33 protein-coding genes (2 of these 33 cut by a window edge) are annotated in these 57,671 nt (G+C 50.6%); 10 read left to right on the top strand and 23 right to left on the bottom strand.

Features of this window, described 5'->3' with window-relative positions:
- Nucleotides 1-845, bottom strand: the start of a protein-coding gene (locus tag GC101_RS08915) for a DUF5107 domain-containing protein (RefSeq protein ID WP_171716937.1). 2,530 nt of this gene lie to the left of the window's left edge; 845 of the gene's 3,375 nt are visible here — the first part of the coding sequence; its start codon is at nucleotides 843-845; the stop codon falls past the left edge of the window.
- A 339-nt stretch (nucleotides 846-1,184) separates the two neighbouring features.
- Here GC101_RS08915 and GC101_RS08910 point away from each other — a divergent pair, with 339 nt between their 5' ends.
- Complete coding sequence (locus tag GC101_RS08910) at nucleotides 1,185-2,081, top strand: AraC family transcriptional regulator (RefSeq protein WP_171716936.1); 897 nt, start codon at nucleotides 1,185-1,187, stop codon at nucleotides 2,079-2,081.
- Nucleotides 2,082-2,196: 115 nt separating this feature from the next.
- Here GC101_RS08910 and GC101_RS08905 read toward each other — a convergent pair whose 3' ends face one another.
- The 4 genes from GC101_RS08905 to GC101_RS08890 form a co-directional block, all read right to left on the bottom strand.
- Entirely contained in the window at nucleotides 2,197-3,912 is a 1,716-nt protein-coding gene (locus GC101_RS08905) for a rhamnogalacturonan lyase family protein (RefSeq protein ID WP_246354248.1), read from the bottom strand.
- Nucleotides 3,913-4,207: 295 nt separating this feature from the next.
- Nucleotides 4,208-6,010 (bottom strand): S-layer homology domain-containing protein, encoded by a 1,803-nt coding sequence (locus GC101_RS08900; RefSeq protein ID WP_171716934.1) that lies wholly within the window; start codon nucleotides 6,008-6,010, stop codon nucleotides 4,208-4,210.
- A 66-nt stretch (nucleotides 6,011-6,076) separates the two neighbouring features.
- Nucleotides 6,077-11,626, bottom strand: coding sequence for an Ig-like domain-containing protein (locus GC101_RS08895; protein ID WP_171716933.1), 5,550 nt, complete (start codon nucleotides 11,624-11,626; stop codon nucleotides 6,077-6,079).
- 314 nt (nucleotides 11,627-11,940) lie between these two features.
- A complete protein-coding gene (locus GC101_RS08890; protein ID WP_171716932.1) occupies nucleotides 11,941-13,650 on the bottom strand; it encodes an ABC transporter substrate-binding protein in 1,710 nt (569 codons plus the stop codon).
- A gap of 129 nt (nucleotides 13,651-13,779) precedes the next feature.
- Between GC101_RS08890 and GC101_RS08885 the strand changes: the two genes are divergently transcribed.
- Nucleotides 13,780-14,640, top strand: a complete 861-nt coding sequence (locus tag GC101_RS08885; RefSeq protein WP_171716931.1) for a helix-turn-helix domain-containing protein — start codon at nucleotides 13,780-13,782, stop codon at nucleotides 14,638-14,640.
- A 57-nt stretch (nucleotides 14,641-14,697) separates the two neighbouring features.
- On the top strand, nucleotides 14,698-15,642 hold the full coding sequence (locus tag GC101_RS08880; RefSeq protein WP_171716930.1) for an NAD(P)-dependent oxidoreductase: 945 nt from the start codon (nucleotides 14,698-14,700) through the stop codon (nucleotides 15,640-15,642).
- Nucleotides 15,643-15,734: 92 nt separating this feature from the next.
- Here GC101_RS08880 and GC101_RS08875 read toward each other — a convergent pair whose 3' ends face one another.
- The 10 genes from GC101_RS08875 to GC101_RS08830 all read right to left on the bottom strand — a co-directional run bounded on the left by GC101_RS08875 (nucleotide 15,735) and on the right by GC101_RS08830 (nucleotide 37,246).
- A complete protein-coding gene (locus GC101_RS08875; protein ID WP_171716929.1) occupies nucleotides 15,735-17,258 on the bottom strand; it encodes a glycoside hydrolase family 43 protein in 1,524 nt (507 codons plus the stop codon).
- Between the two features lie 152 nt (nucleotides 17,259-17,410).
- Nucleotides 17,411-19,678, bottom strand: coding sequence for a helix-turn-helix domain-containing protein (locus tag GC101_RS08870; RefSeq protein ID WP_171716928.1), 2,268 nt, complete (start codon nucleotides 19,676-19,678; stop codon nucleotides 17,411-17,413).
- Nucleotides 19,679-19,778: 100 nt separating this feature from the next.
- On the bottom strand, nucleotides 19,779-21,407 hold the full coding sequence (locus GC101_RS08865) for an extracellular solute-binding protein (protein WP_171716927.1): 1,629 nt from the start codon (nucleotides 21,405-21,407) through the stop codon (nucleotides 19,779-19,781).
- Nucleotides 21,408-21,478: 71 nt separating this feature from the next.
- Nucleotides 21,479-22,357: a carbohydrate ABC transporter permease gene (locus GC101_RS08860; protein ID WP_171716926.1), complete on the bottom strand. Its 879-nt coding sequence runs from the start codon at nucleotides 22,355-22,357 to the stop codon at nucleotides 21,479-21,481.
- 11 nt (nucleotides 22,358-22,368) lie between these two features.
- Nucleotides 22,369-23,331 (bottom strand): ABC transporter permease, encoded by a 963-nt coding sequence (locus GC101_RS08855; RefSeq protein ID WP_171716925.1) that lies wholly within the window; start codon nucleotides 23,329-23,331, stop codon nucleotides 22,369-22,371.
- A gap of 307 nt (nucleotides 23,332-23,638) precedes the next feature.
- Nucleotides 23,639-30,370: a glycosyl hydrolase 53 family protein gene (locus GC101_RS08850; RefSeq protein WP_171716924.1), complete on the bottom strand. Its 6,732-nt coding sequence runs from the start codon at nucleotides 30,368-30,370 to the stop codon at nucleotides 23,639-23,641.
- Between the two features lie 462 nt (nucleotides 30,371-30,832).
- Nucleotides 30,833-31,936, bottom strand: coding sequence for a rhamnogalacturonan acetylesterase (locus GC101_RS08845; RefSeq protein WP_171716923.1), 1,104 nt, complete (start codon nucleotides 31,934-31,936; stop codon nucleotides 30,833-30,835).
- A gap of 58 nt (nucleotides 31,937-31,994) precedes the next feature.
- Entirely contained in the window at nucleotides 31,995-33,539 is a 1,545-nt protein-coding gene (locus GC101_RS08840; protein WP_171716922.1) for a glycosyl hydrolase family 28 protein, read from the bottom strand.
- Complete coding sequence (locus GC101_RS08835) at nucleotides 33,526-36,123, bottom strand: exo-rhamnogalacturonan lyase family protein (RefSeq protein ID WP_171716921.1); 2,598 nt, start codon at nucleotides 36,121-36,123, stop codon at nucleotides 33,526-33,528. Before GC101_RS08835 ends, GC101_RS08840 begins: the two co-directional genes overlap by 14 nt.
- A 64-nt stretch (nucleotides 36,124-36,187) precedes the next feature.
- A complete protein-coding gene (locus tag GC101_RS08830; protein WP_171716920.1) occupies nucleotides 36,188-37,246 on the bottom strand; it encodes a glycoside hydrolase family 88/105 protein in 1,059 nt (352 codons plus the stop codon).
- 152 nt (nucleotides 37,247-37,398) lie between these two features.
- On the opposite strand from GC101_RS08830, the gene GC101_RS08825 reads away from it, so the two are divergent.
- From GC101_RS08825 to GC101_RS08815, 3 genes are all read left to right on the top strand, one after another.
- Nucleotides 37,399-38,259: an AraC family transcriptional regulator gene (locus GC101_RS08825; protein ID WP_171716919.1), complete on the top strand. Its 861-nt coding sequence runs from the start codon at nucleotides 37,399-37,401 to the stop codon at nucleotides 38,257-38,259.
- Nucleotides 38,260-38,520: 261 nt separating this feature from the next.
- On the top strand, nucleotides 38,521-38,988 hold the full coding sequence (locus GC101_RS08820) for a hypothetical protein (RefSeq protein WP_171716918.1): 468 nt from the start codon (nucleotides 38,521-38,523) through the stop codon (nucleotides 38,986-38,988).
- Nucleotides 38,981-39,448, top strand: coding sequence for a hypothetical protein (locus tag GC101_RS08815; RefSeq protein ID WP_171716917.1), 468 nt, complete (start codon nucleotides 38,981-38,983; stop codon nucleotides 39,446-39,448). Before GC101_RS08820 ends, GC101_RS08815 begins: the two co-directional genes overlap by 8 nt.
- A gap of 22 nt (nucleotides 39,449-39,470) precedes the next feature.
- Here the strand turns inward: GC101_RS08815 and GC101_RS08810 are convergent, their stop codons facing one another.
- From GC101_RS08810 to GC101_RS08790, 5 genes are all read right to left on the bottom strand, one after another.
- Nucleotides 39,471-40,106 (bottom strand): serine/threonine-protein kinase, encoded by a 636-nt coding sequence (locus GC101_RS08810; RefSeq protein WP_171716916.1) that lies wholly within the window; start codon nucleotides 40,104-40,106, stop codon nucleotides 39,471-39,473.
- A 70-nt stretch (nucleotides 40,107-40,176) separates the two neighbouring features.
- Nucleotides 40,177-41,388 (bottom strand): sensor histidine kinase, encoded by a 1,212-nt coding sequence (locus GC101_RS08805; RefSeq protein WP_171716915.1) that lies wholly within the window; start codon nucleotides 41,386-41,388, stop codon nucleotides 40,177-40,179.
- A gap of 998 nt (nucleotides 41,389-42,386) precedes the next feature.
- The gene (locus tag GC101_RS08800) at nucleotides 42,387-48,101 is read right to left on the bottom strand and encodes a HAMP domain-containing protein (protein ID WP_171716914.1); all 5,715 of its coding nucleotides are present in this window, start codon (nucleotides 48,099-48,101) and stop codon (nucleotides 42,387-42,389) included.
- Nucleotides 48,102-48,125: 24 nt separating this feature from the next.
- Nucleotides 48,126-49,322, bottom strand: coding sequence for an ATP-binding protein (locus tag GC101_RS08795; protein WP_171716913.1), 1,197 nt, complete (start codon nucleotides 49,320-49,322; stop codon nucleotides 48,126-48,128).
- 235 nt (nucleotides 49,323-49,557) lie between these two features.
- Entirely contained in the window at nucleotides 49,558-50,628 is a 1,071-nt protein-coding gene (locus GC101_RS08790) for an SGNH/GDSL hydrolase family protein (RefSeq protein ID WP_171716912.1), read from the bottom strand.
- Between the two features lie 347 nt (nucleotides 50,629-50,975).
- Here GC101_RS08790 and GC101_RS08785 point away from each other — a divergent pair, with 347 nt between their 5' ends.
- Complete coding sequence (locus tag GC101_RS08785; RefSeq protein ID WP_246354237.1) at nucleotides 50,976-52,844, top strand: ATP-dependent DNA helicase; 1,869 nt, start codon at nucleotides 50,976-50,978, stop codon at nucleotides 52,842-52,844.
- Nucleotides 52,845-52,855: 11 nt separating this feature from the next.
- Here GC101_RS08785 and bcbE read toward each other — a convergent pair whose 3' ends face one another.
- Nucleotides 52,856-54,136: a bacillibactin exporter BcbE gene (gene bcbE / locus GC101_RS08780; RefSeq protein WP_171716911.1), complete on the bottom strand. Its 1,281-nt coding sequence runs from the start codon at nucleotides 54,134-54,136 to the stop codon at nucleotides 52,856-52,858.
- A 182-nt stretch (nucleotides 54,137-54,318) separates the two neighbouring features.
- On the opposite strand from bcbE, the gene GC101_RS08775 reads away from it, so the two are divergent.
- Nucleotides 54,319-54,951, top strand: a complete 633-nt coding sequence (locus tag GC101_RS08775) for a LysE family transporter (protein ID WP_171717056.1) — start codon at nucleotides 54,319-54,321, stop codon at nucleotides 54,949-54,951.
- Here GC101_RS08775 and GC101_RS08770 read toward each other — a convergent pair.
- Nucleotides 54,948-56,354 carry an amino acid permease gene (locus tag GC101_RS08770; protein ID WP_171716910.1) on the bottom strand — a complete coding sequence of 469 codons (1,407 nt, stop codon included), beginning with the start codon at nucleotides 56,352-56,354 and terminating at the stop codon, nucleotides 54,948-54,950. The genes GC101_RS08775 and GC101_RS08770 overlap by 4 nt on opposite strands.
- A 68-nt stretch (nucleotides 56,355-56,422) precedes the next feature.
- On the bottom strand, nucleotides 56,423-56,875 hold the full coding sequence (locus GC101_RS08765) for a MarR family winged helix-turn-helix transcriptional regulator (RefSeq protein WP_042134644.1): 453 nt from the start codon (nucleotides 56,873-56,875) through the stop codon (nucleotides 56,423-56,425).
- Between the two features lie 112 nt (nucleotides 56,876-56,987).
- Between GC101_RS08765 and GC101_RS08760 the strand changes: the two genes are divergently transcribed.
- Nucleotides 56,988-57,629 carry a YczE/YyaS/YitT family protein gene (locus tag GC101_RS08760; RefSeq protein WP_171716909.1) on the top strand — a complete coding sequence of 214 codons (642 nt, stop codon included), beginning with the start codon at nucleotides 56,988-56,990 and terminating at the stop codon, nucleotides 57,627-57,629.
- Nucleotide 57,630: 1 nt separating this feature from the next.
- Nucleotides 57,631-57,671, top strand: the start of a protein-coding gene (locus GC101_RS08755) for a GNAT family N-acetyltransferase (protein ID WP_171716908.1). The gene runs 415 nt beyond the window's last position; only the first 41 of its 456 coding nucleotides appear in the window; the start codon lies at nucleotides 57,631-57,633; the stop codon falls past the right edge of the window.

The raw sequence follows: 57,671 nt of genomic DNA, 5'->3' as shown, positions 1-57,671 counted from the left end.
TAGCCGCCGACAAAATTATAATCGGATTTGTAAGCCATATACGAAGTCGGAACCGGAATGTTCTTATAGCGGGAAATATCCACGCCTTCCGAATAATCCTGTTTGTAATAGGTTCCGGTAGCGATAGGAAAGCGGGATACATCGCGCTTGCCATGGTCAAATACAGCTGTTACATCCGGAGGAAATACGGATTGCGTATGGTCATTGACTGCTACAGCCGGATTTGCCCACCACAGGAAGGTCTGCGGCTCAGGGGTCCGGTTGTACAATTGAGCATTGATTTCCAGATATGCCTTACCCGGATAGAGCTTGAATGCAGCAGTTACTTTCGTCCCGTACATCCGGTCAATTTCGCTCACCCACACTGTAGCGCTTCCATTATCTGTTGCTTCGTATTTGTATTCAACCGGACCGAATGTATTCGGGCGGTGATGCTGCGGCCAGTTGAATTCAATGCCCCCGGAAATCCAGGGTCCCGCCAGACCTACGAGTGCCGGCTTGATGACCCGGTTATAATATACGAAATCGTAATTGTTCGTTTTGTCGAGCGCCCGGTAGATTCTGCCGCCAATTTCCGGCATGATTTCAATCCGGACATATTCATTCTCCAGAATAACCAGTTTGTAATTTTTATCATGCTTCACATCCGAAATGCTCTCGATGACCGGATGCGGATACACACGGCCGGAGCTTCCCTGATAGACTCGTTTCTCCAGAAACATAGGATTGGGGTCCGCTTCACCCGCCTCATAGGTTGGAATCAATACGCTTGTCTCCCATACCTGTACCTGGTCGGATCCGGCTGGAGTCGCCTCCAATGTATGCTCTATAGCCTCATGCTTCATGTTTGAACTGCCTCCCTAGTCTTGATAGTTATACTTTAGCCTCTGGCAGCGAAGGTTCCAATTGACGAAATGCGGGAAGTAATGGATTATATTCTTATTCGAAAATATATGAGAAGCCCAAAAGCATTAAACTTAAAGCGTATTCGTCACTGCGGTGAACATTTGGACTTCCGGCCGCTGTTAGGTTTGGATTTCCTGATTTTGACCGCTGTCTGCGGTAGAAATCCAAACCTAAAGGCGGACGCTATCGCTCCTCCAGTTCCAAATTTCCCCTCCGCTCCTTTAAGCTTTTTGTTTTTCTTATTCAGTATATATAGTATTTATTGGGAGGGTAGCACAATGAATCATGACCATATCCGCAAGCCTGAAGGGTTTGTTGAGGAGAAGTTATATGTACTTCCGGAATACTGGATGAAGGAACTGGAGCAGGAGGAGCTGACGTCTTCCTTATTTATTACCGACATCGGCTATTTCCCTAATGCCCAGTATCATTACAGGGAACGCCCCGAAGGCAGTCCGTCGCATATATTCATTTTTTGCGAAGCGGGAGAGGGCTGGATTGAGCTGAATCATGGAGAACGAATGAACCTCCAGCAGGGAGATATGATGATCATTCCTCCCGAAACTGCACACCGTTATGGGGCTATGCAGGAGAGGCCATGGAGCATCTACTGGTTTCATTTCAAAGGCAGCCACGCTAATAGACTGGTGAAGCTATTCGGATTGTCTAACGCTCCACTCTCCTTATCACCAAGCGGCAAAGCCCGGTTAATTGAATGGTTCATCCCTGCCTTCGAAATGCTGGCCGAGCGGACCTATGCCTTGACTACCCATGTCCATGTGGCCCAGACTACGAGACAGCTGCTCTCCGGAATTGGCCTCAATGCCGGGAAATCTGCACAGGAGAAGAAACGCGAAACCTATCTGGAGCAGGCGATTCAATATATGAATGGACATATGAATAGCTCCATCTCACTTATCGAACTGGCTAATCATGTCGGGGTATCGAAGCAGCATCTGATCTATCTGTTTAATGCTGAGACCGGAGTCGCTCCGATCGAATATTTCCTGCGGCTCAAAATTCAGAGGGCCGGCCATCTTCTGGATCTTACTGAACTAAGCATCAAAGAGGTTAGCTCTGCCGTGGGTATTCATGATCCTTATTATTTCTCCCGGCTCTTCAAGAAGATATCTGGGGTTTCCCCTTCAAGCTACCGGAAGATTCCGAAGGGATGAATTTCCACCTCCAAATCCCCCGCCAGATGGAACTTTTCTCAAAGTTAAGTTATAAAAAAGCGGCAGTCAAGACCTTAATCCCAGTCTTGACTGCCGCTTTATTTTGCTGATCCGCTTATGGTGCTAAATAAATGTTGGGCTGTGGAGGTGTAGTCATTCCCTCTCCTAGATAATAATCAGTCAGATGCGACTGCGTATACCCTTTGATTGTCATGCTGTTCCGATAGGCCGGGTTTTGGGCAAGAGTATAGAGTCTTGTACTGGTTGGTATATCCGTGGTGAAAATAACAAGCTCTGCATTCCCGTAACTAGGCATAATGATTTCTTCTCTCCAGTCCCCGATAATATCTCCATAGAATACATGAGTACTCCGATAATTAAGAACTGTGCTGTGAAATTTATAGGTTGTCAATAAACGGGAAACTGTATTTGTACTATAGTTCCACTTCTCAAGCTTGGATTCATTGATGCTTTCACTAAGCAGGTCGCCATCCCACCATATCCGGAAGGCTGGCCATGGCAGTCCGACTGCTGTTGTAATCTGTGTATTAGTCTGACCGTTGTAAACACCTGAGAAAGACCAGACCTCATACCCAGCGTAGCGAGGGTCAATATCGCCTACATCACCACGTCCCACATCCCCTGCAGGAGGCGTTGTGCTATGCTGCCAAATCATTGCACCTGTAGCTGCATTGTAGTAGTACTCCAGTAGGCCTGTCGGGTTATCCTGTTGAACACCATAGCCCTGAAACGCGGACGAGGTAGGGCTAAACTTCCCGATATAGAACCGGTCACCATGTTGAACCCCCTGATCGAACAAAGAATAACGCAGTGTACCATCGCCGTTAAGGACAAAGCCAATATCCGCAATCTCATCCTTGCCGTCGCTGTCCAGATCCACGATACGCATCTGGTGACCATCGTCGGCGCGCTGCCCGTAATCCTCACGCTTCCATTTCCAATCCATCACAAGGTTATTGCCCGTATAATGATAAGCTGCAAGCACTAGATTAAAGCCTTTATCTGCATTACGGTTTTTCATAAAGGCCACAATGCTTGGTGTTGTTCCGTTAAGATAGCCGATCCCGAGCTGCATGGCAAGCGGACCTACGGAGAGATAATCGTCCGGGAGTGCCTGGTATTTCTTAAGTTTGCCTGTCATGCCGTCAAGCACAGCAAGCCATTGTTTATCGTCGCTATTACTTGTTGACCATACAGTGCCATCTCCAAATGTAACCCCGTTGGCGATTCTGATTACAACTTCCGCTTTGCCGTTTCCGTCTAAATCATACACGGTGACGCCATCCCACATCCCCACATCAATTGCTGTAGAACCGGGGGAGATATTATCCTGATTCGTGCTGTTCACCCCCAGATTAACAGACCACAATAAAGTACCGTCGCGTTTATAGGCTTCGAGCGATTGTGTAGCTGTTCTATTACGGGACACCAGATAATCATATTCATGATCTCCATCAAAATCCCCTACCCAAACATTCCCGATTTCACCTCCGCTTTGAATGGGAACAACGAATGCAGGCTCACTGGCAGTATTTGCAGCAAGCGTATAAGCTGCACTTGCCCCCTGTTCCACACCGCTGATAACGGGCTTGACGTAGTATGCATTATTTTTGGTAAGATCTGCTGTCGTGTCTGTATAATTAGTCCCCGCACTTAGAACAGAACTGTTTAGTTTGACCGCAGTCCCCCCCGCTGTAGAACGATAGAGATTAAATCCGATTCCTGACGGATCTAAGGCCAGTAAACGCCAGCTGATGAAAACATTAGAATTACTCCGCACGGCAACAACGCCCCGTCCCAGGTTCTCCATCACTCTCGGGCCTGCCGCTGCGCTGACAGAATGAACAGGCGCTACTGTTGCTGCAATAGGTACAACAACAAATATGAAACTCAAAATGCATATCATTGATTTTAAGCTGCGCTTCAATAGAATCTCTCCTTCTGAGGATAAATTGAATTACTTTAGGAAACTTTTCACAATCCTATAAATCAGTGACCGCCTCCTTTCTTCTCCATCCAAAAACAACCTCAACATTCCTGTTCTAATGAATGTGAGGTCGCTTGGGGTCGTATATGAAGCTTTTGTGTAATATCTTAAACGGTGTTTATTCCCTGGCCTGATACAGCCTGAATAATACCGCTGCTGCTTGTGCTCTGGTCGAACTGTTCTCAGGTCCAAAATAACCCTGGGTCAATCCGTTCATCAAGCTGCCCTGCTGTACTGCGTTCACAGCCTCTCTGGCATACGGAGAAATCTTCGCCAGATCGAGAAACGCTGCGGGTTCTCCGCTATTGCCGCCGGTAGCAGTTAGCCCGAGCAGCTTCGAGGTGCGGTATATAAGCACTGCCATATCTTCGCGGCTGATCGGGTCGCTCACCCCGAAGCTTCCGTCTGCCTTGCCCTGGATAACACCGGCTTGATGGGCTGCGGCGATAGATTGAGAATACCAGGCATTGGGTTTCACATCCGTAAAGACTGAGCCTGCCGGTGTATTCTCCATTTCGAAGAGATTAACCAGCATCTGAACGAATTCCGCACGGGTGACCTGCCCCCCTGGCACGAAATGCCCTACGCTGCGGCCCTGAATAACTTCGCGGGCCGCCAGTCCAAGGACCGCCTCGTTCGCCCATGAATACCCCGCCATATCCCGGAAGGAAACAGACGCATAGTTAATCGTGTACTTGCTGAAATGGTTGGGCTTGAATTCGGCCTGGCCCGTTAAGGCATTATACCGGCCATTCTTCACGACCTCTAGTATGCCATTATCAGTGATATGATTAATAATGACTTGGGTGGAACTCTCACCAGGCTGTGGCACATATGACAGCTCCACCTTGATATTCCCATTAAAGACGGCTGGCTGAATGCCATCCAGCAGCAACGAGAAATCATATACAGGCGCGTTGCCTACCCTTTCCCTGATTTTCAATGGCAGTGCTGTGGAATCGGCCTTAGTGATAATAAGCTGCAAACTGGAGGAGTCAGATATCAGCTGGCCGTTTAAGAGATCTACATGAATTGTAATTGAAGCCCAATCTGTCTGGAACTTAATCGTAACCGGACCATCCGCTACTGAGGCAAGCTGCTTCCAATCTTGAACCGGAAGATGAATGCGTAATTCCGTAGCGTCAGACGTCATATGGATCTGAAGCGTTAAAGCACCCTCTTTAGCCATTCCGGCAGCAGCAAGGAGATCTTCGCGCCGAACATTGGCCGAGGCGATTCCTTGGCTGGAAGTTACGGCTTCCAGAGTGACCTTGCCCGGATTCGAACCGGAGCCTGGCTCCGATGATGTAACTGATGACGGCGCCGTTGTGGACGCCGGGCTTGGTGAGGACGCCGGACTTGGCGTGGATGTGGGGCCTGATGTTGGTATTGGTGTTGATGTTGATATCGGGCTTGGTGTTGGAGTTGTAATAGGTTTTGCTGAAAAAACTGTCACTTGTATCTCTTCCCCAAGTGTTCCGGTCAAAGACTGGCCCAGGTGATTGAGCGCGGTCACAGATTTAAGCTTCACCGGAGCTTTACCCTCATCAGCAGCTTTAAAGGTCAGCGCAAAGAGATCCCAGTTTCCACTGAGTCCGGACTTCAAGCCTGTGTAAGTATACACAAGCAGAATTCTGCCTCCGCTAACTTCAGGCTCCCGGATAAAGGCCTGCCCTCTCAGGCTGCTGGAGTAGCCGGTATACTGCAGCTTTGCCGCATCATAAGTGATCTCCAGTTCAGCACCATAAACATCAGTAAGGGATTCACCTTTAACTGTAATGACTACGTCCTCTCCGGTCTTCACGCTCGCAGCGGAAGCTGCCAGACCAAACGTATCCGCTGCCTGTGCTACAGCGGCAACAGGCAGCAAAGCCGTTAGCAGCAGTGAAATAATAACAAATACTTGAAGATATCGTTTCAACTTTCCAACCTCCCTTCAATGCAAGGAATGGAGGAGGATTTCACCTCCCCCGTCCCTTGGCAAGTATTAATTCAGTATGCGCTGTGCCATATGCACAAGGTCGGACAAATCCAGCTCACCGTTATTGTTGAAGTCGTACATACGGAGTGACGGCCAGTCCGTATCACTGCTGGTTGCATGATAGCGTGCAGCGATCAAGGCCAAATCACCGATACCAGCCGTTTGGCTGGCTGCATTGCGGAATTGCTCCAGTGCCTGCGCCAGAGCGTTCTTGGCTGCATCCACCTCTGCTTGCGTGGCAGTGCTCTGATTGAATACTTCTGTGGCGGCGCTGATACTGGCCCGGATCGCATCAATCGCGTTCTGCGGGTAGTATCCATAATGCGGCGCTGCCGGATTCAGAACCTTCGCAACGGATACAGCGGATGAGGCCTCGCTGAGAACTGCCGACAGCTCAGCCTTGTTCACCGGAATCTCTGCTGTAATATCAAGTGTGTATGGAGTACCGCTGCCCACAGCCACTTCGTTGCCGAACTGATCTCCGAGAACAACTCCGCTAATGCTCACTTGGCTGCCCGTTGCCGGGGCTAATGCCCGGAAGGTCAGGTCCAGCAGATCAAGTGTGCCGGTCACCGGGCTTGAGGTTCCTGTACTCGCCTCAATGATCTTGACAGTACCGGGTACAGTAGCGTTTCCTATCACATCAAAGCCCGTAATCAAGGAGTTTACATCCACATATTCCATGACGGACGGATCATAATTGAACGTGGCCGATTTGGCGTACACACTGTCTGTAACATTCACCAAACCGTATCTCAGCTGGAATGACTGTCCCGTAGTCACCGCGTCAGGCCCTGTTAGCTGGTAGGAAGGGGCCGGTGACGGCAGAGCTTTTACCGTTATCTTCACATCTGCTTTGAAAGCACCGTCATCTGTAGTAACGGTAATTGCCGCAGTCCCGGCTTTGTTCGCTGTAACCTCACCGCTAGTGCTGACAACCGCAACAGCAGAATCACTTGTACTCCAGCTGACCGCTGAATTAGTAGCATTCTCTGGCGAGAGGGTCTCGGTAAGCTTCGAGGTTTCTCCTTCTGTTAAGACTAATGTCTCCGGATTAACAACCACACCCGTTACAGGCACAATTACAGGAGATGTATCGCTCCCCACATGAACATCAATGCTTACTGAGAATTCCATACCTCCCGGCAGATTCTTGTATGAATCCACCTTCAGTGTAATCTGCGCTATCCCTTGCCCGATTGCCGTCAATTCGCCGGTATCCGTATTTACGGCCGCCACTTCCGGATGGTCAGAAGACCATGTAACGGACTTGTAGTCGGACCCGCCCTGGAAAATACTAGCTTGAAGCTGAACCTTCTGTCCATCAGTCAGATCCAGCCGGTCATCCTGGATGCTGGCATCATTTGAATAGATGTCAATCGACTCAACAATAATCGGGATCTTGACACCGATGGTTGCCTCTGCCGCTACGCCAGACTTCGCGGTTACCGAAATGATGGAGGTGTCAACGATATCCCCTTGAGCGCCATCTATCAATGCGGCTATAGCATTACCTCTCTGGTCAATGGTGATTGCATTCGTGTTGGAACTGGACCAGGTCAATCGCGGGTCCGCATTCAACGGAGTTACTTCTACAGTCAATGTAGCGGAATCGCTTGTAACTAGCTTGGAAGGCACATTCGTCAAGGTAAGGGTCTGTACCGGAGCAACGAACCGCCCGAATACCTTGAATTCATTCACCCCCGTGTATTGCTGCGACGTACCGCCTTTCTTCATGACTTCGTTTATCGTCAATTTAATATAGCGGGCATAGGTGTCCGCCGGTAGTTTATCCTTCGTAATCGTTACTGCTACTACACCATTGGCTGTGGCGACAATTTCGCCATGGGTAATCAACGTGGTGTATTGGGTTCCGTCTTCAGACACGGACACGGTAAAGTTCTGCTGATTCCAGGTATTCACCAGCGTGGAATCGATAACAGCCGTCTGACCCAGATCGACCGTGAGCGTCGAACCATAGACATATCCGCCCGGATGCCAGGCCGTTGTGTCATTGCCGTCGATGGCATTCGCAGCGGCTGATCCGCTGCCGGTTTTGCTTGCTGTAATGGCCTTGCCCTGGGACAATAAATCAGTTGCTGTCACGGTTGAACTTGCCGTGTGCCCGCCATCCTCAGTTTTCACTGTAATGACTGCGGTACCTGCCCGGAGTGTTGTAACCAGGCCGCTCTCATCCACAACCGCTATAGTAGGATCGCTTGAGCTCCAGCTGACGGCCGGATTATCCGCAGAGGATGGATGTAACTCAGTGGTCAGCTGTGTTGTTTTTCCTGCATCCACTATCACGGATGAAGGTGTGAGCGTAATGCCTGTAACGTTCAATACGTCGGCTACAGTAACCGGTATGGTCACCGGGGCGGCCACGCCATCACTGGCGGATACCGTCAGCGTCGCCGTGCCGTTGGCAATAGCTGTAACGGTCCCGCTATCATTGACCGTGGCTACCGAGCTGTCGGATGTAGTCCAGATCAGCGCTTTATCCTTGGCATCTTCAGGCAATACGGTGGCCGTAAGGGCTTCCGTCTCTCCTGCACGGAAACGGAGACTGCTTTTGTTCAGCGTAATTGAAGCAGTATGCACGTCAGTTACGGTTACGGGAGCCTGCGCTGTCTTGCCTCCATCATCCGTGGTAACGGTAATATCCGTATTTCCAATTCCTTTGGCCGTAATCAATCCCGCGCTGCTGACAGTGGCTATACTTTCATCAGAGGAGGTCCAGGTCACACCCTGAAATGAAGCATCAGACGGGGTGACTGTTGCCTTCAGCTGCCTGGTTCTGCCAAGCTCCAGCTTCACATCCGCTGCATCCAGACTGACCGAATCTACAGGGACCTTGGTCACAGTCACTTCTAAGGTCTGGGAAGCCGAGCCATCCACAGCAGTAACAGTAATCGTAGACGTACCATCCTTTTTCGCAATCAGGGTTAAGTCTGGGGTCACGTTTGTTTGGAGGTAAAGCGTTCCCGGATGAGCCGTCTGGACAGGTTCGCCCAGGAATCCCACTACAGAAGGATCAGAGGATGTCAGCTTGACAACCTTATTCGAAGCACCCTCCGGCAGCACAGCCTTCAAAGTCGACCGCTTGTCAACGAGCAGCGACACCGAGTTATCCAAGAGATCGCTCCCCGTAAGTTCGATGCTGCCAGCCAGTGTGTCGGCCGTCACAGTCACCGTACTCGAATCCGTGAATCCCCCGTCCAATGTCTTGACCGTAATTGTAGCGGTACCCTCTCCGGCTCCGGTTACAATGCCAGCCGGGTTAACGGTTGCAACGGACGGATTGGAAGAGGTCCATATCATGTTGGAATTCGTCACCTTATCAGCCGGAGCAACGGTCGCTACAAGCTGTTTGTATTTTCCTTTTACCACGTTAATGCTCTTATCCTTCATCGTAACGCCCGTTACGGCGGAAGGCGTGATGGCATAGGAGGCAGAATTGTCGGTGAAGGCAAGCTGACCGCCCAGCACCTTGGATACAGGTTTGCCTCTCCACAAATAAGCATAAGTACCATCCAGCGCTTCTCCTTTATGTGCAAACAACGTGCGGTCACCTACAGAGGTAGGCCACGAAGTACTGGTGCCGCCTGGTAACAATGGGCTGTTCGGGCCGTCATATCCGTCACCCTCCACGATCCATTCGGCCGCCCAGTAGAAGAAGCCTATTGTCCGGTCTGTGGGATTCGGTGCATCCTGCAGAGCCTGCATATAATCGATCAGCCAGTTATACTGGCCGCGTTCCGATTTCTCGTAATATGAATTGCCAATTGAATTACCACTGCCGGTGGAGAAGCCCGTTTCGACGAAAACAACATCTTTATCCGGCCACTTCGATAAGTTATTCGTGATCATATTGTAGATAGAGCCGGTCGGCCGGCCGCCGTACAGAGAGTAGCCCTGACTGTCCCAGGTGATGCCGTGGGCTGTGTTGCTGTCAAACCACTGATTGGTCGATGCTGTGTCATAGCCGTTGTTCAGATGAAGCATTCCCCGCATAGCTGGAGATACATCTTTCATGGCCTCATATGCAGCATTAACGAGGGCAGCGAAACCAGTCCGGCCTGTAGACCATACTTTTCCGTCTGGCCATACGATTCCTGAATTTTCTTCATTGCCGATCTTCACTTGCTCGGGTTCCACGCCCGCTTCCGCCATACTCTGAAGAAAATCATAATTATAATTGTACATAGTCGTCTGAAGCTGGCTAAGTGACTGGTCCAGCCACGCCTCAGGCTTAAATCCCTTTCCCGAGCTCATCCAGCCATCGCTGTAATGGAAGGAAGGTATAAATTCCATATCATGTGCCTTGGCACGCTTCGCTAGCTCAATGGTATGCGTTTTGTCGAAGTAGCCCTCATGCATGGTATATTCGCCGCCTACCACCTTGCCCGCTTCAACGAAGACCATGGCCATAACGGCGTTAACGCCGCGGTTCTGCATGATGTCGAAGAAGTCCTGGCGAACACCGTTGGCAGAATAATGTCCGTTATAGTCCTCGATTAAAGGCAAATAGGAAATATCTACCCCTTTGAGCACGGTATTGTCTATCTCGAACACATTTACGCTGTCGACATAGGCAGGGACAGCTCCGGTATTCTCAAGATAAAGTGTCCCTTCGGTCTCACCTGCGTCCGTTGCGAAGCCAACTGTAAGCAATGAATAATCCGTTGTGGCGGAAGGCGCGCTGCGGGCGTTAGAGATATCCGCTATGCCGATCTTAATCAAACCGCCGGAATCGACCTTCCCCCTGACAGAAGCGATATAGCTGGAATCAGGATTTATAGAGATATGCTGCGCCACCTTGGCACCGGCAGCCAGTTTTAGCGTTTTTGATCCTGAATCCGCTTTCAAGGACTGGATGGCAGCATCGCCTGTCGCCGTCCACCCCGTCAAGTCATTCTCGAATCCCCAGTTTTGAACCGGGTTGTGGTCGCTTAATTCCAGTGCGAAGGAGGCATCGTCGATGGAGACCGACATCCCTGCCGTCGCGTTCTGCAGATACAGGCCAATAGTTGCCTGGCCGTTGTAAGAGATCACGTTGCGCATAACGATCAGCACCCAGCCATCGGCATTCGGGTAACCGTTTACATAACTGCGCATGACTGGTGCGCCAGTATCCTTGGCCTCCAGATAAGCATAAGGATTATTATTGGATGAAGAATAGGGGGTATAGGAATTTGTTTTCACCCAGGCCTGGAAGGTATAAGTGCCTTGCTCAAGCCCGGTGAAGGTTTGGTAAATACCCGTAGAAGGTGAATCGAAGGAACCTGTCTTGCTGGTCGACGTTACACTCGCTGAATAAGAACCTGCATATCCCGGAGTTTGGGTTGTCACCTTACCGCCTGTAGCAATCGTCTGCCATCCTGCAGGCAAAGCGGTTACTGCACTATCCGCCTCAAACCCCGGATTAGCCAGCAGATTCGTGCTTGCGGTTGACGCAGCTGCGGCGGTATGTGTTTGAAACGGGGCAATCGCCCCTGTAATACTCATCAATATCACTGCTAAAGAAAGAAAAATAATGGAGTATTTATGCTTCACCTAGTCATCCCCCTACTCATGAATGTTTAACAATGTACCTATTATTCGTTCAATTGTAACCGCTTCCGAATTTCCCTTTTAAAATAATCCCATCCTTTCTTGCTTGTTGGTTGGTTTGTCTTGACAGTTATACTTTATCCTCAGTAAAGCAAGGTTCCAATTGACTAAGTTCGGTAAATAATGGATTAAGTTCTTATTCTGATGAATAAACATCGGTGGATTATGGTAAGTTATGAGATTATCCGCTCAAACTCCATGCAAAAAAGCTCTGCAGTCCGCAGAGCTTCCTTCCTCTTCCTTTCCTTCCCCTCCGTCTACTCAACATCCTTCCCGGTAAACAGCTCCACTCTAGCTTTTACCAGCTCCGTATATTCCTTCTCCATCTTCTCAGCACCGGCTTTGTTCAGCTCTGCAATGAAATCATCGTAGATTGTATCGAAATCGGCTGTGCTGGCGAGGATGGCTTCCGGAATCCGTTTGTGGACGATATCCTGTGTTTTTTGATAGATGACCTGGTAGTCCCCATCGGTTGGTACCGGCATGTTGTACAGCGCGCCCCACTCCTTGACCGGGAATTCATCCTCCGCAGGGAAGAGATCCTTCCAGGTTGTCGCTTTATAAGCGGCCAGGCTTTCCTTCTCTGCGTCCGAATATTCGGCAAGGATCTGTTCCGGGAAGTTCGTGGTATAGTAATTATCCGTGGAATCCTTCACCCCGTCACCGTAGCGGACACCCAGGATGGAATATAAGCCAATCCCTGTATTCTTGGTGAAGTTCGCGGCATCGTTAACCTTCTGATCGAGAATATCAGCAGGAATGACACGTTGTCCATTGTCCACATTGTATTGTTTGCCTTCGATGCCCCAGTTTCTCAGCACCTGGCCTTCTTCCGAGGATAGCCAGTCCAGGAATTTAATTGCGCGGACCGGATCCTTGCAGGCTGTGGTGATGCTGATGCCATAGCCGTCCACGCCTACTGACTGCATCGCATGATCCTTATACTCCTCACTCAGCGTCACCGGGAAATGCGCATACGTATACTCATCTTTGCCGGCCGCTTTGAGGGCATTCTCCGCATCCTGATACTCCCATTCTACAGAAGTGAGACCCAGTACCCGGCCGCTGGCGATTTTGGCTTTGTACTGATCATCCTTTTGGACAAAAGAGTCCTTATCGAGCAGCCCTTCATTATACATATGGTTCAGCCAGCGGAAGTACTCCTTCTCCTCCGGTTTCTTATAATGCAGCATCGTCTCGTACGTTTCCGGATTCACATAATATTCGCCGTCATTGGTTCCGCCTGTTGTGACATCCCCCTGATTGGTGACGGTAATCATAACCTTCCAGCCGTCCGCGTTCACCGTCATCGGGATGGTCGGCTGCCCGTCCGTGGTCGGATGCTTGGCCGCATATTCCTTAAGCACATTCTCATAATCCTGCAACGTTCTGACCTCCGGATAGCCAAGCTCCTTCAATACGCGGTGCTGAATCTGAAAGCCGTTGGTTGCATCAAAATTCTGGTTATCCACACCGACATTGGTCGGGATCGAGTAAATGGCCTGGTTGTCGTTACTGTATTTCATCCGGTTCATGTTATCGCCCATTACTTTTTTGATATTAGGCGCGTATTTGTCGATCAGATCGGTCAGATCAAGGACGGCTTCCGCATCCACCAGCTTGCCCAGCTCGCCTTTGGCATAGATGAGTTCGGGATAATCCCCGCTGGCTGCCATCATGGAGATTTTGTCCTGACCGCCGCCGCTGCCGACATCGAATTCCGCATTCAGGGTAACCCCTGTTTTGGCGGTAATCTCTTTGCCGATATCATCCTGCATCTTGTTCCAGTTCGGACTGGCATCGGCACCAAAAAAAGTAAAGGTGACCGGAGCTGTATCATTTCCGCTGGTATTCCCGTTCGCAGCATTCCCGGCGTTATTGCCCGCATTGCTGCTGCAGCCTGCCGAAATGAGCAGCGTGCCTGCCAGAAGCGCCGTGCCTAGTTTTCTTGAAAGTATTGCCTTCATCTCTCTCATCCCCTTTTGCTGAATGCGTTTACAGTCTCATTTTAGCGCCGATGTTGGCGGATAACCTTGATTTTCAAGTCGCAGACTAGCATTATATAGACAAACACGTATTTCAGAGGTGGGAGCTTTATGAGCAATGTATATTTGAACTGGTTCACGACCGATGAGCATTTCCCGTTCTTTATTCAATACGGCGGGCACGAGGAAGATATGGATCTGCATATGCATGCGGATTTCTCGGAGCTTGTGATTGTGCTGAAGGGGCATGCTTCGCATATCGTCAATGATGAGGAAGCCTTTATCAAGAAAGGCAATGTATTCGTCATTAACGGCGGTACTCCGCATGCGTATAAGGACCCGTATGATTTCAAGATCTGCAACATTATGTACAAAGCCGATATGCTCAAGCTGGCCGGACCGGACTTAAGAACGCTGAACGGCTATCAGGCGCTGTTTGTCTTAGAGCCCTTTTACCGCAGCATTAACGCCTATAAAAGCAAAATGAACCTCCCCATCGTCAGCCTGGAATATGTGTCATCGCTTGTGGCCGGGATGATTAACGAATATGAGCAGAAGCACCACGGCTATCAGACCATGCTCGCCTCCAGATTCATGGAGCTTGTCGTTTATCTGTCCAGACATTATGACACTCAGGAGAAGGGCGTGGACAACAGCCTGATGCACCTCGCCAGTGCGATCTCCTATATCGAGGATCACTATCATGAACCGGTTACCCTCGATTCCATTGCCGCCAAATCAGATATCTCTGTCCGGCATTTGAACCGGATCTTCCAGGCGTATTATCAGACTACACCGATTGCTTATATTCAGCGCCTCCGGCTGGAACAGGCCTGCTCGCTGCTCAGGCAAACCAGACACCCCATTACCGAAATCTCCTATAGGTGCGGATTTAATGACAGCAACTACTTCACCCGCCTCTTCAAAAAAACGTACGGCAGGTCCCCGAAGGCTTACCGCAATCAGCAGTAGTATTTGTGTTTTACAAAATTATTCAGTATGTTTAAAAATATGAAAGGTGGTTAAGTAATGAAGATTCTCATCGTTGGCTATTTTAACGAGACCGCAAAATCAAATATTGTAAGGTATTTCCCACAAGACTGGAACGTGGTTATTGTACCGCCCGGAGAAGAAATGCTGCATCATATTGAAGACTGCCAGGTACTCATCCCTGAACATATTAAAGTGGATCACAGCCTGCTTGCTAACGCCAAAAAATTAAAATTGGTACAGACGGGTGCAGGATTTGATAATGTAGATATCCCTGCCTGTACACAGCTTGGTCTTTGGGTGGCCAATGCTGCAGGAGTGAATGCACAGGCAGTGGCCGAGCACGTAATGGCACTGATATTGTCTTATTATAAAAACATACCGTTTCTTGATCATTTTATGAAAAACAAGCTGGATGAACATCAACTGGACTATACAGGGAGTGAATTAAACGGCAAAACGATTGGGATTATCGGTTTGGGCGCTATCGGCAAAAAAGTAGCTGCGTTTTGCGGGGCTTTTGATATGAATGTGCTGGCTTATGCGAGACATGCTGCTCCTCAATCAGACAGTTTGGTGAAAATGACAGATTTCGATACTCTTCTAAGCACATCGGACATAATCAGTGTACATGTACCCTTGACTCTGCAAACCAAACAGCTGATCAACAAAGCGGCATTGAGCAAAATGAAGAATACCAGCCTTTTCGTCAATACAGCCCGGGGCGGGATTGTCAATCAAAGAGATTTGATAGATGCCTTAAAAAACGGGGATATTTCAGGCGCATGCCTGGATGTGTTTGAATCGGAACCGCTTCCCATTGACAGTGAGCTCCGGAATCTGGGTAATGTGATCCTTACTCCTCATACAGCAGGAATGCCTGATGGCCGAAAATTCCATAAAAAAAGATATGATTTCTTCATAAATAATATAAAACGTGTAGAAAATGGTGAAGAGCCAGAAAGCAAGCTCAATCAGTTATAGTTTAAACCCCAGCGGGGACGGGTGATCCTGCCGCCAGGGCAGCAGTTGCAGGGGTCCATACAGCAGGTCTGCATGGACCCCTGCTCCGTACTCTATACCGCGGGCTGATCCAGCGGCTCATAATCGAACCAGTCATACGCCGCCGGAGTAGCCAGCCCAGACCCTGACGTTGCATACATCGCAACGAATACGCCTGTGAATCCTCCGGAGATTTCTGTGCTGAGATGATGTGTCTCTCCGCTGCCCAGTTCCGTCACCCCGGACTCCGGGCTTTGAACCGAGGCTTCTATGCTGCCGGGCAGCGCCTTAATTCTCAGGATAACCGGTCCGGCCGGACATTCCTCCACATGCTCCACCCGAAGCGAACCGACCGTCCGCCGGAACACGGCGACCCTCCGGCCGTTCGCAGTGCGGAGGACCAGCTCATAATGATGCCTCTCATTCTTATACACCGTAAGCCCGGCTTCTTCTCCTTCATGCTGCGGCTCATAATCCAGCGCTGCGGCTATATTGGCCGTGAAGTGACTAAGCCGGCGGCCAACAAAAGCAGGCGCAGCAGCCTCATTCAGCGTGGCCTCGTGGCCATGCAGCACCAGATGGCCCGGCCGTTCCTCCAGCGACCAGCTTCCCTCTGCGGGATTACGTAGAAAAGTCCAGTCCAAGCCAAGCCAGTTGTCGTCGAAATGGTCCCGCACAGGCTTGACCGGCCAGCAAACTTCCGGCAGCAGCGGCGAGTCCATAACCGGCTCGATGTGGCCGCCGCTCCCAATCACCGGCCAGCCTTCAGCCGTCCAGGTCACCGGAGCCAGAAAGGTTTCCCGGCCCAGATGATGTCCCATCGGATAAGAGACCGGCCTGATCCCCAGGCAAACCGCCCACCAGCTGCCGTCCTGCGCTTCAATCAGGTCCGCATGACCCGTAGCGTGTATGCTGCTGTGCATACTGCGGTTGGACAGAATCGGGTTATGCGGACAAGCTTCATAAGGCCCGTAAGGCTGGCGGCTTCTCGCGATGGTCTCCATATGCCCGTATTCCGTTCCGCCCTCGGCGATCATCAAATAGTACCAGCCGTTAATCCGGTAGACATGCGGAGCTTCGGGATGAGCGCCGCCGGTTCCCTTCCAGATCAGCATACTCTCTGTCAGCATACACCCGGTTTCGATATCAATCTCACACTGGTAGATCCCGTTCCCCTGCTCACCGTCCCGGGCGGACTGAAAGTAGACGCGTCCGTCCTCATCGAATAACAGGGAGGGATCGATGCCGCTCTGCGCAACCGGGTACGGCTGTGACCAGGGACCTTCCGGGTTCTGTGTCTTGACGAAGAAATTGCCCATTCCGCTAACGTTGGTGGTCACCATATAGAACCAGCCGTTATGATAGCGGAGCGTCGGGGCGTATATTCCGCCGGAGCTCCCTGCATTCTCCAGAGGCAGCTGTCCGGCCGTTGTAAGGCAGTGTCCAATCTGACGCCAATGGACAAGATCCCTGCTGTGAAAAATGGGTACTCCCGGATAATATTCAAATGTGCTGGTCACCAGATAATATTCGTCACCTGCCCGGCAGATGCTGGGATCGGGATGAAATCCGGGTATTACGGGGTTGGTATATTGCATTGGCCGCGCTCCTGTCCATTTTCAATTAGCTGTAACTATCCCTACCATTGTAAATGGAGCCGGCTATATCAAACCTTAATTTTCAAGTCACCCGATTAGGAGAATATAGACATTGCCCGCAGTTCCCCTTATGCCCTTACCTTCGCTACGCCTCACTTATCCTGCATCTTCCCGTCTTCAATGAATGGTCCGGATACGTTACCCGCATTGGCCTCCCGGTATTGCCCCGGCGATATCCCGACGATTCTCTTGAACACTCTGATAAAAGAGGTGGGATTCGCGTAGCCAAGCGCATTTGAGATATCCTGCACCGTTTCATCGGTTTCCCGGAGAATCTTCTTGGCATGCTCAATCCGCAGCCCGATCAGGAAATCACTGAAGTTCTGCCCGATGCTTTCTTTGAACAGCTGGCTCAGATATTTCGGGCTGATCTGGAATTTCTCACTAAGCAGCGTAAGCGACAGATTCGGGTCCATATACTGCTCCGCGACGTAGTCCCGGATTTCCCGCATGAGCGTATTATGCCGCCGGTTCTGCGACAGCTCTGTGATCCGGCCCGACAGCCGGCCGATGGTTTCAAGGAAGTCGCCTTCCAGCTGTGCCAGCGTATCCGACTGCTCCACAGAGGTCAGCAGGCCCGGCTTCACTTCCTGAACCCAGGGCTCCGTAATTTCGGGGAGCAGCCGCTCCAGTTCATATTCCAGGTGGAATATGAAATAATGCAGCAGACGCTCCACGTCTTCTTTGCGCAGGTGATGAACAGCCATTTCGCCAAACAGCCGTTTCAGCTCATCCAGCCATTCAGGCTCAGCCATCCGGATCTGGCGGACCATCGAGCGGATCATCTCCAGGTAAGCGAACCATTCCCCGTCTTTGTTCTCCTTCACCTCCACCGAGTCGATCACCCGGTTGAGGCCAAGCGAGACTTTGCGGCTGACGGCAGCCGCCGCCTCGTCATACGAAACGGCAATAGCCGGTTCATTGTCCACCGCTGTGCCGATGCCAAGAGTCACCGTGAAGTTCAGGTGACCCTCCACCCAGGAGCGGATCTGCTCCGCAATCTGCAGCATATGATGCTCCAGCGGCCCGCCGTTCTCCTCGATCAGAAGAAGCACCAGCTGATTCTTCGTAATCCATTCAGCAACAACCCGCATACCGCTCTGCTGTGAGACTTCCACCGCAACGCTGCTGGTAATAAATTTGAACAGGGATTGATCGCCCGGGCTGTATTTCAAGGCAAAATCCACATAATGATCCATTTCCAGCAGCCCGACAATATATTGGCCCCCGGCAAGGCCGAAATGCTGCCGCTCCTGCTCCCAGGTCTCCCGGTCGTCTTCATATTCACCCTTGAGCAGCGTCTGCAGAAACTGCTGCCTGCGGATGACCAGATGCTCCTCCTGCTGCTCCTGAAAAGCCATATTATTCGTAATTAAGCGCTCAATGGCCTGATCTATGAAGGCGAACTCATTCTCCTTCTCTTTGGAATCCGGTGGGATAACTGCTTGTGAGAACCGCTCAATCCGGTGCAGAATGGTCTCAATGGGTCTATAATTCCGCCGGGTGACGTAGAATGTCGTGCCAATGGCAAAAGCAATGACTGCCAGCCCCAGCATGATCCAGACTGTGCTGCCGTGGAACAGGAAGCTCAGCAGCTGGCCGCCTTTGATCCCTACCCTGTACGTCCAGCCTGTATAATCGGATTCGATATCTACACTTAACCTGCTCTTTGATGTGAGCGAAGCATTCTCGCCGAAGAACGCCTGGCCCTTATTATCGTAGATCTGCGCTTCGGTGATCGTCGGGTCGATGGCCTGGCCGATATACGAGCTCAGGGAAGAGGTCCTCACATTGATAATCAGGTAGCCGAGGCTGCCGGAGTTACGCGGAATCTTGAAGCCAAGAGAGGTCACATTCACTTTAGAGGTCCCTTGTATTCCCTGGCTCTCTTTCAGGCGCGGCGAAGACCAGACCCCGGTATAGGCCTGGTCCAGCGCTGCCCGGATATAGCTCTGGTCGGCAAACTGCCCCAGCGGCTGTATGGTGCTCTGATCGAGCACCATACCATCTCTGGCCCGGTACAGATAGACCGAATCGATCAGCCCGAAGCGGATCATCATGGTGCTCAGCATATTGGAGGCATCGAAATCCAGGGCCCGGTCTGACGGGGCATCAAGGAACTGCTGCAGCGTCCCCCCGGTATCGATGGCCTCTTGCGCCTCGAAGGAAATCGCCTTGAGTGAAGTATCCGTCATATTCACCACATATTTGGCTGTCAGACGGTTGGCCTGCAAGGCATTACTGACATTGAACTGATTCATGATGGAGAAGAAAATGAAAGTCAAAATGCTGATCGTGACGAATAGAATGGGCAGGTATGATAGGAGCATCCGCATAATATAGCTGTTATTGACTTTCATTGTCTCCGCCATCCTTTGTACATAGAAATATCGGCAAACCCCATGGGAAAATCTGGGGCTTGCCGTTGCTTTTTGGATTAATGGTTTAATTATGAGTTGATTACTTCTTCATTTCGGCATAAGCAGCCTTACGTTCATCCTGGACCTGTTGGCCGCCGATCTTCAGATATTCCTTCACATAGGAATCATAAGTCTCACTGAATTTATCGGGATTCGATACAATACTTTTCACAATACCTTCTGTTGCCTTGGATTTCAAGGTATCGCCGTATTTGATCTCGGATTCAATCGGACGCTCAAAGCGCGGCAGTGTGTATCCATCCTTGAGGGCGTTAAGGATCGTCTGCTTCGACAGCTCTTTGTAATCCGGCGTCTGAAGCGCTGCAGCTTCGATATTCTTCTCTTCAGATCCGAAGTCTTTACCATTGGAGAGTATAGCGATGTCGGTGTTATTGTAGAATGTCTTCTTCGCCTCATCCGACGTAATCGCTACCGGGAATCCGTCCTCAAGCGTATAATGCTCGCCTTCATTACCGTTCTGGAGCGTAAAGAGCACATCGCTCTGGGACATCCAGTCCAGATACTTGATTGCTTCTGCGGCATGCTTGCTTGTCTTAGGAATCATGATATGCATACCGATCGGATCGTAAATGGACTTAGGTGTCTTGCCTTCTTCATCGGTGAACGGGTCCATGGCTACATATTCAGCGCCGGGAACATTCTGCTTCAAGGTGTCGAACACCTTGCCCGGTGCCATCAGGTTAGCGTGGGCCGCGAGTGCAGTGAATGCGCCGACATAGCCATTGGCCACATCACCCTCAAATTGCTTGCCGTCTTTGTCCAGTGCGAAGTCCGAATTGATCAGGCCCTCAGCATTCATGGTGTTCAGGAATTGAACACCTTCCTTGTAACCCGGCTTTGAAATTTCCGGAATGTAGCTGGTTGAGGTGTACATATAGGTTTCTTCTTCCGTTAAGTTATTCACGAAGGAGTTAACCAGAACCATAGGGCTTGTAATCGTCGTGCCGTCAATAGCGCTGAAATCGTAAGGAATCAGCTTACCCCCAACCTGGCCCGGATCTTTTTCTTTAAACGCTTTCATAGTTTCGTAGAATTCTTCAGTCGTCGCCGGCACCGGCAAGCCCAGCTTATCCAGCCAGTCCTTACGGATATAAGAGGACTGGGCATATTGCAGCGGGCGTTTGGCAGGGATCGTATACTGTTTGCCGTCGAATACACCATAGGCCAGAACTTCATCCCCCAGGAACTTCTTCAGGTTCGGACCATTCTCTTCGATCAGCGGGCCGACCTCTGTTAAACCGCCATCCTTAACATAGTTATATATGGTATTCATGTCATAAGTGAAGACAAGGTCCGGAGCGTCGCCGGTGGCCATAAGCACATTCAGCTTATCGACTTCCTGATTACGCGGAACCGGTACAAATTCCATCTTAATATTATTAGGATCGCCGAAATTCTTCTGGATCCACTGTGTCCAGTAGTTATCGGTAACCGGGCCTGCACCGGCAGGAGCGTTACCGCGGTCGAATACCTCTACTTTCAGTGTGACAGCATCCTTGCTCTGGGTAGCCGCCGCTTCTCCCCCGGAAGCGGGTGCTGCAGAGGATGAGGCCCCCTCATTTGAATTGCCGGAGCAGCCTGACAGCATACCTGCCAGCAGCAATGCCGCTGCAGGCGCCGCGAACCATTTCTTATGAATTGTTTTCATGTTTGTACTCCCCTTTATGGTGATATTGTGCTATATGTCTTTCAACTTCGCAAGTGCGAAGTGATCAACCGCTACTCCTTGACAGCTCCGACCATGGCGCCGGATACAAAGTACCGCTGCAGCCAAGGATATACAATCAGAATCGGGATGGTCGCGAACATGATGCTGGCAGCCTTGATACCTTCAGCAATAACTTCAGTCTGCATGGCTCCTTCTTGCGCTGTTAGATCCGTTACCATACTGTTCATAACCACCTGATACAGCTTCAGCTGTATGGGATACAAATTCGAATTCGTAATATAAAAGAGTGCATCCATGTAAGTGTTCCATCTGGAGACCGCATAGAACAAGCTAAGTGTGGCCAGTACGGGCAACGACAGCGGAAGGACGATCTTCGTCAAGGTAACGATATGGGAGCTGCCATCAAGATAGGCTGACTCTTCCAGACTTGGCGGAATTGAAGTGAAGAAGGTCCGCAGGATAATCAGATTGAAGGCGCTGATCATGCCTGGAACGATGAGCGACGTTAAGCTGTCCAGCATGCCGAGCTCCTTCACCAGCAGATACTCGGGAATCATACCGCCGCTGAAGAACATCGTGAAGATGATCAGCATCGAGAAGAAGGACCGGCCCTTCAGATTGTCCTTGGTCAGCGGATAGGCTGCGCAGATGCTCATGATCATGCTCAGAACTGTATAGATCACTGTCAGCACGATGGTAAGTCCCATCGACTTCAGCATGCGGATATCCGCGAACACCAGCTTGTAGGATTCAATGTTGAAGCCCCGCGGAAAGATGGTCACTTTGTCGGAGATAATCGCTTCCTTCGAGCTCAGGGATACCGCGATAATATTCAGGAACGGCAGGATACTTATAATCACTGTGATTCCGATAAAAATCATGATAAGCACGTCTGAGAGACGCGGGTTTTGTCTGATTTTGTTATTCATTGCTTTGCCTCCTACCATAGCCCGGGTTCCCCCATCTTCTTCGCAATCGCGTTAGACCCGATGACGAAGACGAGTCCTACCAATGCCTGGAACAAGCCCATCGCGGTGGCCAGCGAGAATTGCGCCGATTGAAGACCCACTTTATAGACAAAGGTACTTATAACTTCTGCATAATCCATGACCAGCGCATTCCCCATTACGAACGGCCGTTCAAAGCCAATGGTCATAATTTTGCCAAGGGCCAGAATCAGCATGACCACAATAGTTGAGCGGATTCCCGGCAGCGTGATATTCCACATCTTCCGCCATCTTCCGGCTCCGTCCACTTCTGCAGCCTCATACAGCTCCTTATTGATGCCTGTAAGTGCAGCCAGATAAATAATTGTGCCCCAGCCTGCGCTCTGCCAGACTCCTGTTCCCAAGTAGACGAGCAGCCAGTGATTCTTCTCTGTCAGGAACGGCACGGAATCGAAGCCTAGCGCTACGATCATATTGTTGACGAGACCGCCTTTATTGGAGAAGATTTGGTACACGAGACCGCCGATGATGATCCAGGAAATGAAATGCGGCAGATACAGAATGGTCTGCGATATCTTTTTGAACCAGACGATTCTGAGCTCATTCAGCATCAGTGCCAGAATAATCGGCGCCGGAAAGGAAACGATCAGATCCAGCAGATTCAGCAGCAGCGTATTCCGCACGACCGTATAGAACTGATTCATCGCGAATAGCTCCTTGAAGTTTTCGAAGCCGATCCATTCGCTTCCGCTTACCCCTTTGAAAATGCTATAGTCCTGAAAGGCAATCCCTGCACCGTACATCGGTACGTACTTGAAAATAATGAAATAGGCGATTGGAAGAAGTAGAAGCAAATATAATTGATAGTCCTTCCAGATCCCCTTCGCGATCCGCTTCGGTTTAATTGTCTTCGGCGGTAACACCTTCTTTTTTGACCCTGCAATACTCTGGTTCATGAACATCCCTTCCCTTACGGTTGCTTGACGTATATGTCTGCTCTCTCCCCTGGCTGATGCTGCCAGCCGGACTTGAATAACCACACTATACGCCGGCGCTGCAGACCCGCACAATAGACTCATTTCTGGAGCCTTATCCGAATTCCGAACCCTTATACAGCGCGGTATAGCGGGCTTTTCCTCGCCCTTGAAGGCCAAAAAAGAACGCTTCCCGGTAAGGGACAGCGTTCTTTGCTGAGTATGTTTTTGCTGAAATTATAGCCTTGATCCGCTTAACCCGGAATCCGGTTCATCACCCGGAATGAGGTCAATCTGCCAGTGCCCGTAAAATAATCACAATCGCTTCTGCCCGTGTAGCTGAATCATTTGGCGCAAAATGGTTGTTGCTGCGTCCGGTCAGCAAGCCTTGCCCGCGCAAGGCTTCAACCGCGCTTTTGCCCCAGGCAGGTATCACTGCATCATCGGCAAACTGCGTATGGTCCATCACAGAGGGTGCAATTCCAAGTGCTTTTACCAGCATCACGATCATTTCCGTCCGCGTGATCTCCTGGTTCGGCCGGAAACTTCCATCCGCATAGCCGGTAATAATACCGCGCTCCGCGCCTTCCGCAACCGCATCCTTCGCCCATACTCCAATCTTGTCATTGTCCTTGAAGACTGGCTTCGTCTGCTCTGTCTGCCCGGCCTGCCATTTGAACGCATTCGCCAGCATAGTTATAAATTCCGCCCGGCTTGTCGGCTTATTCGGCATAAAGGTATAATCCGGATTACCTTGGATGATGCCGAGCGCGGCGGCGCGTGCAATCGCGGTGGCTGCCCAATGCGTTACCGGCACATCTCTGAATTCTATTGGCTGTACTGCCGGTTGTTCAGGTCCGGCCGACTGCTCTGGCATCACCGGTTGCTGTGAATCCACCACCTGCCCTATAACTTGGGCTTGTGCTGGCTGCCCGGGTTGTACAGGCGGCTGCGGCGTTGCAGATGGCTCCGGCTGCACAGGCTGCTCCGGCTCTACAGGTGGCTGCGGTTCCATAGGCTGCTCCGGCTCCACAGGTGGCTGCGGTTCCACAGGCTGCTCCGGCTCCACAGGTGGCTGCGGTTCCACAGGCGAAACTTCATTCGTTGTCACTTCAACGCCCGGGCCATCCCCGCTCCAATTGCCGGCTGCGTCTGCAGCTTCCACCTTGAAGGTGTAGCTGGTATCCGGCTCAAGACCGTTTATCGTTACCCTCGTTTCATTGCCGGCAACTGCCTTATTATGCTCTGTCCCCCCGGCTATCCATGTCACTTTATACCCTGTAACCCCGACATTATCCACTGCTGCGTTCCATGTTAACGTTAGACTTGTCTCAGCTACAGCAGCAGCTGTCAGCTTGCTGTCCGCTTCCCAGACAGGAGCTGCTGTGTCCACTTCTTCAACCGGACCGTCATTCTCCACCCAAATGGCATACAACGTCAGGTTCCCGGCAGGCATACTAACTATCGCACCAGCAGCATAAGCTATGCCGCTTCCGTCACTGGCAGTATTCCATTCCTTGAACCGCTTGCCTTCCGGTGCTGTTACCCCGCTAATCTCTGCAGCAGCAAAAGCTTCACCTTCAGCTCGATCCGCTTCCGGCGGGATTGCTCCCGTACCGCCGTATACATCGTAGGTTACGGTATATCTGGGTATCACTATCTTATATTCAAATTCCGCAGCCTGGCCCGCGAGCGTGCCGTCATAAACGGCAACAGCCTTAATGACCGTATCCTTGCCGACATATAAGGGCTCACTATACAATTGACTTGAAAGACCCGGCTCGCTGCCATCAGTTGTATAGTAGATGCTGCTGTCCGGTTCTGTATTCAAGGTTACAGATACTGGCGCGGAATAGGTTCCGGGATCAGGCGAGGCAGCCACTTGCTGATTCTCCAGGTCCATGAATGTAAATTCCAAAGTACGCACTTCCTGCTTCCGGAACAGATCAATAGTAAAGGTTACAGTGACATTCCCGGGTGCTGCCACAGACAGTTTACCGCCCGCATCAATCTGTGCATTCCCTGAAGTAACCTGCCAGTCATAGGCATAAATATCTGAAATTCCGTCTCCGCCAGTGGCCACATACGTCAGCTTCGGGGCTGCATCTGCGGCAAGCTTCATGGCTCCGAGATATTCCCTGCCATCCACATAGACTTGCAGAGTTTCAGATGCATTCGGGCTGCCGATTGTAACTTTGACATCCGTGTATACTTCAGGCGTACTGAGAGAGGATACCCTGATGTTGCCCGAAGCACTTTGAATAGCATCGTATTGACCATACTCTACCTGGTAACCCGGATTCACCGTGATCACACCATTTGGATCAATGGTCACAGCATTTGCTAATTCACCTAATGGTGTAAAGACAATACTCTGGTCGGCCGATGCCGGAATCACACGCGCATTAATCTTCGCAGTAGCACTCAGCGCATCTGCGACCGGTACAAGCTTGATACCTTCACTCGGGTTGATATTAATGCCTTCCGCTGTATAATCAATCCGCTCAGCCTGAATGGAGGTATTGTATACCGCCAGATTATCGACGGTTGTCGCCCAGGAGGCATTAGAGTTGAAATAATGTGAGAAGGCGATTGCGCCGAAGCTGTCCGAATAATTAACCCTGGAGTCCATCGCTAATCCCGACACGGTAGACGTAATACTAGGGTTATTCTTATCTGTCACTGTAAAGCTGATCTGTCTGGACTTGAAATTGAGGACCAGCCTTACATTGTAATCTTTGTTTGCACCTTTGAAGCCGGTACCGACATCTGCAGTATCCGCATAGGTTCCGCCCGCTCCGCCGCCGCCGTGGATATAGTTAAAGCTTCCATTGACGTCATTGTTCTTGGTGGGCATAGCCGTTGAACCATTGAAAAGGTAGTAGGTCATTTCATAATCTTTCCCGGAAACAGCCGGATAAGTGGCGAGTGCAAGATAAGTATTCCCGTTTGCATCTTCAATGGAAATATGTCCGCCTCTGCTACGGCTATCCGGTGTAAAGGAACCCACATTCCAGTCGAAATCGACAACAACCTGTTCGCCGCTGACCGGAGTGAACGCTCTGCGGCTGAGCGTTGGCGGACTGCCCGCACCCTTTTGGCCCTTTACAGCAGCCTGGATTTGCTGATCCCCGGCTGCATCAACAACGGAATAGGTAAATGTGTTGCTATCCGTAAATCCGCCCTTGGAGCCTGCCTCGTAATTATCCCAGTCTTCACTGAGGTGAGGGACATAGACAGTAGCGTTGTCATTAAGACTGCCGTCTGCAGATTGCGCCGAAATCACAGCCACACCGGGTTTATGTGCGGTAATAACGCCGCTTGCATCAACGGAAGCGACTGCAGCATTGTCAGAGGACCATAATACATCTGTATTTGTAGTTTCCTCTGGCATAAATACGGCATCAAGCTTGGTTACAGGCTTCCGGTCCTCTTGCACTGCCGGATCTGGAGAGAAATAATCGGACTTAATCCATAGTTCCTTGTGTGATAATGCCATACTGGTTGCGGTTATCTCATGATCCACGACGATCACAACACATTCTGCGGTAACCGCGCTGCCATCAGCGGAAGTAATAATAACGGTACCCGTACCCGGCTGTAAGCCCGTCACTGTACCATTCTGATCTACAGAAAGGATGGCTTCATCCCCCGGCTTCACACTCCAGATGACATTTCTGTTCACTGCATTATCCGGCAGCGCCATGTAGGTAAGCGTTTTGCTCTGTCCGGCAAGAATCCCCAGTTTACTGCTGGATAGTAACAACTGGTCAACGCTTACATCCGTTACAGTTAACGTAATGGAGCTGGTGATTTCAGGATTAGCATCAGATTGAATGGTAATCGTTGCGGCGCCCGGCTTGATTGCGGTAACCAGGCCGTTCGAATCTACTTTCGCAACGCTCTCATCACTGCTGCTCCAATAGACTTTATAAAATGAAGCGTCACCGGGAGTTACGGAAGCCGTCAGTTTCAAGCTTTTGCCGGCGAGAACCGAACGATTGCCTTCCACGATGGATATGCCTGTAACATCCGTTTGTGTTACAGTCACTTTAAAGTTTACAGCTGCTGCTCCATCATCTGATGCCGCAGTTAGATTCACCATTCCTGCTTTTCGCGGATTCAGCTGTACAACCGGTTCGTAGCTGGAAGCAGAAAGTTTATCGGCAAGCGTACGCATGATCCTGTCATCGGTTTGCCAGGTGTCACCATACCACCCTGCTATTTCGGGATCCGATACCGTATACACAACTGCATTATCCGTGGGGTTGCCTGTCACGGCGCTTTTAAACTTAATTTTGTCATACGGTTTGGTGTCAATCGTACTTCCCGGGGAGACGGTTCCTGCATTAACAGTGGCCCCGCCTCTTATGACTTCGTAGGTTATATTGATACCGCTTGCAGAGTCCGGTTCATTAACGGTTACCGTCACTGCTGATGAAACATTCCCGATCTGTGCAGTAATCACTGCGGTTCCTGCAGATATGCCTGTAATGAACCCATGCTCAGATACGCCGGCCACTCCGGGCTGGTCTGAAGTATAACGAATCGTATAATCGTCAAGCAGCTTATCCATTGGCGCGATCACAGGCTGCAGGCGGCCTACTTCGCCAACCTTCAATGACAGGTTATCATTCTGGAAGGATAGACTGGCAGCTTCGCCAACATCATAATTAGTTCCATCGAACCGTAAAGGACTATATACGGTATCCGACGCTCTTTTGGTATCCCCCCTATGCAGGAATGCAAACATACTATCCATCATATCGCCGACTTTACCGTCTGCCGGGCTGCCCATTTCTTTGATACTTGGTGTTCCGTTATTGAACAGGATACGCTGGCTGCCTTCCACTGCTTCCCCGGCTTTATGTCCGGCACCATAGACAGGAATTGCCTCCGCGTTCCAATAGTAGAATCCTCTTGTTGTTCCGTACGGATTAGGCAGATCAAGAGGAGCCTGGATATAATCCAGCAAGAAATTGTATTGTCCATTCGGGGACATATTATAGTATTTTAGCAGAGCCATGCCGGACCCTGTGTCGCCAATCGGGGAGCTCCGCGTAAATGTAAATGCTGTTTCAACATTAAGATAGTCATAATATTGAGCCGCAGGATTCGCCATGGCGGCGTTCATCATAACAAATTGTCCCGTTGTTTCCCGCCCTCCGTACAGGGAGAAGGCCATTCCGTCGAATTCAGCTCCGCGTTTCTCATACGACTGGAAGAAGTTGGCGATCTGTACAGAATCGTAACCTGTATTTGAGTGTATGGTATTAATGGCACCAGGATATATTTCTTTGGACGCACGCGAAGAAGCTGTGATTATTGCCGCATGCTGATGATATTTCGAACCAGACGCTACCGGAAACAACAGTCCGCCATCCTGCTCATTTCCGTTCTTGACCGAAATAACATCAACTCCTTCGGCCTTCATTCCGGTTAGCGTATCATGCACGTAATTGTATACTGCGGTTTCCAGCATCTGAATATCGGGATTTGATAATTTGCCCTCATAATCCTGTTCAATCCACTCATACGGCATATGGGCTTTGGCAGAACTGATCCAGGTGTCACTGTAATGGAAGCTGGGAGTATAGGTCATATTCAATTCCGTGAGGCGTTTGCCCATTGCAATACTGTGTTCTTTATCAAAATATCCGTTTACTATCTGCCTGCCGGTAACCGCTTCCCCGTCATAACCAATGGTTTGCGTTTCTAAGGGAGTAAGCGTGTTCCAGTCATAAACCGGGTTTCCGGCCTTGACCCATAACGTTGTCAGGACAGAATTCACACCATGATTGGAGAGAATCCGCAAGGCATCCTGCTGCACACCATTGGCAAAGTATTTGCCTCCAGCATCCTCAATAGTCTGAAGAAATGACATATCGGCACCTTTGATATATTCATTAGATGCTTCGAATACGTCGAAATTGTCCACGTAAGCAAACTGGCTGCCGTTTGAAACCCACTCGTCTGCCGGGTGAGTGTTATCTATTTCTTCAGGATTGGGCCTTTGCCAGCCGTTTGGATAGTTGTTGTCAGCACCGTACTTATTTTCATTTACAGTTACAGAGTTAATATAGTTCTGGTCATGGATCGTGTTGGCGTAGAGTTCAACCTCTGTCTGGTTTATACCGGTATGAAAGGCAACCGTAACAAGCGCGTATCCCTCTGTACTGGCGGGAGCCTGACGTAGCACCACTCCATCCGTCCCTCTGACGCCAAGATTGACCCGGTTACCGAGCGATAGCCGCTCAACAAAAACGCCCAGCACAGACGTGCCGCTCAGGTTGTACTGATCGGTTGATTTGTACGTGTCCTGCTTATCCACTTTCATTCGAACCGTTGCAATATAATCTGTGTCCGGCTTGACCGTTAGCTTCTGACTGACCTCAGACTGGTCCGCCAGCTTTACGGTGTTCGTTCCAGTGTCGGCATGGGTTGAGTCAAGCGCAGCCGTGCCTTTGGAATCCCAATGGCTGAGCCCGTCTTCGAAATTCCAGTTCTGTACCGGATTGTTATCTTCTGAATCAAGCGTGATTGCAACCTCATCGATCTGCAGTCCGCTTGATGTTCCTGCATTGATGCTTATGCTCATTTGCCCGTTATAGACAAGCACATTTCTATGCGCCATTTCACGCCATGTGCTTGCGTCCAGAAACGTATCAATCTTCAGTACCGAATCTGGTCCGCCTGTATCTTTTACCGTTATATTGGCAGAGTTGCTGCTGGCCGCACCTTTTACCCACATACTTACAGTATAGCTGCCTTGAGGAATTCCAGTGATGGTCTTGGTTAAGACGGAACCGGATTTCATCAGAGCAGACTTGCCATTTTTCCCGCCGGAATTCTGGATAACGACATTGCCATTGACCATCCATCCCGCAACATCAGATTCAAACCCCAGGTTTCCGTCCACCGGACCCCCGTCCTGTGCATGCGCTTTCATAACTGGACTGGTAAATACAGTTGATAACACAATAAATACAGACAGTAAACACGAACCTATCTTTCTTACCATTTCTACATCCCCCCATATAAAGTAAGACTCTTATTGGCCTGAATAAACTTACTATAGGCTGGCACTGCAGACCCGCACAATAGACTCATTTCAGGGGCCTTATCCGATTTCCAAACGCTGACTATAGCGTGATACAGCGGTTTTTTCCTTCCTATAGTAAAAAAAGAACGCTTCCCAGTGCGGGACAGCGTTCTTGGCCAAGTACACTTTTGCTGAAATTACTGCCTTGTTCCGGTTTAGCCGGAATCCGGTTCATCCGGCGGAATGAGGTCATCCCCGTAACGTTCTGATCAAACCCAGGCTCTATCAAAAAACTGATAGATCTTATCGTTGATCTCCGGCAGATCTTCATGGCCAAAATCCGGATAGATCAGGATTTCCGGGTAGCGTATTCCCCATGACGCCGCCCGTATCTTAGGATAACCTCCCTAGTTGTTTATCTGCAGCTGATACTGCAAGGATTCATCTCAAATACATAATGAGCGTCTGCAGCTCATTCTCCCGGATGCCCTCAACAATCAGTTCGGCAATCCTCAGTCCGCCGCGCTCCTGGAAATGTGTGTTGTCCCGGACACCTCCCGGATAGTTCTTCCATTCTCCCCGCTCACCCCACAGGAAGATAGACTTCGTGCCTTCGGGGCCCTCCGCTTCGAATAACCGCTTGCTCTTCGCAGCCAAATCTATTAACGCTATGCCTTCCTCCTCAGCCAGTTGCTTCACCGCATCAAGATAGGCTCCATGCGTATCCTGCAGCTTCCCTGAAGCATCGAAGAACCGGCGGTGCACAGAGGTGATAAGCACGGGAGTCGCTTTATGGGAATAGGCAGCTTCAATATACTTGCGCAAATGCTCGATGTAGGTCGTCGGCGGGTCCGTATGACGCTCCTCATCATTCTTCTGGTCGTTATGTCCGAACTGAATGAACAGATAATCGCCCGCTTTAAGTTCTTCCTGGATAACATCAAGCCGGCCCTCGGAGATGAAGCTCTTGGTGCTGCGCCCGCCCTCTGCATGATTGGCTACGGCAACATCGTGCTTGAAGAACCGCTGCAGCTGCTGTCCCCAGCCGGAGAACGGGAATCCGTCCTCGCTTGCGTCCGTAACGGTGGAATCACCGGCCAGGAATAAGGTGACCTGTTCCTTGGAAGGGACAATCTCAAGTGAATTCACACGCGGAGCCAGCCCCCCGAAGCTAAGCTTCAGCTGCCCTCCCCGCACATTCACGGCAAACATTTCGCGGGCAACTTGTCCCGCCACCGTGTGAATATCGGGCAGGACTGAACGCTCGCCATTGCTTCTCAGCGTAGTATGGGTAGGCGCATATTTATCTCCTGCAGTTAGGGTTACTATATAATTCCCATCCTGCACATCAGCAAGGAAGGTGGCCCCGAACGGGATACAGAAGTCCCCGCTCAGCGCTTCCTCATTCCTTTGGAGTGCAGTAACCTGGCTGCAATCAGTGAAACCGTATCCACGCTCCCGAGCATATACATCCCCCGCTGTTACCTTCGTATATCCCTGACTCACTTCCGAGCCGTCAGGTCCAAAATCATAATAATAAGCCATCAGCCAAGCCTCCACTGTTCGAAATTACTTCCATTTTATTGTTCTGCGGCAAGCCGGTCTATACCTGCCTGGTATTATGGAACTGATAATCTTCATCCAGCCGTGACCTAACAGACACATTCGTCAAGGTCAGACCTTCGATATTGTAAGCCTTCAGGCCAAACTTCCCTATACCCGATACGTTCTCCAGCACGATATTCTGCAGCGGACTCTCCGGCAGCCCGGCCATGAACACCGTATTACCGGCATATGTGTCGAGGACAATGTTACGGAAGCTGATGTTCCGGATAATTGACGTTCCTTCATTGACCTCTTCCAGGCGGTCCGCGTCATATTCGATATGGCTGTAGAACTGGTCGATGTTAATCGCGCCTCTGAACCATTCACAATCCTCATGCTCCAGACTGTAATTCTTAAGCGTACAATTCTCATACGAGATATTCTCGATGACTGCCCCCCGTCCTCTTGGCGCTTTGACCGTACCAATGCTGTATACATCTTCGAATATGCAGTCGGTCACCTGAACACCGCTTACGCCTCCGGCCATTTCACTGCCAATCGCCACACCGAAGCCGCTGTTGAACCGGCAGTTGGTAATCCGGATGTCCCGGGAGGGGATGCCCACCCGTCTGCCCTCTTCATCACGGCCTGATTTAATGGCGATACAATCATCCTGACTGGCAATCATAGAGTTGAAAATGTAGATGTAACTGGATGAATCCGGATTCAGCCCATCTCCGTTGAAAATATTCTCATATCTCCGGCCGTACTCGTCATTCTTCGTATAGATGCTGATTCCATTCGCACTGACATGATTGCAATAGATAAGGTGAACGCACCAGGCAGGCGACTGCCGGACGGTAATATCCTTCAGATATACATAATCCGTGTTCCGCAGACATACCGCTCTGCCGCGATATCCCTTCTTCTCAGCCATTTCTCCCTTGAAAAGCGCTGCTCCGTTCGCGTCAATCGTCCCTTCGCCTGCAATTGTAATCTGCTCATGCCGCTCCCCGCTGCTGCAATCCCTGGTGTTCACCAGACTCGCATAACAGAGCTGTTCCCGGCCTTCCCACCTGTAGGTCATAACCGGATAATCTGCAGGATGAGCACTGCCCAGCAATACACCGCCCTTGGCTACGTATAAGGTCATATGGCTTTTGAGGAAAATAGCGCCCGTGTTGAATACACCCTCGGGAACATATACCGTACCGCCAGGGGTACACGCGTCTATAGCTGCCTGGATTGCTGCTGTATTCATGGTTCCGCGGTCCGCCACCGCCCCGAAGGACGTAATATCAAATCTCTCACTTTCCGGTTTGGTTGCAGCAGTTAGGGTTGGCCCCGGCAGGGACACAGCTCCGGCTCTAGAGACAGCATATACCTGCACTTCGTACGCGTGAGAGGGTTCGAGTCCGGTTAAAGTATAGTCTGTAGCGGTACTGATCCCATGAACTTTCCCATTCACATACACATGGTAACAGGCGATATCGTCTGCTGACTGCGGTTTATCCCATACGAGGGCAATTGTTGTATCTGTCTGCGCTGCCGGGGGTGATACAAGATTCCGTGGTGTCAGCTCGTTAACGTCAGTTGTTGTCATCTGATTGATCTCCTTCTTCATTCATCAATTCAAGCAGCTTGGCCGTCTCCATATAATTCAGACTCCACTGGGAAATCCCGTTGGTGTTCACGAACGGAACCTCGCGGATCTCGCGGATATATTCTGTCTTCGGAACATTCGTGTATATCAGATTGCCCTCATCATCCGTCTGTCCGGGTGTATTCGAACTGATATCCGCTTTGCCTCTCAGCATATCAAGTGCCTGCTGCATCCGTGCCTGATTCTGGTGGCGGTAACCGGTATACGCAGGCATCCGGATCGCGAACCGCAGACCATCCCAGGCCTGATCATTGCTCTCATTAAATAAGCCGCCCGACGTCAGTTTTCTCTCCTCCGGTGTCATGGCGAAATAATCGCCGAACTGCGCCAGCATATCCTTGAATTCTTCATCCTCTATCCATTCTGACAGCTCGAACCAAATTTCCGGTCCCCCGAAGCAGATCACCATATGATACTGGTAGTTCCCTTCACTGAGGTAGTGCATCTCACCCGTACCCGGGTTGTAGTGAAAGTGGGAGCCGGAGGACAGCCGGTTCGGCGCCTGCTTCAGGTTCGCGATGCCGGTCAGAATCTTGTCACGGTACTTGGTATCCTGATATCTCTCCCACTGCACCATCCAGTTGGAGACATAAGAGGACCAGTCAGGACCGGTACGTACGGAAGTGAAGCCTTCTGCCGTAACGACCTGATCCTTCGGCTTGGCATAGTCGGCATCCTTGACAGAGTCCATAATATCCCCGGTCCGCTCATCGCCCGTCAGATAATAGAAGAAACGGTGATGCCCGGCCATGGAAATCCGCGGCTCCTTCCATCTGCAGCCCCAGTGGCGCACATTGTGGCGGCTGCCCAGCATCGCATAATCGCCGAGATGATACATATCTACCTCACTCGTATGCCGCGTCATCGCCCGGGCGAACCGGAAGATGCCATAGTCTCCGGTCCGCAGGAACAGCAGCCAGTTCACATAGGTGTTGCACAGCTCCGTATTCTGCCAGGCAAACCCGCCGACATCATACCGCCAGGTGTGCCGCACATGATCATAGGTATGCATCACATCCCCGTAGTCCCAGAAGCCGTACCACTTGCGCTGGTCCACCTCTTGAATATAGAAATCCATGAACCCCAGCAGGGCCCGCTCATGCTCAGGCGTAGTGTATTGCTCCTGCTTGGGCGGAAGCCAGTAGGTACCGAACACCTTAGTCTCTTCATAGACGTGCGGCTCAGCAATAAGCAGAGAATCGGTCTGCACATCCCCGGCAAAATCGAGAATTGCCTGCTTGCCCGGCATATGGTCGAACAGTTTGATCACCAGTTCATTAGTATTAGCGATGCCCTCTGGATGATTATCCATATCCCCGTAGGAGAAGGGATGCGATTCCGTATCATACGCCCGGAAATCGAAGGCTTCCGCGTATCTGCTCCACAGCCATACCGTCAGGGCAGGCTGCTCCCCGGCCGCACCCGTGACCTCCAGCGCCATCGGAGATTTCTGCCAGAAATCCTTAACCGCAGCGCTCAGAATAACGCTCTCACTTCCGAAGAAGGCGGTACCCAGAGAGCGGTTCCCCTGGGCGGCAGGAATGTAGGCGCACTGGCGGTTTGTGCTTTTGACAATACTGTAGTGATCACAAGAATCCTGCTGCAGGCGGAAATTCCCCCAAGCCGCATTATCCCGCACATTCTCCAGCAGACCAGCCTCTTCAACCTCTTGGACCGGGACAAACTGCCCGCGGATCTGCTGCTGTTCGTAGACCGGGTGAACTGCGCCGCTATACGTATACATCGGCTGCACCGCTTCATAGAACATGCCCGTATCCCCGGCAAAACCGACATGGCGGTTCCACAGCTCCCCCTCAGCCTCCATCTGGAAATGTACCGCCAGCCCCTTTAGATAATCGGTATGCTCATCCGCATCGAAGGCAAAGCTGTGCACCATCCGGATCTCGTCACTTCCCGCATAGAAGTAGAGACGAATGACAAAAGGGAACCGCGAAATCTCACGATTCGTATAGCGGTGGCGTCCCTCCAGCTTGACGACGGCGCGGAGCGGTCCGGCTTCTTCGAGCGTAATCTTGTCTGTAAGCCCACTCAGTTTATGAATGGTAATCGTTTCGGTCCCTTCCTGTTCGTCCCTGTTCTCGATCAGAGCCGTCAGCTGCGCGGATACCGGCTTCTGGCTGGTCTGTTTGCGCAGGATGGAAGAGATCAGGGCGCTTCCCGGTTCAACTCTGCAGGAGAGCAGACTACTTTCGACCATTACAGAACCGTCCGGGGACTGGGAGGCTGAGAGGGTAGCGGTGGCGGCTGGGCAAGTACTCTCCCCTTTGCTGACACTGTATGTCTGCCGCGTATCCAGTACCCCGCTGTGCAGCAGCCATTTCACGGAGCCGTCCGGCCAGTAGGCGTTAATTCGGGTCTGGACGGGAACGCCCGTCCCTGCTTCATCTTGCAGCGAAACGGCTTCTCCCGGCAGCAGAGCCCCTTGGCTCCAAGGTGTCCCGAAGCTTACGGGTGCCTGTGCCGCTTGTCTTGCTGTCAGCCAATGTAATTGCAGCTTGGACATGCTGATTGTCGCCTCCAATTCTTTTTGATACAAATCAAGATAAGCTTCAAAATATCAACATCCGTCAGCAGTGATGCGCCAACGCCTCACTGAACAGCATCATTACAACTCCGGTTGAGTATGGTCTCGGGGCGTAAGGTACCTGCAAATATCCTGCGGCATCCTGACAGTCTGTCCCGCCGGAGGCATGCAGCACCGTGCCGTCTTCGGCAAGATGATTGTTCAGAATTTCCATGGCAATCTGCGCTCCCCATTCACGGTACTTCTTATCCAGAATGCCAAGCCGGTGGCCCTTAAGCGCTGCATAAGCAAACAAGGCCGAGCCGCTGGTCTCAGGGTAAGACTCCTCCACATCCAGCAGTGTCCGCAGCAGACCGTCCTTCATCCTGAGCCCGTAAGCGCTCTCCATCTGTTGCTTGAACACTTGTTCATACTTGTCCGTAGAATAAGGCTGCCCGTTCATAAGGTTCAGCAGCTCAATGACACTGACAGCCGCCCAGCCGTTACCGCGTCCCCAATGCTCGCCAAGGCGCTTTTCCGCAAGGCAATGATAGCCGTGGCTGTAGAGTCCGCTGGCCGGATCGAACTGACAATCCACATGAATATCGAATTGATGCAGTGCTTCTTCGGTGCAAGCGTGGTTCTGGTCCGCGACACCAAAGCGCAGCATGTAAATCCCCGCCATGAACAAGGTATCAATCCACAGCTGGTTCTTATAATCCTCAAGTCCGCCGGCTCCCGGCCCCCACACATGCGCAAAGCCCCCGTTTGTAGTCCGCAGTGCTCCATGGACGCACCAGTCCGCAACTTCCCTGCAATGCTTCAGCAGTTCTGGGTCTCTATTCTCTTGGTACACACTCAGCAGCGCATTCGCCGGCGCAACCCAGTTGACCGAACCGTTCCTTACCTGATGCGCGTTATCTGCCGTCCACTGCTGGAGAAAAGCCGCGTATCTCGTCTGCCCTGTCTCCTCATAAGCCTTGATCACACCGTACAAAGCGACCCCCTGAACCCATTCCCAATAGTTCAGGTTGTCATGTTCATCTGTGCCATTCAGCTTGTTCCAGAGTTTATCCAGCCCTTGTTCAAACGCATTCGTATTTAAGGTAATGTTAGTAATCATTTGTTCCTCCCATGAATATTTAGCCTGCTTCGCGTAAACAGACTAACACAATATAAATGGGATTACTCCGCAATTAAGCGCAAAAATACGCATATTCCATTTATTTTGCTATAATAAAAGTATTAGTCAGATTGTAACGAAAGGAGTTCCCTATGTCTGTCCAATCCCTTCCCGGCATGCTGCGCTTCGGCTCAGATGATGACCCGTTCAAGGTCGAATTTGACCGGCGCATCGGCCATTATTCCATGACCAATAATCACTACCATATTCAGCATGAGCTCTTCTACCTGTTCAGCGGGGAACGAAAGTACTTCGTCAAGGACCGCATCTACCATATCCGGGCGGGAGATCTTGTAATCGTGAATTCCAACGCCCTGCACAAAACCTCCGAGCTCGACAAGCCTAATTATGAACGGATTGTTGTCTATTACGATCCATCCTTCTTTGACGGGTTCACAGCGGAGGAGAAACAGCTGCTCCAGACTCCTTTTATCCATAACCATCCGCTGATCCGCTTCAACCTTCAGGAACGCCTGTATGTAGAGAGCCTGATGTTCTCGCTTATGAACGAAATCATCGAACAGCCTCCGGGCTATACGCTGCATATCCGGAACATGGCCGTTGAGCTGCTGCTGTATACCGCCCGTACCATTCTGAGACGCGGCTCGCAGGCGGATGACGAACCCTCACCGGTCCAGGATAAGATTACGGATATCGTCCGCCATATCAATCAGCATTATGGAGAACCTCTGCAGCTTGAGGCAATTGCCAGGAAGTTCTTCATCAGCAAAAGCCATCTCAGCCGCGTATTCAAGCATATCACCGGCTTCGGGTTCGCCGAATACGTGAACATCACCCGGGTCCGGGAAGCCGAACGCCTGCTGCGGGACAGGGACCTCAGCGTCACGGCAGTATCGGAAGCCTGCGGCTTCGAGAGCCTCACCCATTTCGGCAAGGTGTTCAAGATGATCTCCGGCCTCCCGCCCCGGGATTACCGGAAATCACGGCGGTGAAGCGGCGGGATTAAGAACTTATAAGACTATTCTGCCATCAGTTAAGATCCCGTTAAGAAGGCAACAAACTAACGTATACGGAAGAAAAACCATGCTGACACCAAGAATAAGCAGGATTATTTTCACTTTCTGCCCGGATATGTGCTATGGCTGACTTTTAACGCCGGTTGCGCTTTTTACATGGAATAGAACTGCGTGTATGATTCCCATTAACACCTGTGCTGAGTTCCTGTGAGCAACTACTGGAGGGAGTCTTGAAGAGTGGCAGAGATACAGACATCGACAACCTATTATTTGGGCGTTCATCCTCATATGCTGGATCCGGTCAGTCTGGAGTTTTCGAGCTTTGGGGTACTGTGGTACGAAGAGGGCAAGCAACGGTATGTTGTGTCCTGTTCGAATGAACAGGTGCTGTACAATATTTACACTAGCATCCGAGACAAGCAGCAGGAACGTGACTGGCAGACGCGCAAGCGGCTGGCTTTGTGGACAGCCTTCAAGGAACCCTGGAAAAGTATGCCTGACGGCAGGTATGTCCTCCGGTCCCGTGACAAATTCCCCTTGCATCTGTCTGTTGTCCGTAAAACTAAATATAGTATCTGGCTGGAGCATACGGTCGTTTGCGAGAATGAAGCCCAGCTTACCAGTTATCTGGCCGGGGCGAAACAAACCCATCATTTAACATCAATAGTGCCTATGGAACTTCAGGAGGGCGGCATCCATGAATAGTAACAAGCTGTCGCAGATTGAACTCTTTGCATTTGATACCACTCCTTCGTTCGCCGACAGACCGGTCCGGGCCGGTTCATTATATCTGCTGCTGCGGCTCACTTGGGGAGAACAAATTCATTACGGGGCATGCGAGATTACACGAAGTGGACAATCCTTTGATTTGACGAGATGGGGGGCTCCTCTGAGATGTATTCACCATTCAACAGTGGAGGAGATAGTGGTAACCTTGCGCCGCAAGGAGCAGGAGTGGGCAACAGGTCAGCTTGGATTGCTGCAAACCGCCTTATCCGGCATTCTTCAGGTCAGGGTTCCTGTTACCGCGGGGCACGGAAGACATGCGCATCAGGTAAACTCTCATGCCGCCTTTACTCCATACCCGGTAAACAGCCGCTTCCGTGAGTTGACGTTATCCCGCTTAATCGACGAATCGGTCGCCTACTATTCCATCCTCCGGTAATAGATATAAGTGACCGTCCAGCTTATTCCTTCAACCACCGCCACAACCGGTAGCCCTTGCGGACGATCTCCAGAATGGGCCGGGGAACCGGAAACATCCAGCGGGAGGCAACAGGCCGGTACAGGTGATAATACGCCTTCTTGAAATCCTCCCACATGCTGCAGTCCTCATCCTTCAGGAAATCGGATATATCTACGATCAGGCCGCGGCCGTCCTGAACCATCACATTCTTGGCGTGGACATCATGCGGGTGGAGTCCGCGGGACCGGGCATAACCCAGCGCGCTGTCAATATCTTCGATGGCCTGCGCGGTGATGAGAATTCCCCTTTTCATCGAGTCATAGAAGGTAACTCCTTGCAGCCGTTTCAGGATCAGAAAGTCCGGTCCGCTGTAATAGCATTCGGAGAATGCCGGATGACGGCCGAGGCGGCGGTACACCTCTGCTTCTTCCGCAAGGCCCGGCCTGCCCGGGGCGTACACCTTCACTGCATAACCGGGAGCTTCCGGATGATAGAATACGGCGGCGTAATTCCCGGTTCCCAGCACCCTCCAGGGCTTCGGCACGCTGCGGACCTTCACGGGTTCCAGTGGATCAACACTCTCTATCGTTGCTTGTGCCAATAACTCACCCTTGATCCGTTCTATCAGCTTCTCCATTCCACTCACCCCGCAGCTCAGTTCGATAATTGCTCTATCCTTCCAGTGTACGCCAGCACACCAAAGCTCCCTACCGGGCATTTAACAGACCACCCTCCACACCCTCATTGGATTCGCACACCCACGGCAAAGTTACCCTCACGCTGGTTCCTGCCTGAAGTTCCGAATCTACCCTAATCTGGCCGCCGTACATTTCGATTAATTGTTTACAGATGGATAAGCCGATGCCTGTCCCTTTTAGCTTAGTGGTAAAGAACGGATCGAAGATCCGTTTTAATTTATCCGGCGGTATCCCTTCGCCATTGTCTTTGAAGATCAGCATGATTTCATGGGTCTCATCCGCCGTGGTCACTGTAATATCTATCCTGCCTTGGCATGCGGTGAAGGAATCAATGCTATTCTTCAAAATATTCAGGAAGACCTGCTCCAGCTGTGAGGCATTTCCGAAAGTCAGAATAGTCTCATCCGAATAATCCACTGCCAGAATAATATCGCCGCTAAGTATGAGCTGATTCACAATGTTGTTCACTCTATGTATAACCTCGATTACATTAAACACTACGCCGCTATTCTTCGCATGATCCCCTTTCCGCGACAGCATCAGGAAGTCCGTAACTAAACCGTTCAGCGTATCGATCTCTTTAATTGTAATATCCATATAGGCACGCAGTTCATTAGCTTTGATCTCAGGCTCATTAAGCCTATTATTCACAAGCTGGGCGAAGCCCTTGATTGAAGCCAGCGGATTACGGATTTCATGTGCCATGCCTGCAGCCATCTGTCCCATAACCGCGATTTTTTGTTCATGCAGATTGTCGATCTGCTGGTCTTTATTAGACAAATAACCTTGAGCGAAGCCGGTAAACCGGGTCCAGTTGGATTCCATCAGCCGATTATAGAAAAACAGCCGGTTCGCCGAATCATCCACAAGCGCTTCAATGGTCCCGAACATCATATTCTGGGCGGTTAAGTTCAAATCTTTGCTCATTTCAAGCAGGATATCAAAATGGTCGCCGAATATCTCTGCAGTATAAGCCCCTTGTGCAAACCCCTCTTGCCCCTGTGTGTGCAGGTACTGCTCATAATCAGAAGGCCCCAGGAACAATGCTTCTATTATAGACATTAAGGTCATCGTGAAGGTTGCATCCAGCAATTCCTTATGCGTCTCTATGAACCAGGCGAATTGGGGGTTTTTCATGATTACAGAGTGATAATGAGTGTTCAGAATCATTGAAACTGCCGGTGTTAATGACGAGCGCAACTGATTTTCACTGTATCCCATTTCCATCCTCCCTCTTTGCTTGATGTATTCAATATATGTTTATATTTTCCTGCTTAAAAATAAAGCAAATCCATATTTATTTCAATTTTAAAACATACATTTGTATAAATATAGAACACCCCAAGCCTTCCGCTTAGGCGGAGTAGTTTGGGGTGTTGGTAATCATCCTCTGGATACTTTAAAATCTTAATAGACGATCATAATTATACTTTTCCAATTTCAGTTAAAGGAGGATTTACTTGCTTTGATCAGACTCCTCGCTTCTTTACTTTCTGCATTACTTCTGTCACTTGTATTCACAATGATCATATCCTTGTAACTCCTGCTTCATTGTATATAGATAGAGCCATCTAACACCGCAACATGATTACACATGTTTTGTTATATTTCATAATTGGAGCCATACTGGGTGTATTCATCCTCATAATCAATTCTGCGAATAATGTCCAGGCTTCTATACGGCTAGTATTACTTTTTGGAATCAGTGCGTCTGTATTTTCTCTATTCGCGGGCTTCTTTACATTTATAATGAACCCATCACGGCGCTAAAGTTGCTCAAAAATGTATAACCTTATGTTCCTCAGCGCTTCTGTACGTTTCGAAAACAAGCTCCAGCGTCTTCAAATTGTCTTCTCCGCTCGTCTGGAATTCCCCGCCCGTATTCAGGCAGTGAATGAAATGTGAGGGCTTGCAATGAACCGATAAAGGTATATCCCTCCGGTATATTTAGTTGTATTTTGTACAACTAAATCGTCTGATTTTCAACCGATTATCTGTTTAATTGTATTTCGTGCAATTAAATTTCCATTTGCAGATTGTTTCACCCGTTCAGGCAGATTTAGTTGTACAGATTACAGTTATAAGATGCAAGCATACCCTTTCGCTGTTTTTAATTGCACATTATACAACTATCGCTATGTTCCCCCTTGAAACAGGTAAAGGAGCCTGACCCAAGCAGCCTTTTCACGGCTTGGGGGTCGGCTCCTTTTTTATAAATCTTAGTTACCGTTATCCAGCCATGTACGCATCATAGATAACAGCTGTGCACTGTTGACCGGTTTGGTAATGTAATCCGAGCAGCCTGCTTCGAGGCACAGCTCCCGGTCTCCCTTCATCGCTTTCGCCGTCAGCGCAAGAATGGGGAGGTCCTTGAATTCCGGCTTGAGCCGGATGGCACGGGTCGTTTCATAGCCGTCCATCCCCGGCATCATGATATCCATCAGGACAATTTCGATGTCCGGTGTCTGTTCCAGAAGAGTGATGGCATCCTGCCCGTTCTCCGCAGGGATGACCTTCATCTGATGACGTTCCAGAATGGACGTGAGTGCGAAGATGTTCCGGATATCATCATCCACTACAAGCACTTTCTTAGACTCAATCATTTCATCGGAGTGATGCAGCTTAACCAGCTTATCCTTTGAACCGGATGGCAGGTTCTCCGCCTTGCGGTGCAGGAAGAGGGTCGTTTCATCGATCAGCTGGAGATTCGATTTCACCTCTTTGAGCACCGCCATTTTGACCAGCTCATCCCACTCGCTTTCTTCCGCCGGTGTCAGCTTCTTGCTCATGTGAACCAGGACGGGAACCTTTTTGTTCTTCGCGTTCTTGTACATATCCCGGATAAACCGGATGAGATTCATCTCCGGCAAGCCGCTGTCTAGTACCACACAATCGAATTCTTTGGTATTGATCTGGTTCAGCGCTTTGCGTGCCGTGTCCACTGCCGTGAGACTGATATCAGAGTTGCTTAACAGCTCAATGATTTGCTTGCGCTCTTCCTCATTCTGGACCGCCACCAGCAGATTCCTGGTCTTCTTATCCGCAAACTGGTTCAGACGGTCGAGCGCATTCTCCAGCTCTTCATTGGTCACCGGCTTGCGGAAGTAATCATGAGCGCCCCGCTGTAACAGCAGTACCTCATCCTCATCGACCGTCATCACACAGACCGGAATATGCCGCACTTCAATATCGTTCTTCAGCTGCTCGAGTACCAGCCAGCCGTCGGCGTCTCCGCCAAGATGCAGATCAAGTGTTATAGCAATCGGCTGGTACTTATGAACAAGCTCCAGCACATCATAGCCGCTGGATGTAATCACAGCCTTGATTCCTTTTTTGTGCAGCATATCCAGCATAATTTCATTGAACTTCTGGTCATCCTCAATAATCAGGAAGACACGGTCCCCCGGCCCGATCTGATCCCGGTCATCAAGGAACGTGTCATCTGCCGGCTTAGCCAGATTACTTCTGCGTTTGGTTGGGGTGATATCGATCACCTCCGGAACATGTGCCTTGGGGATCTCCGGCTCGGTGAATTCCGCTTCAGTAGGCAGGTACAGATTAAAGACGCTCCCTTTGCCCGCTTCACTGTACAGCGTGATTTCTCCGCCTAACATCTCGGCAATCTCGCGGGATATGGCAAGACCCAGGCCTGTCCCGCCGTATTCCCGGTTCGTGCTGCCATCCGCCTGCTGGAAGGCTTCGAAGATAATCTGCTGCTTTTCAGGCGGGATACCGATTCCCGTGTCGCTTACAGAGAAGCAGATCACCGTTTTGGCCCGCGTCAGCGATTCATTCTCCGGATGCCAGCCCTCGCCTGCTTTGCGGATCTGCAGCATGATCTGCCCTTGCTCCGTGAACTTGAAGGCGTTGGACAGCAGGTTCTTCAGAATTTGCTGCAGCCGCTTGAAGTCCGTTGCTATTCTGGCCGGCACGCCGGAATCAATGATGATCCGGTAGTCCAGCTTCTTGGCATCCACCATATGGCGGAAGGTACGGTCCAGCCCGTCTGTCAGCTCTGCCAGAGAAACCTCGCTGTAATCCGGCGTAATCGTGCCCGATTCAATTTTGGACAGATCCAGAATATCGTTGATAAGGTTAAGCAATTCAAGTCCGGAGTCCTGAATGGTCTTCGCGAACTTCACCTGAATCTCATGAAGATTCTCATCCGGGTTCTCGGCCAGCTGTTCTGCCAGGAGCAGCAAGGAATTCAGCGGGGTACGCAGCTCATGCGACATGTTGGCCAGAAACTCGGATTTGTACTTGGACGTGAGCGCAAGCTGTTCCGCTTTCTCCTCTAGATAACGCTTGGCTACCTCTACCTCATGATTCTTGCTCTCCACTTCCGCCTTCTGCAGCACCAGCAGCTTCGCTTTATCCTCAAGCTCGTCATTCGTACTCCGCAGCTCCATCTGCTGCTTCTGGAGCTCCTCAGTGAGCGACTGTGATTGGATCAGCAATTCCTCCGTACGCTGGTTCGCCTGCATGGTGTTGATCACAATGCCGATGGATTCTGTAAGCTGATCCAGGAAGGCGATATCGATATCACTATAAGGGCGGAAGGTGGCCAGCTCCAGTATCGCCAGCACCTGGTCTTCGAAAATAATCGGCAGCAAAATAATATTAAGCGGGGTAGCTTCTCCCAATGCGGACGAGATCACAACATAGTCTCCCGGCACATTGGTAAGCAGAATCCGCTGTTTCTCAATCAGGCACTGGCCGACCAGCCCTTGCCCGGCCCGGAATTCATTCGCCAGATGCTTGCGGCTCTGGTAAGCATAGCTGGCGAACAGCTTCAGAACCGCTTCACCGTTAGAAGGCTCATTGATGTAGAAGACCCCATGCTGCATGGATACAAGCGGAGCCAGCTCGGACAGGATCATACGGCTCACCGCATACAGATCCCTTTGCCCTTGCAGCATCCGTGAGAATTTGGCAAGGTTGGTTTTGAGCCAATCCTGCTCTGTATTGATCCGGGTCGTCTCCTTCAGGTTCCGGATCATTTCGTTAATATTATCTTTGAGTGTCGCGACTTCCCCGGAGGCGGATACGTCGATGGCCCGTGATAGATCGCCATTCGTTACCGCCGTGGCAACATTCGTAATGGCCCGCACCTGTGTGGTAAGCGTACTCGCCATGTAGTTAACGTTGTCGGTCAGGTCACGCCACGTTCCTGCTGCTCCAGGCACACTGGCTTGTCCGCCCAGCTTCCCTTCGGCGCCTACCTCCCGCGCCACCGTGGTCACCTGGTCGGCGAAGGTCGCCAGCGTCTCGATCATATTATTGATGGTATCAGTCAGCTCGGCGATTTCACCTTTGGCTTCCACGGTCAGCTTCTGCTTCAGATTACCGTTCGCAACGGCAGTCACAACCTTGGCGATCCCGCGCACCTGATCCGTCAGATTGGTCGCCATAATGTTAACGTTGTCGGTCAGATCCTTCCAGATCCCCCCGACGCCGCGCACCTGGGCTTGTCCGCCCAGCTTACCGTCTGTACCGACCTCGCGCGCCACACGCGTAACCTCGGAAGCGAACGAATTCAGCTGGTCCACCATCGTATTAATCGTGTTCTTCAGCTCAAGCAGTTCGCCTTTAACGTCTACCGTAATCTTCTTGGACAGATCGCCGTTCGCTACCGCTGTCGTAACACCGGCAATGTTGCGCATCTGAATGGTCAGATTGCTGGCCATGTAGTTGACCGTATCGGTCAGATCCTTCCAGGTACCGGAAACATCCTTAACTTCTGCCTGCGCCCCGAGTTTGCCGTCCGTACCGACCTCGCGCGCTACACGCGTAACCTCGGAGGCGAAGATCGAGAGCTGGTCCACCATGGTGTTGATCGTATTCTTCAGCTCCAGAATTTCACCTTTGACATCTACGGTAATCTTCTTGGACAGATCCCCTTTGGCTACCGCCGTCGTAACGTCCGCAATATTCCGCACCTGGTCCGTCAGATTCCGGGCCATATTATTTACGCCCTCGGTCAAGTCTTTCCAGGTTCCGCCGACGCCTTTCACCTGCGCCTGTCCGCCAAGTTTGCCGTCTGTACCTACCTCACGGGCCACGCGCGTCACCTCGGAGGAGAACATCGAGAGCTGATCCACCATCGTATTGATGGTATTCTTGAGCTCCAGGATTTCACCCTGGACATCGGCAGTGATTTTCTTGGACAGATCTCCGTTCGCTACTGCCGTCGTTACAACAGCAATGTTACGCACCTGATTGGTCAAGTTCGAGGCCATGTAGTTTACACTTTCGGTCAAATCCCGCCAGGTCCCGGCAACGCCCTTAACCTGGGCTTGTCCGCCCAGCATGCCCTCGGTACCCACCTCGCGCGCCACACGGGTAACCTCGGAAGCGAAGGTAGAGAGCTGCTCCACCATCGTGTTAATGGTGTTCTTGAGCTCCAGGATTTCGCCGGTCGCATTTACCGTGATCTGCTTGGACAGGTCGCCCTTGGCCACCGCCGTCGTCACTTCAGCGATATTACGCACCTGATCGGTCAGGGTACCCGCCATAAAGTTAACGCTGTCCGTTAAATCCTTCCAGGTGCCGGATACGCCCTTCACATCCGCCTGACCGCCGAGAATTCCTTCCGTCGAGACCTCCCGTGCCACCCGCGTCACCTCGGAGGCGAAGTTACTGAGCTGATCCACCATAATATTGATGGTGCTCTTCAACTGAAGAATCTCGCCTTTCGCATCAACGGTTATTGTCTTCGATAAGTCGCCCTTAGCGACGGCAGTTGTTACTTCGGCAATGTTGCGGACCTGATTGGTTAAGTTCGAGGCCATGTAATTTACGCTTTCCGTCAAATCCCGCCAGGTGCCCGATACGCCTTTAACATCCGCCTGTCCGCCAAGGATTCCTTCCGTACCGACCTCACGCGCCATCCGCGTAACCTCGGAAGCGAAGGTCGACAGCTGATCCACCATCGTGTTGATGGTGTTCTTGAGCTCCAGGATTTCGCCCTGGACATCGGCAGTAATCTTCTTCGACAGATCGCCGTTTGCGACCGCAGTGGTCACAACCGCGATGTTACGCACCTGATTGGTCAGGTTGGAGGCCATGTAGTTTACACTTTCGGTTAGATCGCGCCATGTACCCGATACATCCTTCACGTCTGCCTGCCCGCCAAGCTTACCCTCCGTACCAACCTCACGCGCTACACGAGTAACCTCGGAAGAGAACATGGAGAGCTGATCCACCATGGTGTTGATCGTATTTTTGAGCTCAAGGATTTCTCCCCGTGCATTTACTGTAATTTGCTTTGACAGATCACCGTTCGCCACAGCAGTCGTTACCGCCGCGATATTACGTACCTGATCCGTAAGGTTAGTCGCCATGTAATTCACGCTGTCGGTTAAGTCTTTCCAGGTTCCCGATACCCCTTTGACATCTGCCTGTCCGCCCAGAATGCCCTCCGTGCCGACCTCGCGTGCTACCCGGGTAACCTCGGAGGCAAATGTGCTGAGCTGATTCACCATCATGTTAATATTGCTTGCCGTCCGCTGGAATTCACCAGTGAGCGGCCGTCCTTCGATCTCCAGCTCCACCTTCTGGGACAGATCGCCTTTGGCTACGGCGTTAATCACCCGGACCATCTCGCTGGTCGGCTGTATTAAGTCAATAACCATCCCGTTCAGCGAATCGGTAATGGTCTCCCAGGAGCCGCCCAGATTCTTCTGCACGAATCTGCGCGACAGATTACCTTCTTTACCGACCACCCTGGCTACTGTCTGGACTTCATTCACCAGACTCTCCTGAATATCCATGATCTCGTTGAAGGTATCCGCTACCTTACCGGCTATTCCCGTGCGGTCATAGGGCATTCTGTGCGAGAAGTTTCCTTTCTTCATCGCCATTAAGGCGTTGAGCAATTCGCCGGCGTCAATCTGCTCCCCGCTTATCTCTTTGCTTTGGTTCTGATCGCTCATAGTATCAACCCTGCCCCTTATGCATTATTTACTTGGAATTGTCTTGACTGCAATTGTAAAAACAAAGGTGGCGCCAGGTTCATTCGACGGTTCTACCCGGATGCTGCCCCCCATTAATTCAACTAAAGATTTGCTGATCGATAATCCCAGCCCTGTGCCTCCGAACCTGCGTGTTGTAGAGGCATCCAGCTGGGAGAAGGGCTGGAACAGCTCGTTTATCTTATCCGGGGGAATTCCGATGCCCGTATCTTTAATTGTAAATTCAAGCGTAAGCGTATTCGCCTCTTCGGACAGCTTGTTAACCATTATGTATATACTGCCTTCATGGGTGAATTTCACTGCATTGCCCACCAGATTATTCAATACCTGACGGAGGCGGGTCATATCCCCTGTTAGATAAGGCGGAACCGAAGGATCTATGGTCACAGCCATCTCCAGATTCCGTTCCCTGGTCTTGGCTGTGAACAAATCAATCGTTTCATTCAGGCAGTCCTGAAGGGAGAACGGAGCCTCTTCCACTTCCATCTTTCCGGATTCAATTTTGGAATAATCGAGAATAGGATTGATGACCGAAAGCAGCGCATTGCTGCTCGTGTGGATAATTCCTGCCATCTCAGCATATTCTTCCGGCAGATCGGAGGTGAGCAGCAGATCAGACATGCCTATGATCCCATTCAGCGGAGTCCGGATCTCATGGCTCATCATGGCCAGAAATTCCGATTTCACACGGGAGGCGATTTCCGCGGCTTCCTTTGCCTCTCTGAGCTCCTGATTCGTTTTCTCCATTTGCTTCGCTTGTTTCTTGAGCATGTCGCTTTGGATCTGCAGGGTTTTGTTAGCTTCATACATGCTGACATACCCCTCGATTTTGGATTTGAACAGCTGCGGGACGAAGGGCTTCGTCATATAATCCATTGCGCCGACCGAATAGCCTGCGAAGATATCCTCCATTGTATTACTGGTCGCTGTCATAAAGATGATAGGCACGTAATTGTTTTTCTCCCGGGTCCGGATGAGGCGTGCCGTCTCCAGCCCGTCCATTCCCGGCATTTGCACATCCATGACGATGACGGCAAATTCTTCTTCCAATAAACAGCGCAAAGCCTCTACCCCGGAATATGCCCGAAACAGATGGTAGGGTTCTCCGCTTAGAACGGCCTCAATGGCAAGCAAGTTTTCGGGGTGATCGTCTACGAGAAGGATGTTGACTGGGAAATCCATGAGGACCCTCACTTTCCGACTTGTGGCTTGCTGAAGTTTTATTTCGAAAATATAGCTTATATACCCATAATTTCAAATATCGAAACTCCCTTTACCCTTATAGCTTTCCCATTGTTCTCTATGTATGCACCAGTGCCGGGAAAACAAAAAAAGCGATCGTCCGTGGACGGGCCGCTTTCTTTCTTTGGGCAATATTCAGAGCAGATATTATCCTGCCCGATCAAGCTTCTCTGTATCACCACTCCATAAGCCCCTTGATATGAGCCGTCAGCTTCCGGGCCGCTTTGCTGTGCGTAGCTTGGGAAGGGTGGGAGTCGGAGGCGTATCCATCTGCTGCCTTCTGCACATCAAATTTCATGGCAGAAATATTGCTGTCTCCTGTTTCTTGACTATATCCCTTCACTGCCTGTTCGACATAAGGATACAATCTGTCTCCCATGATGCCCAGCGTACACAGAATGGGTGTACGGGGGTTATTGCGTCTGACCATTTTGAGGAATTCAGCATACTCCCTGGCATATTCCGTCTGCTTGCCGGTATCGTCTCTGGTGTAGGAATCATCATTCGTTCCGAGATTGATGACAATCAGATCGGGCACAAACCTGTTGAAATCCCAACGAATATCCTGGGGCAGCAGAACAGCGTCAAACTTACCCTCGGACTTGCCTACCTGTTCATAATAATCCGGGAGAAGATGTGTCAGCAGCCGTTGATCGGTTTCTGTGTATCCTGTAATAATGCCATAGCCGCTATACGAAACCATACTATAGTCCGCATCAAGATGGCGGGCCGTCAGATAAGCATAGCTTTTGGTGACATCTTCTGTAGCTGTGGAGAAGGAATGCAGTCCGTCCTCATCATCCACGCCGTAGCCGCAGGTAATGGAATCGCCGATGAATTCGATCTTATGTACTTTTGCCGGAGCGGGTTTGATTCCATCCGCTGCATGGACAGCAATCTCCTGAATCCCTGCCGTGGACATTGCCGCCTCAGACAGCTTGGTGACCTTTACCCTGACCTCCTGCTCCGTCTCGCTCTCAAATATCGTATACGTTCTAAGCAGCGTGTCCAGCTGATCGTCAATGACCCGTACTCCGTTTACACAGATGCCAATCCTGGCCAGATTATTACCGGTTAAGGCAATATTATCAGCTTTCAAGGTAATCTCCGCTTTGGTGCCATAGAATGAAAATTCGATACCGCTGCCGGAGAGTGCCAGCCACAGCACATCATTGCTGTAATGCGTCCGGCCGGTCAATTTCACATATGTCTCCGTAGCTTTGAATACTTGCATGTGTTCTGTCATCTATAAACCTTCCTTCTCTCTATATAACAGTAACAGTAGCAGGCGCGCCTTTTGTTTTCAAGAACGGTCTGACACAGAGTGGAGCATTGCACGGATCTATTACATTCTAACCCTTGACTGTTAGCGCTTCATCTATGATAATAACAACCTCACCCAAATAGATACGGGACAGGCACATCATTGATTATAGAAAAGGGGCGGTCGTTATCAGCTGGTTAAATGATCTCTATAAATTACAGAAGCGGGAGCTGAAAAAGGACATCGAACCCGCTCTGGTCAATGCCATCTTCCGGATGTATGACCGGTTTCCGAGGATCGGCCTCACAGAGAGGCTCGGCCAGCAGGATATGTCTCTGGATATCGCGGATGCTTATGTACATAGCCGCAATGCGATGATTGAAGCCGGAGTCGGCATCGGCAAGTCTTTTGCCTACCTTATCCCCGGCCTGCTCATTAACCAGATCTCCCGGCAGCCGGTCATTATTGCCACCTCCTCCATCCAGCTCTCCGAACAGATCCATAAAGATCTGCGGTTCATCGGCAGCCGGCTCGGGTTCACTTCAGTCCGCTCCGTAGTCGGGAAAGGTATGGGGCAATATGCCTGCCGGTACAGGGCCGCTGAACTAATCAAGCCGGATGCTGCTGCTTCCCCCCTGTCTGCGCTTGCCGAGCGTATTGTGAATTACGGGATCGATGAGCGGGCAGATATTGACGGCGGTGTTAGCGATGCGGTATGGTCCGGCGTTTGTGTGAATGATTGCAAATTTGAGCAATGCAATTACCGGAGCACCTGCTCGTTCTACGAGATGAGGGCCAAAATTAATGCCGGCCCCGGCGACATGGATTTCATCATCGTTAATCAGGACCTGCTTATCCGTGACCTGATTAAGAAGAAGGAAGGAACTAAGGGCTTAATTGCGGAACGGCCGGCGCTGATCGTAATAGATGAAGCGCATAATCTCGAAGCAAAGGTCAGAGATGCAAGAACGCTCGAATTCACCTTCCGGGGAACCTGCCGCATACTGGAGGACGCCTTACAGATTCTTTTCAGGCAATCCGCAGATAAGGAGCTAATGGCACAATATAAATTTATAAAAAGATGCGCCGGGGATATTTTCAGAAAGGTAGAGGCGGATCTGCTGCACACAGCCAAGCAGGACAATGACCGGATCAAAGTATCGGAGATTACAGGAGTCCCGCTGCAGCGGGGAATTCAGGTATTGAGAGAGTTCAGTCTCAGCCTGTCCGTCTTCACTTCCCGGCGTGAGCGGGAGATTGACAATGCTTTTGAAGCCATAAACGGACTTATCAGCCTCTTTGCTGTACTCGCCGGAGCGGAGGACAACTACCTGATCTGGGCAAGCCATACGCGGGGGGAGAGCACGGTCAGCATCTGTCCCAAAGGCATAAGCCAGTTCCTGAAACACAGCCTGTTTAACGGGAAGACCTCTGTCATCTTAACGTCAGCAACCCTGTGCCAGACCGGAGATACGCTGGAGGAACAATATGCTTATCTGACAGAGTCGCTCGGATACCGGGGAGATTATATGGAGCGCCAGGCTTCACCGTTTGATTACGATAACCACACCCTGATGTACATTGCCAGGAACGTTCCCTATTATAACCACAACAACCGGGAAGCCTATCTGGAAGCAGCGTACAAGGAGATGCTGAGGCTCTGCAATTTGACGGACGGGCGGACACTGGTGCTTTTCTCGGCAAAAGAGGATATGAAGTACATTCATCAGAAGCTAAGCGCCGAGAAGCTTAATTGGGCGCTGCATGTGCAGAGGGAAGGCTCGTCCCAGGATGGGGTAATCGCTGAATTTCGGGCCAGTAAAGGCGTTCTGCTGAGTACGGGGGTATTCTGGGAGGGCGTAAATATCGCAGGCTCTGATTTATCGCAGTTAATTGTGGTCCGGCTCCCTTTCCCGGTTCCTGCCGATCCGGTCTATGAATATAAGGCCTCTTTGGCTGAGAACCCCCTGAAAGACGTATTCGTCCCGGACATGCTGCTCCGGTTAAGACAGGGCACGGGACGTCTGATCCGCAGTGAAACAGACCTGGGTGTGCTCAGCATCCTCGATTCCCGCCTGTCCGCCGGAGCCCGTAAGGACTACCGGGATAAGGTGCTGGGGGCTTTGCCCTTCAAGCGGGTTACCGAGGATTTCAGGGTGCTGGAGAAGTTTGTACAGGAGAAATTTGATAAAATTTGATATCAGCCACTCTAACGGACACGCTGGCGCATCGGATTTCCTTTTTTATGCTTCATGCTGGTTTGCTTCAGATTGTTCTCGCCTCCAGCCTCTCCTTTGCTTGGAGTAACGGCGAAAAAGGACAGAAGCCCGCCAGCTGCCCCTACGGCTGCCATAGTACCGAATAAAACCCAATGTCCCCGGTTCATTAGAAGTGACACGACCGGCGGGCCCAGTGCAACCCCGATAAATCTCATGCTGCTGTATAAGGAGGTGATTGTACCGCGGTTCTCTTTTTCAATCCCCTCCGTGATCAATGCATCCATGCAGGGCAGAACCACACCAATCCCGACACCGCTTAAACTTAAGAAGCCTACCATGAAGTATATATTCTGGCTAAAGCCTGTTATCAGCATAGCTGCTGTAAGCACCGCCATACCTCCGAAACCGAGCCATTTCATTAACAGCTTGTTTTTGCCGATGATTTTGCCGCTTCCGTAAGAGGCCAGACACAGAAGTGCAAGGGGAATGGCCAGTACAAATCCCTTAGAAGCCCCATGCAGGTTATACTCCGACTCCAGCGTCTCCGATAAATAGAACAGCACACCGAAGGTTGCGAACATACAGATTCCGCCTATCGCAAATATGGCATACAGCCAGCGGCCCCTTTCATGCAGGATTTCTTTAATGCCGGTTAAGAATTGCCCAATGCTTTTCTTTTCGGCCTTCTCCTCTGACTTTGGTTTCTTGACGAGAAACACAACAAGCGCAAAGGAAATCAGACACAAGGCCGGAATCGCGATGAAGGGTGCATACCATAGCAATGTACCGAGATACGCGCCAAGGATCGGACTTAATACTTTGCCGAAGGTGTTGGAGGTCTCAATGATTCCCAACCCTTTACTAACCTCTTTCTCATCCTTGAACAGATCGCCTACGAAGGGGAGGACGATCGGAAAAGCTCCTGCGGCTCCAATCCCCTGGACTAGACGCCCTCCGAGGATGACCCAATAGGCAGTTATTCCGGTTAAGAACCAGGCAGCGGCAACACAAATAGCTCCGCCTATGGCCGCAAGGATGAGACTGGGCAGGATAACGATTTTACGCCCAAAGCGGTCTGACAGATAACCGGCAACCGGAATCATCAAGATGGCGATCAGGCCATACACCGTGATGATCATACTGACCTGAAAAGCATTGATACCAAGCTTTTTGGAGATCTGCGGCAGAATAGGCAACAGCATGGAATTGCCAAGTGTCATGATTAACGGAATGGAAGCAAGTGCAATTAATGCTCCTTTTGAACCTTTCATGGCGAACCACCTTCTTTGTAATCACATCCTGCTTATTGTGGTTCTTACGGCATTATTTATACACCCTGCAGTAACGCTCAACAATTTATAGAAAGTGGCCGCGATCTTTCGCGGGCCTTTTTTTGGTTGTCCTATATCCAACTTTGCCAGAATATGCTATCTGTATAAAGGGGGAGGACAACATTAACGTATTTATAGGTTATATCTTTCTGGGATTATCTCTTTCCGCACCCTTGGGGCCCATTAATGCTGCACAGCTGGACAAGGGACTCCGCGGAGGATTCATGCATGCCTGGGCTGTTGGCCTGGGCGCGGTCAGCGCAGATATTATCTATATGCTGCTTGTCTATTTCGGCCTAATTCACCTGCTGGACGACCCGTTTGTGAAAGTATTCTTGTGGCTGTTCGGGTTCTTCGTCCTCGTCTATACAGGGGTGGACAGCATTAAGAATACAGGAGACCTTTCAGTGGCCGGCCTAAGGGGAAGCGATGCCTCCCTGTCGAGGTCTTATGTGTCGGGATTTCTGATGTCCTTATTCAATCCCCTGTCCATCCTGTTCTGGCTGGGTATATACGGCTCGATATTGGCTGAGGCTGCCAGTAATTATCCGATGCAGCAGCTACTGATCTACAGCGGGGCAATCGTCCTCGGGATTCTGCTCTGGGACGTAACCATGGCGGCCGCCTCCAGTCTCTTCCGTAAGTTTCTGACGGTCAGGGTATTACAGGTGATCTCCATACTGTCCGGCCTGTCGCTGATTGGCTTTGGTTTTTATTTTGGTGTACAGGCTGCACGGCTGCTCTTTTTTCATTAAACCTTGTTTTTGCGCAGCCTGATCCCTGTGATCCGGAACTCAGGACCGCCCTGCAGGGAATGAGATTCATGGGTACCGCCTTTTTTGCCGCGATAGTGTTGAACAATCCAGTCACTCAGCGCAATCAGTAAAACAATCAGCAGACTGATGTAGAAGCCCGGACGGCTGAGCGCATGAAACAGTGTCCCTGCTACAGCAACCGCAATCAGCACCAGGCCCGTCCAGCGTTTCACTCCGCTGAGAAGACTGGGCTTAAGCAGCCGGCCGGCTGAGAGCAAGATAAAAGACCAGTTATACAGGATCATGAGGCCCGCAGCCGTGGTAATGTATTCATATACTTTTCCCGGCAGCCACAAGGACATCATGATAGCGCCTATTAGACCGGCAGCAATCAGACATAGTGCATAGAACGGATACTTATCCTTCCATTTTTTCGAGAATAACTTGGGCGCATCGCCTTCCTGCGCAAGAGTGATCATCATCGAGGTAATGGCATACAGCGAGGCTGTCATCGTGGAGAATCCGGCAATGATCAGCACCCCGTTAAACAAATGCGGCACAAAGGCCAGATGATCGCTGCTGAGTGCGAGAACAAAAGGACTTTCCTTCGGGTTAAAGGCGCTTAACGGCACCATGATCACCGCAAGTCCGATCGACAGGACATACACCCCAGCCAGTCCGAGCAACATGACCTTCCCTGCCTTTGGAGCCTCCTCAGGTTTCTTGAGCCTGTAGGACATAATCCCCAGCACCTCAATGCCGCCGTAAGCATAAAAAGCAAAAATAAAGGCCGACCATAGTCCGATACCTCCTGACGGAAACAATGCCTTAACCCCGAGCGGAACCTTTGGTGTGAACTTCCCCCCGCCGATCCAGCCTGCCAGAAGCGCAGCAGCAATCACAAGAAACATCAGGATCGCCGCCACTTTGATGACAGCCAGTATATTTTCAACCCGGTCAAATCCCTTATTCCCGAAAAACACAATTAACAGGCTCACTGCGGCAAACCCCGCAGCAAAAACCCACATCGGTACGGCCGGAAACCAAAAACGCGAGAAGATGGATAACGCTGTAAGTTGGCTTCCCATAATCAGCAGCTCCGAGAACCAATATACCCAGCCGCTTCCGAACCCTGCCCAGCTACCGAATGCTTTCTTGGCATAGGACCGGAAGGAGCCCTGCTCCGGATGTTCTGCCGTCATTCTTGCCAGCGCATCAAATACAACATAAGTTCCGCCAGCAGCCAAAATGTAGGCCAGCAGCACAGCAGGACCGCCCATGGAGATGGCCAGTCCCGAGCCCAAAAAGTATCCGGTTCCTATAGTCCCTGCTATGCCCAATAAACTGAGCTGCCACCATTTAAGCTTCTTGTCATCTTCGGTTTTACTGGAGGTTTGCTTCATGAATTCCGTCCTCATCCTGATTCGAATTTGAGAGTTCTCATCTCTACAATTCCCCTCGAGCGGACTAATTAGTACTCTCTTTTATTCCCCTTCTTCACATACTCCCATTCAACCTCGATATTTTTCCGGACTCTCTGCAGAAGCTGAAATAATAGTTCTGATTCTTGTCCGGAGAACCCGGCTAAGGCAACCCTGTCCGTATGATCCCCTTCTCTTTTCAGAAAAGAGTAAGCCTGATCACCTTTTTCAGTTGTAAACAGCCTGTTGATTTTTTTATTTGTTTCATCATCCTTCTTTTCAATGAAGCCTTGGACTTCAAGCTTCTGCACCGCACGTGCGGCAGTTGTCCGGTCTACCTTGATCATTTCGGACAGCTTCTCCTGAATAATTCCCGGATTCTCATAGATGCGGACGAGATATAAATATTGCCCCTTAGTCAGATCTAATTCCTTGAACTCTATATTACTTATAGAATCCAGTGCCCTCGCAATCATTCCAACCTCACGAAGTATCTCTTTCACTTAATCACCTGCCCGTCCAATAATGTTGTATTTACAACAATAATAAATCTATATATACTAATGAATATCGTTATTTCATTATGGCGTTTCTGGCACAAAAAACAAATATAGAATGGAGTGGGCAAGGATAAGGAAGTCCCGTTTACCTGCGTTTTTCATTTTCAGCTGCGGAATTCTCATCTTAACCCTGGGCGTCTCGCTTACCATCCTATCCGGCCTTGGAGCTTCACCATTTGATGCACTCTTAGTCGGCCTGTCCAGGAATGTTGGCCTTACCGTAGGAAGCTGGGAAGTGCTGATCGCCATCCTCTTGATTGGCTGCAACTCGTGGTTAACCCGGCAGAGGCCGGAAATATTAGGGCTGGTCACTGCATTTATCACAGGTATCGGCATCGACGGCTGGCTTTTCCTTTTACACCATCTGATCGAACCTCATCTGTGGGTCAGTAAAATTGCTTTTTATAGTCTGGGCTTAATCGCCATTGGATTAGGGACTTCGATTTATTTGTATTCAAAATACGCCCCGATTCCGGTAGACCGGCTGACATTAGTACTACAAACGGTAACCGGGCTTAATATACTTTTTACCCGAACCCTCATTTACCTGATTTTCTTAGTTGCCGCACTTATATTCAAGGGGCCGATTGGTATCGGAACTCTGCTTACGATTGGTCTGGGCGGCTTCATTCTTAATTACTTTATGCCACTTACACAGAAGGCCCTGGATCGTCATCTTACACTCAGGAGTGAATAACATGGAGATTAGAATCGATAATTTGACTGGAACTGAAATCAT

It is taken from the genome of Paenibacillus phytohabitans (assembly GCF_013141775.1).
GTDB classification, from domain to species: Bacteria; Bacillota; Bacilli; order Paenibacillales; family Paenibacillaceae; genus Paenibacillus_AQ; species Paenibacillus_AQ phytohabitans.
Note: the sequence above shows the minus strand (reverse complement) of the source record. Positions and strands in the feature narration are given on the sequence as shown.

Bases quoted from the DNA above. Each gene is read 5' to 3' on its own strand.
- GC101_RS08910 (WP_171716936.1), top strand. From the start codon at position 1,185: ATGAATCATGACCATATCCGCAAGCCTGAAGGGTTTGTTGAGGAGAAG.
- GC101_RS08905 (WP_246354248.1), bottom strand. From the start codon at position 3,912: ATGGAGAACCTGGGACGGGGCGTTGTTGCCGTGCGGAGTAATTCTAAT.
- GC101_RS08890 (WP_171716932.1), bottom strand. From the start codon at position 13,650: ATGAAGGCAATACTTTCAAGAAAACTAGGCACGGCGCTTCTGGCAGGC.
- GC101_RS08885 (WP_171716931.1), top strand. From the start codon at position 13,780: ATGAGCAATGTATATTTGAACTGGTTCACGACCGATGAGCATTTCCCG.
- GC101_RS08880 (WP_171716930.1), top strand. From the start codon at position 14,698: ATGAAGATTCTCATCGTTGGCTATTTTAACGAGACCGCAAAATCAAAT.
- GC101_RS08875 (WP_171716929.1), bottom strand. From the start codon at position 17,258: ATGCAATATACCAACCCCGTAATACCCGGATTTCATCCCGATCCCAGC.
- GC101_RS08870 (WP_171716928.1), bottom strand. From the start codon at position 19,678: ATGAAAGTCAATAACAGCTATATTATGCGGATGCTCCTATCATACCTG.
- GC101_RS08865 (WP_171716927.1), bottom strand. From the start codon at position 21,407: ATGAAAACAATTCATAAGAAATGGTTCGCGGCGCCTGCAGCGGCATTG.
- GC101_RS08860 (WP_171716926.1), bottom strand. From the start codon at position 22,357: ATGAATAACAAAATCAGACAAAACCCGCGTCTCTCAGACGTGCTTATC.
- GC101_RS08855 (WP_171716925.1), bottom strand. From the start codon at position 23,331: ATGAACCAGAGTATTGCAGGGTCAAAAAAGAAGGTGTTACCGCCGAAG.
- GC101_RS08850 (WP_171716924.1), bottom strand. From the start codon at position 30,370: ATGGTAAGAAAGATAGGTTCGTGTTTACTGTCTGTATTTATTGTGTTA.
- GC101_RS08845 (WP_171716923.1), bottom strand. From the start codon at position 31,936: ATGGCTTATTATTATGATTTTGGACCTGACGGCTCGGAAGTGAGTCAG.
- GC101_RS08840 (WP_171716922.1), bottom strand. From the start codon at position 33,539: ATGACAACAACTGACGTTAACGAGCTGACACCACGGAATCTTGTATCA.
- GC101_RS08835 (WP_171716921.1), bottom strand. From the start codon at position 36,123: ATGTCCAAGCTGCAATTACATTGGCTGACAGCAAGACAAGCGGCACAG.
- GC101_RS08830 (WP_171716920.1), bottom strand. From the start codon at position 37,246: ATGATTACTAACATTACCTTAAATACGAATGCGTTTGAACAAGGGCTG.
- GC101_RS08825 (WP_171716919.1), top strand. From the start codon at position 37,399: ATGTCTGTCCAATCCCTTCCCGGCATGCTGCGCTTCGGCTCAGATGAT.
- GC101_RS08815 (WP_171716917.1), top strand. From the start codon at position 38,981: ATGAATAGTAACAAGCTGTCGCAGATTGAACTCTTTGCATTTGATACC.
- GC101_RS08810 (WP_171716916.1), bottom strand. From the start codon at position 40,106: ATGGAGAAGCTGATAGAACGGATCAAGGGTGAGTTATTGGCACAAGCA.
- GC101_RS08805 (WP_171716915.1), bottom strand. From the start codon at position 41,388: ATGGGATACAGTGAAAATCAGTTGCGCTCGTCATTAACACCGGCAGTT.
- GC101_RS08800 (WP_171716914.1), bottom strand. From the start codon at position 48,101: ATGAGCGATCAGAACCAAAGCAAAGAGATAAGCGGGGAGCAGATTGAC.
- GC101_RS08795 (WP_171716913.1), bottom strand. From the start codon at position 49,322: ATGGATTTCCCAGTCAACATCCTTCTCGTAGACGATCACCCCGAAAAC.
- GC101_RS08790 (WP_171716912.1), bottom strand. From the start codon at position 50,628: ATGACAGAACACATGCAAGTATTCAAAGCTACGGAGACATATGTGAAA.
- GC101_RS08785 (WP_246354237.1), top strand. From the start codon at position 50,976: ATGTCTCTGGATATCGCGGATGCTTATGTACATAGCCGCAATGCGATG.
- bcbE (WP_171716911.1), bottom strand. From the start codon at position 54,136: ATGAAAGGTTCAAAAGGAGCATTAATTGCACTTGCTTCCATTCCGTTA.
- GC101_RS08770 (WP_171716910.1), bottom strand. From the start codon at position 56,354: ATGAAGCAAACCTCCAGTAAAACCGAAGATGACAAGAAGCTTAAATGG.
- GC101_RS08760 (WP_171716909.1), top strand. From the start codon at position 56,988: ATGGAGTGGGCAAGGATAAGGAAGTCCCGTTTACCTGCGTTTTTCATT.